Genomic DNA, 55603 nt, shown 5'->3' with positions numbered 1-55603 from the left:
CGGCAGGTCGGCGGCGCGGTCGATCTCCAGCGCGTTGGCGGCGTTCTCGGCCTCGGTCGGCACCGAATAGGGCGGCGTGCCCAGCAGGATCGCATCGGCGCCCATCTCGCGCGCGCCCGCCGCCAGCGCGACGCTGTCGGGGGTGCGCATGGCGCCGGTGCCGACGATGACCGGCAGCCGGCCATCGGCGCGCTCGGTGATGAAGCGGGCCAGCGCCAGCCGCTCCTCGACGGTCTCGGCATAGTTCTCGCCTGTCGAGCCGCCCGAGATCAGGCCGTGGACGCCCGCCGCCACCAGCCGCTCGACCAGATCGGCAAGCGCGTCGTAGTCGATCGCGCCATCGGCCTGGAACGGGGTGATGACGGGCGTGTAGATGCCTTCCAGAACCATGCGGGGTGTCATTCGCGGCCTCCTCTGCGCGGGCGTTTGTCCACCTAGTGGTAGGGCAGCCGGCCGTCCCGCCGCAAAGGAGAATGTTCACGGATGCGGCATTAGAAAAACTACGTCAGCCCGGCGCCAGGGGCCGCGCTACCTGAGGCCCAACAGCGACAGGATGAAAAGCACCACCACCACGAGGCCGACGAGATAGATTATCGAATGCATGGCCATGCTCCCATTCCTGCCCGTTCAGGGCCCGCGACGGGCGCCCGGCTGGCGCGCGGTGCGCCGGCCCTGCTGCGCCCGAATGAACGGGCGCGGAGCGGCAAGGTTTCCCGACTTGATCTTGTTTAAGCCGCGGGCCCCGGGGCGGCGCGGCGGCGATGGTGCAGGCCAGCAGGGCAAGGCCAGGGCGCATGGTTCGAAAACCTTTGTCGTCGCGATGCCGCCGCTTTAGGCTGGGCAGATGACAGCGATGCGGCAGGCCGGTGCCAGATCCGTGATGCCGCCCTTGCCCCCTTGCCGGGCAATGCCGTGTCGCGGGGCGATGCGTGCAGGTTTTTGGGAACCGTGCCGCAGCCCCGGCCCTTTTCTAGCGGGGGAAGCGACGGGACGGAGACAGGAACCATGCAGCCAGATGGAGCCGGGGTCGCCACCCGGGACGGCGGTGGGACGGGGGCGACCGCGGCCTCGGTCTTCGAGGCGGCCGGGCGCGCGGTGCTTCAGCAGCAGCGGCTCCAGGCCGCGGGCTTCGATCCCCGTGCCGCGCGCTTCGACGTGGCGCAGGCGGCGCGGGACCAGCGAGCGCTGTATCAGGCGGCGCTCAAGGCCGATGCCGAGAGCGAGCATATCACCACCGCCACGCGCTGGCTGCTGGACAATTACCACACCATTGCCGAGACCTATCGCCACCTGACCCGCGACCTCAGCCCGGCCTTCCTGCGCTCGCTGCCGCGCGGCCGCTTCCAGCCGGTGGCCGAGCCGATCCCGCGCGTGCTGGCGCTGGCTTGGGATTATGCCGCCATGACCGACGGCGACCTGCGCGAGCGCAGCTTTGCCGATTTCATCGCCGGGGCGCAGCAGGTGGACTGGCTGACCATCGGCGAGCTGTGGTCGCTGCCCTCGATGCTGCGCTATGCGCTTCTGCTGCGCATGCTGCGGCTGAGCGAGGAGACCGAGCATGCCCGCCGTGGCCGGCGCGAAGCCAATGCCGCCATGGACCAGCTGATGGCCAAGGACGAGCCCGGCCCGGCGGATTTCGACCAGGTGGTGCCCGGCCCGGCCTTGCAAAACCCGGCCTTCGTGGCGCAGGTGATCTATCGCGTGCATGCGGGCCTGGACCGCACCCATGCCATTACCGAGCAGCTTGCCCGCCGGCTGGCGGCCCAGGGCCGGACCGCCGAGCAGGTGATGGCCGGCGAGCAGACGCGCCAGACCGCGAACAACGTCACCGCCGCCCATATCATCCACGCGCTGAAGCGCCTGGACGAGATCAACTGGCGCGAATGGTTCGAGGCCACCAGCCGCACCGAGGCGATCCTGCGCGAGGATCCCGACCACGAACGCCTCGCTCCCCAGACCCGCAACGCGATCCGCAACCGCATCGAGATGATCGCGCGCCATTCCGCCCTGGCCGAGCCCGAGGTGGCCGAGCGTGCGCTGGCGGCGGCGGGTCGGCGCGGCATCCCGGTCTCGGTGGTGCTGCTGGGCGATGACGCGCCGCGTTTCGAGGCCGATTGCGGCTATCGCCCGGTCTGGCGCGAGCGGCTGGCGCGGTTGGTGCGCCGGCAGGGCATCCTCAGCCTGATCGTGCCCCTGGCGGTGCTGATGGCGCTCGCCCTGGGGCTGTGCCTTGCCTATGTGCCGTCGCAGACCGGCGGCTTCCTGGCCGCCACGCTGATCCTGCTGTCGCTGGCGCCCTTTCTCGACGCCTCGCTGGCGCTGCTGCGCTTCGTCGCCAGCCGGCTGATCGCGCCGGCGCAACTGCCCGCCTATGGGTTCAAGGACGGCATTCCGCCGGACCATGCCACGCTGGTCGCGATCCCCTGCCTGCTCACCAGCCTCGACACCATCGACGACCTGCTCAGCAATCTCGAGGTGCATTACCTCGCCAACCCCGACCCGGCGCTCAGCTTCGCGCTGCTGACCGATTTCACCGACGCGCCGGAGGAGATCACGCCGCGCGACCCCGAACTGCTGGCCTATGCCCGCCGCGGCATCGCGGCGCTGTCCGAGAAATATGCCCATACCGGCCGCCGCTTCTACCTGCTGCACCGCCGCCGGCAGTGGAACGAGGCCGAGGGCGTCTGGATGGGGTGGGAGCGCAAGCGCGGCAAGCTGGTCGAGCTGAACGCGCTCTTGCGCGGCAGCCGCGACACCAGCTTCGTCGATACCGGCCCGCGCCCGCCCGAGGGCATCCGCTATGTGGTGACGCTGGACGCCGACACCCGCACGCCGCGCGACACCGTGCGCATGCTGGTCGGCATGATGGCGCATCCGGTCAACCGCCCGGTCTATGACCCGGCGCTGCGCCGCATCGCCCGCGGCCACGGGCTGATCCAGCCGCGCGTCACCTCGCTGTTGAAGCATGGCCGCCAGACCTCGCCCTTCCAGCGCATCCTGTCGCAGGACAAGGGGCTCGACCCCTATGTCTTCACCGTGTCCGACCTCTATCAGGACCTGTTCGGCCAGGGCACCTATACCGGCAAGGGCATCTATGACGTCGATGCCTTCGCCGCCGCCGCCCAGGACGGCATCCGCGAGAACTCGGTGCTCAGCCACGACCTGATCGAAGGCGCCTGGCTGCGCGCGGCGCTGGCGACCGACGTGAACTTCATCGAGGAATATCCCAAGCGGTTCGACGTGGACCTGTCGCGCCAGCACCGCTGGGCGCGCGGCGACTGGCAGTTGCTGCCCTATCTGCTGGACCTGCGCAACGGGCTGGACGCGCTGGCGCGGTTCCGCATCGTGGACAACCTGCGCCGCAGCCTCCTGCCGGTGCTGCTGATGCTGGCGGGACTGGTGGCGCTGATCGGCCTGCCCCATGCCGATGCGCTGTTCTGGCTGGGCCTGCTGGGCGTCTCGGTCGGGCTGTCGCAGCTTCTGGGCTGGCTGATGGGGCTGATGCCGCGCCAGTCCGGCGTCGCCCGGCTGCGCCATATGCTGGTCATCGGCAACGAGCTGATCGACCAGATCACCGCCTTCATGATGCGGCTGACGCTGCTGCCGCAGATGGCCTGGAGCATGGTCGACGCCACGGTGCGCAGCCTGTGCCGGGTCTATGTGTCGCGCCGCCGCCTGCTGGAATGGACCACCACCGACGCCGTGGCCAGCCGCGCGCACGAGACGCTGCCGGGCTATCTGGCGCTGATGCGCGGCGGGCTGGCGCTGGCGGCTGCCTTCGTCGCCGTGGTGGCGCTGCTGCGCCCCGAGAACCTGGCGCCGGCGCTGGTGCTGGGCGTGCTGTGGCTGGGCGCGCCGCTGATCGCCTGGGTCAGCGCCCGCCCGATCGAGCACGAGGGCGCCCGCCCCCTGACCGCCGAGGAGCGGCTGGAATGGCGGGCCGAGGCGCGGCTGATCTGGCGGTTCTTCGAGACCTTCGTGACCGAGCGCACCCATCACCTGCCGCCCGACAACTATCAGGACGATCCGCAGCCGAAACTGGCCGAGCGCACCTCGCCGACCAATATCGGGCTTTACCTGCTCTCGACCGTGACCGCGCACGAGTTCCGCTGGATCACGCTGGGCGAGGCGCTGGATCGCATCGAGGCCACGCTGTCCACCATCGAGCGGCTGGAGCGGCAGCACGGCCATCTCTACAACTGGTATGCGACCGACACGCTGGAGCCGCTGGGCGTGCGCTACATCTCGGCGGTGGACAGCGGCAACCTGGCGGGGCAGCTGATTACCCTGGCCGCGACCCTCAAGGAATGGGCGCGCAATCCGGCGCTGTACCTGTTGCCGGACCTGTCGGGCGCGGTCGATATCCTGTCGCTGACGCGCCGGCTGCATGCGGCGATCCCGCGCGAACGGCGCAGCCTTAGCCCGCTGCGCGACCGTATCGAGGAACGCATCGCCGGCCTGTGGCTCAGCCTGGCCAGCGCCGAGGCGCCGCATCTGGCGCCCCTGCATGTGCAAAGCCATGCCCGTGCCGCCGCCAATTTGCAGGTGCTGATCCAGGGCCTCGTCACCGAGATCCCGACCGATGCCGCGCGCGAGCTGGAGTGGTGGGCAAGCCGGCTGGTCGGCACCTGCGACGAGATGGAAAGCCTGGGCCGCATCGACCCCGAGGAGGTCGCCATCGCGGCCCGGCGCATGGCGGCCCTGGCCGAGCGTGCCCGCGCCTTCGCCTTCGAGATGGATTTCGGTTTCCTTTACGACCCCGAGCGCCAGCTGCTCGCCATCGGCTACAATTGCGCCGAGGGCACGCTGGACCAGTCCTTCTACGACCTGCTGGCCTCCGAGGCGCGGCTCGCCTCGCTATTCGCCATCGCCAAGGGCGACCTGCCGACCGAGCATTGGAACCGCCTCGGCCGGCCGATGACGGTCATGCCCTACGGCTCGACGCTGGTCAGCTGGTCGGGCTCGATGTTCGAATACCTGATGGCGCCGCTGGTGATGGACGAGCCGCCCGGCTCGATCCTGCACAGCTCCTGCGACGTGGCGGTCGAGGCGCAGATCCGCGACGGCTGGCGCGCCGGCCGGCCCTGGGGCGTGTCGGAAAGCGCCTACAACGCCCGCGACGCGCAGATGAACTATCAATACTACGCCTTCGGCGTGCCGGAACTGGCGCTGCGGCGCTGGCTGCGCGACGACCAGGTGGTGGCGCCCTATGCCAGTTTCATCGCCGCCGCCTTCCGCCCGCGCAGCGCGCTGAAGAACCTGCGCCGGCTGGCGCGGCTGGGCGCGCGGGGCGAATACGGCTTCTTCGACGCGGTGGACTTCACCCCGTCGCGACTGCCGCAGGGGCGCAAATGCGCCGTGGTGCGCAGCGTGATGGCGCATCACCAGGGCATGAGCCTGATCGCCATCGCCAATTCCCTGATGGACGGGCTGCACCGCGACCGTTTCAACGCCGATCCGGTGATCGAAAGCGTCTCGACGCTCTTGCAGCAAAAGACCCCGCGCGAGGTGTCGCCGCTGTTGCGCGAAAGGGTGCGGCGCCGCCTGCCCGGCCCCTCGGAACTGGGCCAGACCGAAATCGTCGAGGTGACGGATGCCGCATCGGCGCCCCATACCGTCGCGGTGATGTCGAACGGGCGGCTGTCGATGCTGCTGGATGCCAGCGGCGCCGGGCGGCTGCGCATGGACGGTACCGCCATCACCCGCTGGCGGCCCGACCCGGCGGCGGATGTCTGGGGCGAGTTCCTGTTCATCCGCGACCTCGCCTCGGGGCGCTGGTGGTCGGCGACGGCGGCGCCGGGCTTCGATGCCGAGATCGGCTATGCGGCCCGGCTGTTCGACTACAAGGCGAATTTCACCGCCCTGGGCGAGGGCATCCATTGCGAGACCGAGGTGATCCTGTCCGACGACCTGGATGCGCGCGGCGCCCGGGTCAAGCTGCGCAACCTGTCGGACCGGCCACGCCAGCTTGCCCTGACCAGCTATGGCGAGATCGTGCTGGACCAGAACGACGCCGACCGCGCCCATACCGCATTCTCGCGCATGTTCGTCGCCACCGAGGCGCAGCCCGACCAGGGCCGCATCTTCGCGCGGCGCAACAAGCGCAATCCGCACGACCCCGACCGCCACCTGATGCATCTGAGCGCCGGCGCTGGCGTGCCGGCCGGCGCGGCGACCGACCGGCGGCTGTTCGTCGGTCGCGGCCGCAGCATCCGCGCCCCCCAGGCGCTGGACGATCCCGACCTGCTGGCCCAGGCGGCGCCGGGCGAAAGCTATACGCTGGACCCGATCTTTTCGCTGACCCGGCGGCTGACCATCGACCCGGGGAAGGAGGCGGTGGTGACCTTCTGGACCGTCGCCGCCCCCAGCCGCGAGGCGCTGGAGGAAGCGCATCTGCACTTGGCCGACGAGGGCGCCTATGACAACGAGCACCAGATGGCCTGGACCCGCAGCCAGGTGCAGCTGCACCACGCCAGCATCACCCCCGAGGAGGCGGCGCTGTTCCGCCGCTATGCCGCGCTGCTGGTCTATCCCAACCAGATGCTGGCCTCGCAGGTGCGCCATGTCATGGGGCCGCAATCGGCGCTGTGGCCGATGTCGGTTTCGGGCGACAATCCGATCATGGTGCTGCGCATCAACGATCCCGATCTGATGCCGGTGGCCCGCCAGGCGATCCGCATGCAGGAATATCTGCGGATGCGCGGCCTGGAATGCGACCTGGTGATCCTGAACGAGCAGCGCGTCAGCTATGCCGCCCATCTGCACGAGGCGCTGAACAACCTGTGCCACAGCATGCAGTTGCTGCATTCGCGGCCCTCGGTCTTTGCCGTCGATGCCAACGGCTTGTCGGACGAGACGCGCGACACGCTGCTGGCCGTGGCGCGCGTGGTGATCCATGCCCAGAACGGCAGCCTGGCCGAGCAGATCCAGCGGCTGGAGCCGGCCGAGCTGCGGCGCGGCATCGCCCGCCCGCCGGCCCGGCCCTTGCAGCGTCCCGCCCTGCGCAGCGATTTCCCGCCCGAGGATCTGCATTTCTGGAACGGCACCGGCGGCTTCGACGCGCAGGGGAACTACGTCATCCGCCTGCGCCACGGCCAGACCACGCCGAACCCCTGGATCAACGTCGTCGCGCGCAGCGATTTCGGCTTTCACATCTCGGCCGAGGGCGCGGGCTTTTCCTGGTCGGCCAATTCGCGCGACCACCAGCTGACGCCCTGGTCGAACGATGCGGTCAGCAACCCGCCGGGCGAGGGCATCCTGATCCGCGACCTGGGCACCGGCGCGATCCATACCCCCTATGCGGCGCTGTCGAGCCAGCGCGAGGCGCTTTACCAATGCCGCCACGGCGCCGGCTTTTCCGAGTTCACCGCCTGGTCGGGCGAACTGGAGATCGCCGCGCTGCACAGCCTGATGCCCGACGCGCCGCTGCGGGTGATCGGGCTGCGGCTGACGAATCACGGCACCCGGCGGCTGACGCTGGACGTGGCGCAGTTCCTGGAGCCGGTGATGGGCGGCGCCCGCGCCAAGTCCGCGCCCTATCTGCAACCGCGCTACCTGCCCGAGGCCCGCGCGGTGGAATGCGAGAACCCCTATTCCATCGACTATGCCGGCCAGCGCATGATCCTGTCGGTGGACCGCGAGGTGACCGGGCTTTGCCTGTCGCGGCTGATCTGGCAGGGCCGCAACCGGGACGCCTGCCTGCCGGTATGGTTCGATTCCACGCTGAGCCGCCGCTTCGTGCATCGCCATGACGGCGATCCGGTGATGATGCTGGAAACCCGCATCGAGATCGAGCCGGGCGAAAGCCAGACCGTGACCTTCCGGCTGGCCGCCGCGCCGCTGCTGGAGCGGTCCGACACCGCCCGGCAGGCCGCCACCGCCCAGACCGAGCACTGGCAGCACATCTTCGGCCGCTTGCAGGTCCAGACCCCCGACCCCGCCTTCGACCTGATGGTGAACCGCTGGCTGCCCTATCAGGCCATCGCCTGCCGGATCCGGGCGCGCTCGGCCTTCTATCAGGCCTCGGGCGCCTATGGGTTCCGCGACCAGTTGCAGGACACCTCGGCCATGCTGGTCTACGACCCGGCGCTGGCCCGCGCCCAGCTGCTCGAGGCCGGCTCGCGCCAGTTTCCCGAAGGCGACGTGCAGCATTGGTGGCTGCCCGGCACCGGCGCCGGGGTGCGCACCCTGATCGCCGACGACGTGGTCTGGCTGGGCCATGCGCTGGCGCGCTATGTCGAGGTCACCGGCGACCGCACCGTCCTGGACGAGCCCCTGCCCTTCATCCTCGGCCGCGCGCTGGCGCCGGGCGAGCACGACGCCTTCTACCGGCCCGAGACCAGCGACCGCACGGTGACGCTGTACGAACACGCCGCATTGGCGCTGGAGCTGGCCATCGCGCGCACCGGCGAACAGGGCCTGCCGCTGTTCCTGGGCGGCGACTGGAACGACGGCATGAACCGGGTGGGCGCGGCCGGGCGCGGCCAGTCCGTCTGGATGGGCTGGTTCCTGGCCCAGACCATCGCCATGATGGCGCCGCTGGCCGAGGCGCGCGGCGAGGACGGGCGGGCGAAACGCTGGCGCGCCCATGCCGCCAAGCTGTCCCGCGCGCTGGACCGGCACGGCTGGGACGGCGGCTGGTATCTGCGCGGCATCTATGACGACGGCACGCCGCTGGGCTCGGCCGCGTCGCAGGAATGCCGCATCGATTCCATCGCGCAAAGCTGGTCGGTGATCTCGGGCGCCGGCCGCAAGGACCGCCGCAACCCGGCGCTGGACGCGGCGCTGGAGCATCTGCTGGACGAGGACGGCATGCTCTTGCGGCTGTTCACCCCGCCCTTTGCCGATGCGCCGCAGGATCCCGGCTATATCAAGGGCTACCCGCCCGGCGTGCGCGAGAATGGCGGGCAATATACCCATGCCGCGATCTGGATGGTGCAGGCGCTATGCATGGCAGGCCGCGCCGACGACGCCTGGCGGGTGTTCCGGCTGCTCAACCCGATCAGCCACGCCAGCGACGCCGCCACCTTGCAGGTCTATCGCGGCGAGCCCTATGTCGTCGCCGCCGATGTCTATGGCGCCGAGGAAAAGATCGGCCGCGCCGGCTGGACCTGGTATACCGGCTCGGCCGGCTGGCTGCACCGCGTCGCGGTCGAGCATATCCTGGGCCTGCGCATCAGGGACGGTGAAAGGCTGGAGGTGGCGCCCGCCCTGCCCTCGCATTGGCCGGGCTTCCGCGCCAGCGTGATGATCGGCAGCCGCCGGCACGAGGTCGAGGTCACGCGCGACCAGACCGGCGCGCCGCGCATCCGCATCGACGCGGAGGGGGCGGCATGACCGGGCGCCCGGGGCAGGTAGCGCGGCCAAAGGTCCGCCGCGGCCGCGCCGGCGACGCGTCAGTCCGTCTCGGCCAGCAGCGGCAGGATGCTGCCGCGCTCCTTCAGGCAGCGCAGGGTGAAGATCGAGCGGGCATGGCGGATGCCCGGCACGCGATAGAGCTTGCGGCGCAGGAACTCCTCGTAGCCGCGGGTGCCGTTCACCGCGACCTTCAGCAGATAGTCGTATTCGCCGGTGGTCAGCCAGACCTCCTGCACTTCGGGGATGGCGGCCATGGCGCGGCCGAACTCCTCCAGCACCTTGTCGTCGTGCCGCTCCAGCGTGATCTCGATGATGACGGTCTCGGCGGCGCCGAGGCGCGACTGGTCGAGGATGGCGCCGTAGCCCTTGATGACGCCCTCGGCCTCCAGCCGGCGGGTGCGCTGCCAGCAGGGGCTGGGCGACAGGCCGACCCTTTCGGCAAGCTGGCTGTTCGACAGCCTCCCGTCGCGACTCAACGCCCGCAGGATCCTGAGGTCGATCGCGTCAAGCTGGCGCGGGGCAGAAGATCCGCTCATGTTTTTCCGGAATCGTCAGAAGAATCTTTTGCATTCTGGCTGATAGCTGGAAATAAAGAAAGGAGATTTTGCGACGATTTGTGGCATCATCCGCTTGGGAGGAGCACGATGGAACGCCTGTATGTCGTCAGTTTTTCCACGGACACGCCGCTGGAGCACCTGTCGCGCGCGCTTGATGAGCTGCGCCGGATCGGCTGCCGTCTGGCGCATCTGTCGGTCGGACCCGGCAGCCGGATCGATCAGCCCTGCGGCAGCACGGTGCGGATGGCGTTTCATCCCGCCGGCAGCCTGTCCGGGCCGACCGTCCTGAACCGCATCGCGCGAATGCCCGATATCCGCGCCTTCCGGGGCGGTCCCGCCCGCCCCTGACCAGTGACCAAGGCAAGAGGAGATGCCGATGGAGACGCCAGACCCGAACGAGTATCCGCCGCTAAGCCTGATCGTGCCGGAGCCCGAGGTGCGGCCCGGCGGCCAGCCGGATTTCTCGCATGTCGCGATCCCGCGCGCGGGCACGGTGCGCCGCCCGCCGGTCGATGTCGATCCCGAGGAGATCCGCGACCTGGCATTCACCATCATCCGGGTGCTGAACCGCGAGGGCCAGGCCGTGGGCCCATGGGCCGAGGCGCTGGACATCACCCCCGAGGACCTGCTGACCGGGCTGCGCCACATGATGACGCTGCGCATCTATGACGCGCGGATGCTGAACGCGCAGCGCCAGCAAAAGACCAGCTTCTACATGCAGCATCTGGGCGAGGAGGCGATCTCCTGCGCCTTCCAGCGGGCGCTGGCGCCGGGCGACATGAACTTCCCGACCTATCGCCAGGCCGGGCTGCTGATCGCCGCCGGCTATCCGCTCAGCTCGATGATGAACCAGATCTTCTCGAACTCCGAGGACCCGATGCGCGGCCGGCAGCTGCCGGTCTGCTATTCCTCGCGCGAGCACGGCTTCTTCACCATCTCGGGCAACCTTGCCACGCAGTTCATCCAGGCGGTGGGCTGGGCCATGGCCTCGGCGATCTCGGGCGACCGCAAGATCTCGGCGGCCTGGATCGGCGACGGCTCGACGGCGGAAAGCGACTTCCACGCCGCGCTGGTCTTTGCCTCGACCTACAAGGCGCCGGTGATCCTGAACATCGTCAACAACCAATGGGCGATCTCGACCTTCCAGGGCATCGCGCGGGGCGGTTCGGGCACCTTCGCGGCCCGCGGGCACGGCTTCGGCATTCCCTCGCTGCGCGTCGATGGCAACGACTATCTGGCGGTTCTGGCGGTGGCGAAATGGGCGGCGGAGCGCGCCCGGCGCAACCTGGGCCCGACGCTGATCGAATATGTCACCTATCGCGCCGGCGGGCATTCGACCTCGGACGACCCCTCGGCCTATCGCCCGGCCGAGGAAAGCACGGCCTGGCCGCTCGGCGACCCGATCCTGCGGCTCAAGAACCACCTGATCGCGCTTGGCATCTGGAGCGACGAGCGCCACGCCCAGGCCGAGGCCGAGATCCTGGCCGAGATCACCGAACAGCAGAAGCGCGCCGAGGCCATCGGCACGCTGCATCACGGCCAGCATCCCAGCCCGGCCGACATGTTCGAGGATGTCTATGCCGAGATGCCGCCGCATCTTCTGAAGCAACGTCACGAGGCGGGGTTCTGACATGGCACGCATGACGATGATCGAGGCGATCCGCGACGCGATGGACGTGGCGATGGGCGCCGACCCCTCCGTCGTGGTTTTCGGCGAGGACGTGGGCTATTTCGGCGGCGTCTTCCGCTGCACCGCCGGCTTGCAGGCGAAATACGGCAAGACCCGCTGTTTCGACACGCCGATCAACGAATCCGGCATCGTCGGCGCCGGCATCGGCATGGCCGCATACGGGCTGAAGCCGGTGGTCGAGATCCAGTTCGCCGACTACATGTATCCCGCCTATGACCAGATCGTGTCCGAGGCGGCGCGGCTGCGCTATCGCTCGGCCGGGCAGTTCACCTGCCCGATGGTGGTGCGCATGCCCACCGGCGGCGGCATCTTCGGCGGCCAGACCCACAGCCAGAGCCCCGAGGCGCTGTTCACCCATGTCACGGGGTTGAAGACCGTGGTGCCCTCGAACCCGCGGGACGCCAAGGGGCTGCTGCTGGCCGCCATCGAGGATCCCGACCCGGTGATCTTCATGGAGCCGAAGCGGCTCTATAACGGGCCCTTCGACGGCCATCACGACCGTCCGGTCACGGCCTGGAAAAGCCATGAGCTGGGCGAGGTGCCCGAGGGGCATTATACCGTCCCGCTGGGCAAGGCGGTGCTGCGTCGGCAGGGCCGGGCGGCCACGGTGCTGACCTATGGCACCATGGTCCATGTCGCGCTGGCCGCGGCCGAGGAATCCGGCGTCGATGCCGAGGTGATCGACCTGCGCACCCTGCTGCCGCTGGACATGGAGACCATCCTGGCTTCGGTCAACAAGACCGGCCGCTGCCTGGTGCTGCACGAGGCGACGCTGACCTCGGGCTATGGCGCGGAACTGGCGGCGCTGGTGCAGGCGGAGTGCTTCTGGCACCTGGAAGCGCCGGTCCGGCGGGTGGCGGGCTGGGACACGCCCTATCCGCATACGCATGAATGGAGCTATTTCCCCGGCCCCGCACGGGTGGCCGAGGCATTGCGTCAACTGGTCGAGGTGGCCTGAGATGGGTATTCACGCAATCCGCATGCCCGATATCGGCGAAGGCATTGCCGAGGCCGAGATCTCCGAATGGCTGGTCAAGCCCGGCGACATCCTGCGCGAGGACGACCCGATGGTCGCGGTGATGACCGACAAGGCGACGGTGGAAATCCCCTCGCCCGTCACCGGCACGGTGGTCTGGCAGGCCGGGCAGCCCGGCGACGTGATCGCGGTCGGCGCCGAGCTGATCCGGCTGGAGGTGGACGGGCCGGGCAACGTGGCCGGCGACGCGGCCCCCCAGGCACCGGCCGCGGCCGACGCATCGGGACCGTCACGGCAGGCCGAGACGGCGCCGCCCGATCCCGAACCGGCGCAAGCGAAGGCCGAACCTGAGCCCGAGGTGGAGCAGCCGGCCGCAAAACCGCCGGTGCGGCCCGCCGCCGCTGCCTCTGCGCCCCTGCGCCCCGAGGGCGAAAGGCCCATCGCTTCGCCCGCCGTGCGGGCGCGGGCGCGCGAGGCGGGGGTGGACCTGCGGCTGGTGCGCGGCTCGGGTCCGGGCGGCCGCATCGGGCATGAGGATCTGGACGCCTTCATCGCCTCGGGCGGCATCCCGGCGCCCTCGGGCCCGCAGCCCGACGGCTCGGTCGAGGAGATCCGCGTCATCGGCTTGCGCCGCAAGATCGCCGAGCGGATGGAAGCGGCGGGCAGCGTGCCGCAGATCACCATCGTCGAGGAGCTGGACGCCACCGCGCTGGAGGACCTGCGCGGCCGCATGAACGCCCAGGGCAAGGGGGTGCGGCTGACGCTGCTACCCTTCATCGCCCGCGCCATTGTGCGCGCCGTGCATGAACAGCCGCTGATGAACGCGCATTACCACCCCGAAGCCGGGCTGATCCACCGTTTCGGCGGGGTGCATCTGGGCATTGCGGCGCAGACGCCCCATGGCCTGATGGTGCCGGTCGTCCGCCATGCCGAGGCGCTGGACCTGCGCGCCACCGCCGCCGAGATCGCGCGGCTGGGCGCGGCCGCCAAGGAGGGCACGGCCAAGCGCGACGAGCTTTCCGGCTCGACCATCACCATCACCTCGCTGGGGCCTTTGGGCGCCATCGCCTCGACGCCGATCCTGAACCTGCCCGAGGTCGCCATCGTCGGCGTCAACCGGCTGGCGGTCCGGCCGTTCTGGAACGGCGCCGCCTTCGAGCCGCGCAAGATGATGAACCTGTCGTGCAGCTTCGATCACCGGGTGATCGATGGCTGGGACGCCGCCGTCTTCGTGGCGCGGCTGAAAGAGCTGCTGGAGACCCCGGCGCTGATCTTCGTGGAGGGCTGAGCGAATGCGCGAGATCCAATGCAGGCTGCTGATCATCGGCGCCGGTCCCGGCGGCTATGTCTGCGCCATCCGCGCCGGGCAGCTGGGCGTCGATACGGTCGTGGTCGATGCCGAACCGCCGGGGGGAACCTGCCTCAACGTGGGCTGCATCCCCTCCAAGGCGCTGATCCATGCCGCCGATGAATTTCATCGGCTTGCGCAGCTTTCCTCGACCCCTTCGATGGGGATTTCGGCCGGTGCCGCCCGGCTGGACCTTGGCGCCACCATGGCCTGGAAGGACGGCATCGTCGAGCGGCTGACCGGCGGCGTCGCCGCGCTGCTGCGCAAGGCCAAGGTGCGGCTGGTCACCGGCCGGGCCAGCATCCGCGACGGCAAGACCGTGCTGGTCGAGACGCCCGAGGGCCCGGTGCAGATCCGCACCGAGGTGCTGGTGCTGGCCACCGGCTCGGAGCCCATCGAGCTGCCCGCCCTGCCCTTTGGCGGCAAGGTGATCTCCTCGACCGACGCGCTGGCGCTGACCGAGGTGCCGGGCCGGCTCGCCGTGGTCGGCGGCGGCTATATCGGGCTGGAACTGGGTATCGCCTATGCCAAGCTGGGCGCCGAGGTGACGGTGGTCGAGGCCGCACCGCGCATCCTGCCGCAATACGATGCCGAGCTGACCCGCCCGGTGGCGCAGCGCCTGACCCAGCTGGGCATCCGGCTGCTGACCGGGGCGCGGGCCGGCGGGCTGTCGGACAGCGGCGCGCTGCGCGTCGCCGGGGTGGACGGGGCCGAGGACATCCAGGCCGACAAGGTGCTGGTCACCGTCGGCCGCCGCCCGCGCGCGACCGGTGCGGGGGTGGACGGGCTGCGGCTGGAGATGGCGGGGCCGTTCATCCGCATCGACGAACGCTGCCGGACCTCGATGACCGGCGTGCTGGCCATCGGCGACGTGACCGGCGAGCCGATGCTGGCGCATCGCGCCATGGCCCAGGGCGAGATGGTGGCCGAGCTGGTCGCCGGCCAGCGCCGCGCCTGGGACAAGCGCGCCATCCCGGCGGTCTGCTTCACCGATCCCGAGATCGTCAGCGTCGGCATTTCCCCCGAGGAGGCCGCGGCGGCGGGGCGCGAGGTCGTCACCGGCCTCTTCCCCTTTGCCGCCAATGGCCGGGCGATGACGGCGGGGGACGAGACCGGCTTCATCCGCGTCACCGCCCGGCCCGATACGCATGAGGTGCTGGGCATCCAGGCGGTCGGCGCCGGCGTGGCCGAGATGGCCGGCGGCTTTGCGCTGGCGCTGGAGATGGGCGCGCGGCTGGAGGACATCGCCGGCACCATCCATGCCCACCCGACCCGCGGCGAGGCGCTGCACGAAGCCTGCCTGCGCGCGCTTGGCCACGCGCTGCATATCTGAAAGGGGCATTGATCGCCGCCCCGCGATGGCGCAAACCCTGCCCGCGCGGGGCAAGGGGCGGGCGATGGCGGTGGAACGGACGGATTTGCGGGTCACGCTGGCCCCGCCCTGGCTGGTGGCCGATCTGGGGCGGGTGCGGCGCGTGCTGTCCTTTGCCCCGCATCGCCCCGGTTTTCGCAGCGCGCGGCATGTCCTGATCCGGCAGGTCCGCGATGCCGACCTGACCCCCGAACTGGACGCGACCCGCTGGCTGGGGGACGAGATGACGCGGATCGGCCATGGCGACGACGTGGGCATGATGACCTCGCGCGGGTTGCGCCATCACCGGCTGGCCTGTGCCGGGCCGGTGGCCTGCCTGGCCACCGTCGGCCTGGGCAATGCCGAGCGGGTCGGCCGGCGCCGCATGGCGCAGCCGCGGCGCGGCCATGGCACGATCAACATCGCCCTGCTGGTCGAGGACGGGCTGACCGAGGCTGCGATGATCGAGGCGCTGAGCATCGTGGCCGAGGCCCGCACCGCCGCCGTCATCGCCGCCGGGATCGACCTGCCGACGGGCCGCGCGACCGGCACCGGCACCGATTGCATCGCGGTGGCCTGCGACCCGGGCGCGACCGCATTCGCCGGGCTGCACACTGCCCTGGGCGAGGCGATCGGCGCCGCGGTCCATGACGCGGTGCTGGCCGGGGCGCTGGCCTGGGTCGCCGAGCATGGGGCCAAGCCGGCCCTGGCGGTGCCAAGCTGCACGGATTCATGAGTATTTGAGAAACGGTGAAATCTGGCAGTCTGGCAGTCTGGATCTACCCCACGAATATTTCCTTGTGGGGTAGGCTGCGGGGCACTATCCTGCCCCACGGGAAAAAATCCGTGGGGTAGCCCTTATGGCGCAGCATCTTTCGCCGGTGGCGGTGGCGGCCTGGACCGATCTGTTGCGGCATCTCAAGGATGCGGCGGTCAGCGAACTGCGCGGCGTGCCGCGGCTGAAAAAGGTCGGGCAGAAGGGCTATTGGTACGATCATTTCCGCATCGGCGACCGGACCGTCGACCGCTATATCGGCGAGGATGGCGAGGAATTGCGGGCGCGGCTTGACCGGCTGGAGAGCCTGCGCGAGGCCGAGAAGCAGAGCCAGCGCGAACGCGCGCGGCTGATGCGCATCCTGCGGGCCGAGGGTTGCCTGATGACCGATCGCGGCTCGGGCCAGGTGATCTCGGCCATGGCGCGGGCCGGGGTGTTCCGCTTGGGCGGCACGCTGGTCGGCACCCAGGCGTTCCGCTGCTACGAGGGCGAACTGGGCCTGCGCATCGGCTTCGATCAGACCGCCATGACCGACGATATCGACATCGCCAGTTTCGAGCGGCTGTCGCTGGTGCTGGGCGACAGGGTGACCGAACCGCTGGCCGAGGTGTTCCGCGACCTGCGCTTCGACCCCCTGCCCTCGGTCGAGGGGCAGCGGGTCTGGCGCTGGCGCCAGGGCGAGCAGCAGACGCTGGTCGAGTTCCTGACCCCCTGCTTCGACGGGACCGAGGGGCTGCGCGACCTGCCGGCGCTTGGCGTCTCGGCCCAGAGCCTGCATTACCTGAACTTCCTGATCGCCGATCCGATCCGGGTGCCGCTGCTTTACCGCGCCGGCTTCCTGATCCAGGTGCCGCGGCCCGAACGCTATGCCGTCCACAAGCTGATCGTCGCCGACCGCCGGCGCGAGGGGCCGGAGGCGCTGAAGGCGCGCAAGGACCGGGCGCAGGCCGAATTCCTGATCGAGGCGCTGGCCGAGGAACGGCCCGACGAGCTGCGCGATGCCTATGAGACGGCGATGGCGCAGGGCCCGTCCTGGCGCACGCGGCTGGCCGCGACGCTGGAGCGGATGCCGCATCTGCGCGACCGGCTGGAGGCGCTTTAGCCGGGGCGGAAATCGGCGGGCTTGATGCCGTGGCGCGCCAGCTTGTCGTAGAAGGTCTTGCGCGGCAGGCGCAGCCGGGTCATGGCCTGGGTCGCATTGCCCTGGGCAAGCCGCAGTGCCTCGCGGATCAGTTCGGCCTCGTATCCCGCGACCAGATCCGCAAGGCCCGGCGCCTCCTCGCCCTCCTGCGGCGGATCGAAGGGGGTCAGCCCCAGCGCATGGCTTTCGGCGAATTGCTGCAATTCGCGCAGGTTGCCGGGCCAGCCATGGCCGGCCAGCCGCGCCTTGACCGCGCCGGTGACCGGCGCCACCGGCAGGTTCAGCCGCGCCGCCGCCCTGAGCAGGAAATGCCGGAACAGTTCGGGAATGTCCTCGCGCCGCTCGGCCAGCGGCGGCAGGGTCAGGGTGATGCCCGACAGCCGGTAATAAAGATCGCCGCGAAAGCGCCCCTCCTGCATCAGCCGCTCCAGGTCGGCGCGGGTCGAGGCGATGACGCGCAGGTCCAGCGGCCGCGGCGCGGCGCTGCCGGGGGGCTGGATCTGGCGTGCCTCGATCAGCGCCAGCAGGCGGGCTTGCAGCGCCGGGCCGAGCGCGTCGATTTCGTCCAGATACAGCGTGCCGCGATGGGCGGCCTCCAGCCGGCCGGGCGCGCGCGGGCCGCGGCCCTGCGGCTCGCTGCCCAGCATCTCGGCTTCGAAGCGCGCCTCGTCCAGCGCGGCGCAGGCGACATGGACGAAGGCGCGGGCGCGGCGCGGGCTCTGGCGGTGGATGGCGCGGGCCACGGTTTCCTTGCCCGAGCCGCCGGGGCCGAGGATCAGCACGTCGCCCCCTGCCTCGGCCACCCGCTCGACGGTCTCGCGCAGGTGCTGCATGAAGGGGCTTTGCCCGATCAGCCGGGTCTCGCGCGCCGCGCTGTCCTGTTGCTGGCGGCGCAGGGTGCGGTTCTCCAGCACCAGCGCCCGGCTGGAAGCCGCCCGCGCCAGCGCCGCCGCCAGCGTGCCGCCGCCGACCGGCTTGGTCAGGAAGTCGTAGACCCCCTGTTTCAGCGCCGCGACCGCCATCGGCACGTCGCCATGCCCGGTCAGCAGGATCACCGGCAGGTCCGGGTCGAGCGCGCGGATGCGCTCGAACAGCTGGAAGCCGTCCATGCCGGGCATGCGCACGTCCGACAGCACCACGCCGGGCCAGTCCGGGCCAAGCCCGCCAAGCGCCTCGGCCGGATCGGTGAAGGCTTCGGCGCGAAAGCCGGCCAGATGCAGCGCCTGCATCTGCGCCTCCAGCAGGTCGGGATCGTCATCGACAAGGCGGACAAGCGGGGCGTCGGGGGCGGGTGCGTCGGTCATGCGGCTTTCGGCAGGTCGAGGTGGAAGGTGGCGCCCTGCCCTTCGCGCTGCGGCTCGGCCGTCAGGCTGCCGCCGAAATCCCGCGCGATCTCCTGCGAGATCACCAGGCCGAGGCCCAGCCCCTCGGGCTTGCTGGTGGCGAAGGGGGTGAAAAGCTGGGCGGCGATCTGCGGCGACAGCCCCGGCCCGTTATCCGCGATGCTGAGCCGCAGCATCGGCCCGTCGTCTTGCAGCGCGATGCGGATTTCCGGGTCGGCCCGGCCCTCCAGCGCCTCTTGCGCGTTCTGGATCAGGTTCACCAGGATCTGCTCCAGCCGCACGGTCTCGGCCATGACCCGCAACCCGGGCGGGATCTCGGGCAGGGTCAGGCGGATGTTCTGCGCCCGCCGCCGGCTGGCGGTCAGCAGCAGCGCCGCGTCCAGCGCCTCCTTGAGCGGGACCGGACCCATCTGGCCCGTGGCCTTGCGGGCAAAGCCGCGCAGCTCGGTGGTGATCTGCGCGATGCGGTCGGTCATGCGCGAGATCTGGGCCAGGTTGCGATCCAGGCGGGGGCTGTCCGAGGGCAGCATCTGCCGGCCGTTCTCGGCCAAAAGGCGGATGGTGGCCAGCGGCGTGTTCACCTCATGCGCGACGCCGGCGGTGATCTGGCCCAGCGTCGCCAGCTTGTTGGCCTGCACCATCTCGCCTTGCAATTGCGCCAGCCGCTGCTCGGCGGCGCGGCGCTCGCGCATTTCGGCGGTCAGGTCGCGGGTGCGTTCCTCGACCGCGCGCTCCAGGTCGGCGCGATAGCGGCGCTCGGCTTCGGCGCGGCGGGCGGCGCGGGTGCGGGCGCGCGCGGCCCAGAGCCCGCCGGCCAGCAGCAGCGTGAACAGGAAGCCGACCGTCCCGGCCGCCAGCAACGCCGCCCGCACCGCCTCGGCCCCCGGCGCACGGACCCATAGCACCCAGCCCGCCCCCGGCACCTCGCGCCGGGCCGAGACCTGCCCGGCCGCGACTGGCGGCAGCGGCCCGAAGCGCAGGCCCGGCAGGCTGGTCAGGATCACCTGCCCGGTGGCGTCGGTGACCAGCGTGGTCTCGGCCGCCCGGGTCCAGCCCTGTTCCATCGCGTCGAACTCGACCTTCACCACGACGACGCCCGGGGGGCCGCCCTCGGACGGCACGTCATGCGACAGATAAAGCCCGGGCCGGTTGCTGACGGTGCCGAGCGCGAATTGCGTCGCCTCGCCGCGAAGCAGCGCCTCGCTGAAATAGCTGCGGAAGCTGTAGTCCGAGCCGATGAAACTGTCGGGATCGTGCCAGTTCGAGGCGGCAATGGCGACGCCGTCGCGATTGAGCAGATAGATCACCGCGCTGCTGGTCTGTTCCTGCAACCGTTCCAGCTTTTGCGACACGCGCGAGACATTGGCCGGCGACGGATCGGCCAGCGCCTGCCGCACGGCGGCATCGTCGGACAGAACCGTGGCCACGGCGCGCTGCTTGGCCAGCACGCTTTCCAGCGTCTGCACCCGGCTCTGCGCGCTGACCGCCAGCCGCTCGGTCAGGGCGCGGGCGGCGCTGTCATGGGCCAGCCGGAAGGTCAGCGCCAGAGCGGCCAGCATGGCCAGCGCCACGGCGACCGCGAGCGTCAGCCGCCACAGCACCGGGCTGGGCCTCTCGCCTTGCGAATCGGTTGTGGCGGTCATGCTTCCCCATGCGGTCGGGCGTTGTGCGGGTTTCCACACTAGCAGATCCGGCCTGTGCGGAAAACCACACAGATCAGCCGGGCGGCTTTGGGCAAAAAGCCATGATTACAACGCATTGCTGTCATGCGCCGGGTTTTTGGGCGCCAGAGCCGGCGAATTTATCATGGCGGTCACATCACCGTCATACGCAGGTTGGAGGAGGCCCCATGCACATCGACACCACGGCCGCGCCGGTCGCTCACGCACCGCGGCCCTTTTACAGGCATCTTTATTTCCAGGTTCTTTGCGCCATCGTCGCCGGCGCGCTGATCGGGCATTTCTATCCCGAGACCGGCGAGGCGCTGAAGCCCCTGGGCGATGCCTTCATCAAGCTGGTCAAGATGATCATCGCCCCGGTCATCTTCCTGACCATCGTCACCGGGCTGGCCGGCATGGGCACGCTGAAGGGCGTGGGCTCGGTCGTCGGCAAGGCCTTCGGCTATTTCCTGACCTTCTCGACCCTGGCGCTGGTGGTCGGGCTGGTCACCGCCAATGTCATCCGGCCCGGCGCCGGCATGAACATCGACCCGGCGACGCTGGATGCCAGCAAGGTCGCCGACTATGCCAGCAAGGCGCATGAATCGTCGCTGACCGGCTTTGTCATGGACATCATCCCGTCCACGATCACCTCGGCCTTCGTCGATGGCAACATCCTGCAAGTGCTGTTCGTCGCCATCCTGTTCGGCATCGGCCTGATCCTGATCGGCGACAAGGGCAAGCCGGTCGTGGCGCTGTTCGAGGCAATCAGCCACGCCGTCTTCCGCATGGTGGACATCCTGATGAAGGCCGCGCCCGTCGGCGCCTTCGGGGCCTTCGCCTTCACCATCGGCAAATACGGCATCGCCTCGGTGGTGAACCTGGCGACGCTGGTCGGCACCTTCTACCTGACCTCGGCGCTGTTCGTGATCGTGATCCTGGGCACGGTCTGCATGCTCAACGGCTTTTCGATCTTCCGGCTGATCTCCTATCTCAAGGCCGAGATCCTGCTGGTGCTGGGCACCTCGTCCTCGGAATCGGCGCTGCCCTCGCTGATGGAGAAGATGGAGAAGGCCGGCTGCAAGCGTTCGGTCGTCGGGCTGGTCGTGCCGACCGGCTACAGCTTCAACCTGGACGGCACCAACATCTACATGACGCTGGCGGCGCTGTTCATCGCCCAGGCCACCAATACCGACCTGACGCTGCAACAGCAGATCCTGCTGCTGCTGGTCGCCATGCTGTCGTCGAAGGGCGCGGCGGGCGTGACCGGGGCGGGCTTCATCACCCTGGCCGCGACGCTTTCGGTGGTGCCGACCGTGCCGGTCGCCGGCATGGCGCTGATCCTGGGCGTGGACCGCTTCATGTCGGAATGCCGCTCGATCACCAATTTCATCGGCAATGCGGTGGCCACGGTCGTCGTCAGCCGCTGGGAGGGCGCGCTGGACCGCGAGCAGTTCGACCGCGTGCTGGCCGGCGGGACCGGAGGCGAGGCCGCCCCGATCCACGACCTGCACGGCGCCCCGGCCGGGCTGCGCCTGAACGAGGCCAGCGCCGACTGACCCCACGCGATTGCAGCAAGGGCGCCCCGTCGCGGGCGCCCTTTTGCGTTCAGGGCGGCGGCGCCGTGGTCTCCCGCAGCATCAGCCGCGGCGCCAGCAGGGTCACGGCCGGGATCTCGCGCCCGGCGATGCGGTCCAGCACGATCCGCGCGGCCTTGCGGCCGATCTCGCGCTTGGGCTGGCGGATCGTGGTCAGCGCCGGGGCCAGGTGCGACACCAGCTCGATATCGTCGAAGCCGACGATCGAGACATCGCCCGGCACATGATGCCCGGCGCGCTGAAGCCCCGACATGAAGGCGCAGGCCATCTCGTCGGAAAAGGCGAAGATGCCGGTCGGGCGGTCCGAGGCCGGCAGCGCCTGCCAGGCCAGCGCCGCCTGCTGCCCCGATTGCAGGGTGAAGTCGCCGGGAAACTCGGTGATCCGCGCATCGCCCGCCGCCGACAGCGCGCCTTCGCGCCGCGCCTTGTGCAGCACGTTGCCGGGCGGGCCGCCGATCAGGCCGATATGGCTGTGGCCAAGGCCGCGCAGATGCGCCACGGCCAACCGCCCGCCATCGCGATTGTCCAGCATGACGCGGGGCAGTTCCGCGCCCTCGATCCATTCGCAGGCGGTGATCACCGGCGGCAGGTCCGCCCGCCCGGCCAGATCGCCAAAGGGCGCCAGCCCGTCCAGAAGGATGATCCCATCCGCCCGCGAGGGGTCGAGGAAACGGTCCAACCGGGTATGGCGGCCGCTGTCCTCCAGCGTATCGGCGACCAGCAGGTCATAGCCGGCGCCGGCCAGTTCCCGGCCCATGCCGTCCAGGATCTTGGCAAAGAACGGGTTGCCCAGATTGGGCACCAGCGCCACGACGCAGCCGGTCCTTTGCTTGCGCAGGTTCCGCGCGGCGTGGTTCATGCGATAGCCGGTCTCGGCCACCGCCCGCATCACCGCCTCACGCGTCGCTTCGGCCACCACGCCGGGATTGGACAGCACCCGGCTGACGGTCGAGGCCGACACGCCCGCGCGCTGCGCGACATCCGACAATCTGGCCCGTCCGGGCGGGGTCCGACTTTCCATCGCCCAAGGTTACGCGCGCCGCGCGGCCGGGCGCAAGAAAATGTTGCAATCGATTGCAGACCAGTGCAGCCTGACCCTTGGGGAGAGAGGGAAACCATGCGGACCATCAAGGGACCGGCGCTGTTTCTGGCGCAGTTCATCGGCGAGACGGCGCCCTTCGACAGCTGGGACGGCATCACCCGCTGGGCGGCCGATTGCGGCTATCGGGGCGTGCAGGTGCCGACCGGCGACCCGCGCATGCTGGATCTGGAGCTTGCCGGGGACTCGCAGGACTATCGCGACGAATTTCTGGGCATCGCCCGGCAGAACGGCGTCGAGGTGACCGAGCTTTCCACCCATCTGCAAGGCCAGCTCGTCGCCGTGCATCCGGCCTATGACGCCGGTTTCGACGCCTTTGCGCCGCCCGCCCTGCGCGGCAATCCCAGCGCGCGGCAGGAATGGGCGGTCGATCAGGTCGCCCGCGCCATCCGCGTCAGCCGGCTGCTGGGGCTGGACCGGATGGCGACGTTTTCGGGGGCCTTGGCCTGGCCTTACCTTTACCCCTGGCCGCAACGCGCACCGGGGCTGGTCGAGGCCGCCTTCGACACGCTGGCCGCGCGCTGGCACCCGCTGCTGGATCTGGCCGAAGAATACGGCATCGACCTGTGCTATGAGATCCATCCGGGCGAGGATCTGCACGACGGCGTGACATTCGAGATGTTCCTCGACCGCGTGGACGGGCACCGCCGGGCGAACATGCTTTACGATCCCTCGCATTATGTCCTGCAACAGCTTGATTACCTTCAGAACATCGACATCTATCACGACCGCGTCCGCATGTTCCACGTCAAGGATGCCGAGTTCCGCCCGACCGGCCGACAAGGGGTCTATGGCGGCTATCAGGGTTGGGCCGAGCGCGCCGGCCGCTTCCGCAGTCCCGGCGACGGGCAGGTGGATTTCGGCGCGGTGTTCTCGAAGCTGACGCAATACGGTTTCGACGGCTGGGCGGTGGTCGAATGGGAATGCGCGCTGAAGCATCCCGAGGATGGCGCGCGCGAGGGCGCGCGTTTCGTGCGCGACCACATCATCCGGGTGACGCCGCACGCCTTCGACGATTTCGCCGCCAGCCGCGTGGACCGCGCGGCCATCGACAGGGTGCTGGGGCTATGAGGCCGGTTCGCCTGGGCATGGTCGGCGGCGGCAGCGGCGCCTTCATCGGCGCCATCCATCGCATCGCGGCCCGCATGGACGGGCGGTTCGTGCTGGTCGCGGGGGCGCTGTCCTCGGACCCTGCGCGCGCGGCGGCCAGCGCCGCCGAGCTGGGCATCCGCAGCTATGGCGATTTCGCCGAGATGGCGCGGGCCGAGGCGGCGCGCGAGGACGGGATCGAGGCGGTCAGCATCGTCACGCCGAACCACCTGCACGCCGCCCCCGCCGCGGCCTTCCTGCGCGCGGGCATCCATGTGATCTGCGACAAGCCGCTGGCCGCGACGCCCGAACAGGCGCGCCAGATCGCCGAGGCCGCGCGGGCCAGCGGCGCGCGGTTCTTCCTGACCCACAACTACTGCGCCATGCCCATGGTGCGCGAGGCCCGCGCGCTGGTGGCCGAGGGCGCGCTGGGGGATATCCGGCTGGTGCAGGCCGAATATCTGCAAGGCTGGCTGGCCGACCGGACCGACAGCAAACAGGCCGAATGGCGCACCGATCCCGCCCGCGCCGGCGCCGGGGCCATCGGCGACATCGGCACCCATGCCTGGCAGCTGGCGCAATTCGTCACCGGCCAGACGCCCGCGTCCCTGTCGGCCGATCTGTCCAGCATGGTGCCGGGCCGCGCGGTCGATGACGATGCGCGGATCGCGCTGCGCTACGCCTCGGGGGCAAAGGGCGGCATCTGGGTCAGCCAGGTCGCCGTCGGGCAGGAGAATGGGCTGTCCTTGCGCCTCTTTGGCACGCAGGCGGCACTCGAATGGCGCCTGTCCGACCCCGAGCGGCTGATCCTGTCGCCCAAGGACGGCCCGGCCCGCATCCTGACCCGGGCGCAGGACCGCAGCGCCTCGTCGCGCACCCCGCCGGGGCATCCCGAGGGCTATCTGGAAGGTTTTGCCAATCTATATCGTGATATAGCGGATGTTATTCGAGGCGATTCCAGCCTGTCGGATCGCATTCCCGGACTGAATGCCGGGCTGTCCGGCATGGATTTCATCGCCGCCGCCCAGGCTTCTGCAACACGGGACGGCGCCTGGGTCGAGGTCGGGCCATGACCGTGCTGGCGCTGAGAAACGTCTCGAAAAGCTTCGGCCCGATCGAGGTGCTGCACGGCGTCGATCTGGCGCTGGAGCCGGGCGAGGTCCATGCCCTGATCGGCGAGAACGGCGCCGGCAAGTCCACGATCATGAAGATCCTCGGCGGTTTCCTGGACCCGACTTCGGGCGAGATCCTGCTGGACGGCCAGCCCGCAAGCTTTGCCAGTGGCCCCGAGGCCGAGGCGCGGGGCATCGTGGTCATCCACCAGGAATTCAACCTTGCCCCCGACCTGACGGTGGCGGCGAACGTGTTCCTGGGCCGCGAGATCGGCGGCTGGCGGCTGGACCATGCCGCGATGCGGGATGCGACCGCCGCGCTGCTCAAGCGGCTGGACACCCGCATCGACCCCGATGCCCGCATCCGCGACCTGTCGGTGCCCGACCGCCAGATGGTCGAGATCGCCAAGGCCCTGTCGCGCAAGGCCCGCGTGCTGATCATGGACGAACCCAGCGCCGTGCTGACCCATCGCGAGGTCGGTGCGCTTTACGCCCAGATCGACCGGCTGCGGGCCGAGGGGGTGGCGATCCTTTACTGCTCGCACCGGCTGGACGAGGTGGCGCATCTGGCCGACCGCATCACCGTGCTGCGCGACGGCCGCGTGGTGCGCCAGGCGCTGCGCGGCGAGCTGACCGAGGACGGCATGGCCACCGCCATGGTTGGCCGCGAATTGCAGGATTTCTATCCGCCCAAGGGCCAGCCGGGCGACCAGCCGGCGCTGGAGGTCCGGGGCCTGACCGTGCCCGGCCGGGTCCGCGACGTCAGCTTTACCCTGCGCCGGGGCGAGGTGCTGGGCATCGCCGGTCTCGTCGGCTCGGGCCGCACCGAACTGGCCGAGGGGTTGGTCGGGCTGCGCACCTCGACCGGCGAGATCCGGGTCGAGGGCCGGCCGGTCGCCATCCGCAGCCTGCGCGACGCCTTTGCCGCCGGCCTCGCCTATCTGACCGAGGACCGCAAGGAGGCCGGGCTGCTGCTCGACAAGGGCCTGCGCGAGAACCTGACGCTGGCGACGCTGGAACGCTTCGGCGGCTGGCGGCTGGACACCCGCGCCGAGGATGCGGCGCTGGAGCGCGCCACGCAGGAATTCGACATCCGCGCCCCGCGCCGCGACATGCCGACCGGCAAGCTTTCGGGCGGAAATCAGCAAAAACTGTTACTAGCCAAGGTGATGTTGCCTGATCCTCGAATCATTCTCATCGACGAGCCGACACGCGGCATCGACGTGGGCACCAAGCGGCAGATCTATGCCTTCATCCGCAAGCTCGCCGCCGAAGGCCGCAGCCTGATCGTCATCAGCAGCGAGATGACCGAGGTGATCGGCCTGTCGGATCGCGTGCTGGTGATGCGCGAGGGGCGACTGGCCGGCGAGCTGGCCGGCGAGGACATGACCGAGGACCGCATCGTCCGCCTTGCCATGGGCGTGACCGGAGAAGCCGCATGAAACTCGACCTGCATACCCTTGGCCCGCTTGTCGCTTTGGTTGCCCTGGTGATCCTGGGCGCGGCGCTGAACAGCGCCTTTCTGGCGCCGGCGAACATCACCAACGTGCTGGCGCGCTCGGCCTTCATCGGGCTGATCGCGGTGGGCATGACCTTCGTCATCACGGCGGGCGGGCTGGACCTGTCGGTAGGGTCCATGGCCGCCTTCCTGGCCGGCATCGCCATCATCGCCATGAACGCCGCTCTGCCGACGACCGGCCTGAACTGGGGCACGATCCTGGTCGGCATGGGCGTCGCCGTGCTGGGCGGCATCGCCGCCGGATACCTGAACGGCGCGCTGGTCACCAAGGCGCGGATCGAGCCCTTCATCGTCACGCTGGGCACCATGGGCATCTTCCGCTCGCTGGTCACATGGCTGGCCGATGGCGGCACGCTGTCGCTGGATTACGGGCTGCGCACGCTTTACCGGCCGGTCTATTACAGCGGGATCGGCTGGATCACCTGGCCGATCATCGTCTTTGCCATCGTCGCGATCCTTGGCGAATGGACCATGCGCCATTCCCGCTTCGGCCGCCATGTCGAGGCCATCGGCTCGAACGACCGGGTCGCGCGCTATTCGGCCATCGACGTGAACCGGATGCGGCTTCTGACCTATGTGCTGCTGGGCGTGCTGGTCGGGCTGGCGGTGGTGCTTTACGTGCCGCGGCTCGGCTCGGCCTCGGGCTCGACCGGGGTCCTGTGGGAGCTTGAGGCCATCGCCGCCGTCATCATCGGCGGCACCGCGCTGAAGGGCGGGCGCGGCCGGGTCTGGGGCACGGTGGTCGGCGTGCTGATCCTGTCGCTGATCGACAACATCCTGAATCTGGCCGATCTGGTCAGCCCCTATCTGAACGGGGCGATCCAGGGGGTCATCATCGTTCTTGCTGTCGTCTTGCAGCGGGAGAAACGCACCGCCGAGGAGCGGTGACTGGGGAGGAAGCCAAAGATGAAACGCAGAAGCCTGATGAAAGCCGCGGCCCTGATGGCGGCGATGGGGATCGCCGCCCCCGCCGTCGCGCAGGAGGCCGAGAAGAAGATCATCGGCGTGTCGATCCCGTCCGCCACGCATGGGTTCATGGGCGGGCTGAACTGGCACGCGCAGGACACGATCAAGCGGCTGGGCGCCGCCTATCCCAACCTGGAATTCGTGCTCTCCACCGCCGGCGACCCGGCCAAGCAGGTCAACGATATCGAGGACATGATGGCCACGCGCAACATCGACGCGCTGGTGGTGCTGCCCTTCGAATCCGAGCCGCTGACCGCGCCGGTCAAGGCGGTCAAGGATGCGGGCAAATTCGTGACCGTGGTGGACCGCGGGCTGAGTCAGGAGGGGATCGAGGATCTTTACGTCGCCGGCGACAACACCGCTTTCGGCCGCGTCGCGGGGGAATACTTCAAGGAAAACCTTGAGCCCGGCGCCAAGGTCGTGGTGCTGCGCGGCATCCCGACCACGCTGGACAACGAGCGCGTCGATGCGTTCCGGGCGGCGCTGGAGGGGTCCGAGGTCGAGATCCTCGACATGCAGCACGGCAACTGGAACCGCGACGACGCCTTTGCGGTGATGCAGGACTATCTGGCGAAATATCCGCAGATCGACGCGGTCTGGGCGGCCGACGACGACATGGCCATCGGCGTGCTCGAGGCGATCTCGGCCGCGAACCGTCAGGACGAGATGTGGGTGATCGGCGGCGCCGGCATGAAGGAGATCGTCAAGCGCATCATGGACGGCGACAAGCAGCTGCCGGTGAACGTGACCTATCCGCCGGCGCTGATCTCCTCGGCCATCGAGATGACGGCGCTGAACTTCGTGTCGAACGCGCCGATGACCGGGCGCTTCATCATCAGCAGCCAGCTCATCACCCCCGAGAATGCCGAGCAGTTCTATTATCCCGACAGCCCGTTCTGACGGTCCGGCCGCAGCCCCGCCAGCTTGTCGGGGTTGCGGGTGATGAAGATGGCGGCGACGCGGCCGTCCTCGATCTGCAAGGCGGTGGTTTGCAGATGGCCGCCGACGCGGCTGAGGAAACCGGGCAGGCCGTCGATGGTGACGGCGCCCAGGAACTCGGGCGGCGGGCCGGGCTTGCGCGCCAGCCCGGCATAGAGCCGAGCGACGCGCTCGGCCCCGGCGATCACGTTGAGGAAGGCCACCACCTTGCCGCCGCCGTCGGAATAGATCCGCACGTCGCGGGCCAGGATGCGGCCCAGCACCGCCGGGTCACCCTGCCGGCAGGCCTCGAAGAAGGCGCGGGCCAGCGCCTCGCCGGCCTCTTTCGGAACGGCATGGCGGGGCCGGTCGGCGCGCACATGCGCCCGCGCCCGCGCCGCGAGCTGCCGCGTCGCGGCCGGGCTGCGGCCGATGGTTTCCGCGACCTCATCCAGCCTTTCGCCAAAGACGTCATGCAGCAGGAAGGCGGCGCGTTCCAGCGGCGTCAGCCGCTCCAGCGCCATCATCAGGGTCAGCGTCAGGTTGTCGGCGCGCAGGCCGTCGTCCTCGGGCTCGATCAGCGGCTCGGGCAGCCAGGTGCCGGGATAGGACTCGCGCCGGGCGCGGGCGGATTTCATCTGGTCGAGGCACAGGCGCGAGACCACCCGCGTCAGCCATGCCGCCGGCTCGGCGATGGCCGCCCGGTCGCTGCGGTCCCAGCGCAGCCAGGCCTCTTGCAGGATGTCCTCGGCCTCGGCATGGCTGCCGAGCATGCGATAGGCCAGGCGCAGCAGACGGGGCCGCTGCGCCTGAAAGGTTTGCGTGGCGCGGTCAGGCCGCATCGGCCCGTTCCGCCGGCAGGCCCATCGCATGCCGGGCGCGCAAGCCGACCTGCACGCGGTTCCACAGGTTGATGGCGCCGATGGCCAGCGTCAGCCAGGCGCGCTCGTCCGGGGAAAAGGCCGCCTCCACCGCCTGCCAATCCGCGTCCGGCGCCCCGGTCTGGGCGATCAGCGTCAGCGCCTCGGTCCAGGCCAGCCCGGCGCGCTCGCGGTCGGAAAACAGCGGGCTGTCGCGCCAGCCGGCGACCATGTGCAGGCGCAGGTGGGTCTCTCCGTCCTGCAACGCCTCGGCCGCGTGCATCTGGATGCAGAAGGCGCAGCCATTGATCTGCGAGGCGCGCAGCTTGACCAGATGCAGCAGTTTCGGCTCCAGCGGGCCGGCCTGCAGCGCGGCCTCGAAGCCTGTCAGCGCGCGATAGCCGGTCCTGGTGCGGTCGAAATGATCGGTCATGCGGGGTGTCATCGGGTTGCTCCGTTCTGTTGCACCGGCTTGACGAGGCAGCGCCCGGAAATGTGACATCCGCCCGCAAGAAAATCCACGGCCGCCGCCAGTCCGCCCGGTCAGGCCACCCGGCGGCCCTGCACCCAGGCGCCGCGCAGCGCGGCCCCGCCGCCGATGCGGGCGACGCGGATCACGTCGGCACGGGCGCCGGGGACCAGCCGGCCCCGGTCGCCCAGCCCCGTCGCCTCGGCCGGGGCGCTGGTGACGGTGGCGATGCCGCGCGCCATGTCGCCCCAGAGATCGCCCAGGAGCAGCGCCGCCGACAGCAGCGACGAGGGCACGTAATCCGAGGACAGGATGTCGAGCAGCCCGGCCTCGGCCAGTTCCGCCGCCGCGACATTGCCGGAATGGCTGCCGCCGCGGATCAGGTTCGGCGCCCCCATCATCACCAGGATGCCGTAGTCGCGGCAGGCGCGCGCCGCCTCGGCCGTGGTCGGGAATTCGGCGAAATGCGCGCCGTGCCCGGCCGAAACCGCGACCTGCGCCGCCGTGGTGTCGTCATGGCTGGCCAGCACCGCGCCATAGCGCCGCGCCTCGGCCACCGCCGTTTCCTCGTGCAGCGCGCCCAGCCGGTCGCGCAGGGCGCGCTGGCTGGCGACATGGTCGGCAAAGCCCTCGTCCGACAGGCCGTGCTTGCCGCAGACATAGTCCTTGAGCTTCGAGAGGTCGCGGAACTGCCGCTCTCCGGGCGTGTGGTCCATCAGGCTGACGATGCCGATGCGGTCCCGGGGGCCGAATTTCGCCATCTCGGCCACCAGCGTCTCGGAACAGACCTCGGCCCGCAGGTGCAGGTAATGGCTGATCTTCAGCGCGCCCATGGAACGCAGCTCCAGGATCTCGTTCGCCAGCGCCCGGGCATATTCGCCGTAGTTCGCCTTGCCGTCCGACACGACCGAACCGACGCGCAGCGCGTCGAAGACCGTGGTGATGCCCACCCCGGCCAGTTCGCCGTCATGGGCCAGGATCGCCGCCTGATGCGGCCAATGCACCCGGGGGCGGGGCTGGATATGGCGCTCCAGGTTGTCGGTATGCAGTTCGATCAGGCCCGGCAGCACCAAGTCGCCTTCGCAATTCACCGCGCCCGGCGGCACCGCGGCGCCCTGGTCGATGGCGGCGATATGGCCATCCGCCATGCGCAGCGCGCCGCGGATCACCTCGCCCGGCAGGATAAGTGTGGCATTGGCAAGGATCGTCTCGGTCATTTCGTGCTGTCCTGTCTTGCGTCCGGGTCCATGGGCGGGCTGAATGCCAGCGCCGTGTCACAAGCCTGTGACACGCGACCGCTAAGAGCCTGCGCATGGACATCATGAAGCGTTACGCCATCTATTACGCCCCGCCCGAGGGCGCATTCGCCCGCCGCGCCAGCGCCTGGCTGGGCTGGGATGCGGCCTGCGGCCAGCCGCTGACCCCGCCGGAGCTGGGCCTGCCGGCCGAGGAGATCACCCGCGATCCGCGCCGATACGGCTTTCACGGCACGCTGAAGCCACCCTTCCGGCTGGCCGAGGGCCGGGACGGCGACGCATTGCACCGCGCCGTCGCGGGGCTGGCCCAGCGGCTTTCGCCGGTCACCCTGCCCGGCTTGCGGCTGGCGAGCCTGGGCGGTTTCCTGGCGCTGGTGCCCGAAGGCGACACCGCGCCGCTGCAAGCCCTGGCGGCGACGGTGGTGGCGGCGCTGGACGGCCTGCGCGCGCCGCTGACCGAGGCCGAGATCGCCCGCCGCCGCCCCGAGCAGCTGACGCCGCGGCAGCGCGAGCTGCTGGAGCTCTGGGGCTATCCCTATGTCATGGAGGAGTTCCGCTTCCACCTGACCCTGACCGACCGGCTGGAGGGACCGCTGGCCGCCGAGGCGGCGCGGATCCTGGAGGCGCATTTCGCACCGGTCCTGCCCCGACCCTTCAAGGTCTCGGACCTGTGCCTGTTCGGCGAGGCAGAGGACGGGCGCTTCCACCTGCTGCATCGCTATACCCTTTCCGGCTGAAGCGCGGCGAGAAAGCGCGCAAGCCCCTGTTCGGGCGTGCCGTCGTTCATCACCACGCGCGGCGCGAGGCCGGGCGGCAGGGGAAAGCCCGCCCGCGCCAGCCGCGCCGCCTGATCCGCGCCGCTTTCCCGCCCGCGTCCGGCCAGCCGGCGGGCCAGCACCTCGGGCGGCGCCGTCACCAGCAACACCGTCAGGCCGGGGAAGCGCGCCTGCGCCTCGGCCAGGACGGCGCGGCTGGCGTTGATGAGCAGCGTGCCCTCGCCCGCCAAGGCATCGGCCGGGATGCCATAGCCGAGCCCATGCGCGCGCCAATGCAGGGCAAAGGCGCCTGCCTGCTGGCGGGCGGCGAATTCGGCCTCGGTGACGCCTTCGAAATCCTCGCCGCCCGCCTCGGCCGGGCGGGTGACGACGCGGCGGGCGGCGCGGATGTCGGGCCGCGCGGCGCAGGCCAGCGCCATCAGCGTATCCTTGCCCGCGCCCGAGGGGCCGACGACGGCGACCAGGCGGCTCATGCCGCCATCCCCGGCGTGAAGCCGGTCACATCGACCAGCCGGTCGCAGACCCGGTCCCGCGCCCCCTCGTCGTGGAAGATGCCGAGGATCGCGGCGCCGCGGGCCTTGGCCTCTTCGATCAGGCGCAGGACCACCTCGCGGTTCTGCGCGTCGAGGCTCGCGGTCGGCTCGTCCAGCAGCAACGCCGGATAGTCATGGGCAAAGCCGCGCGCGATGTTGACCCGCTGCTGCTCGCCGCCCGAGAAGGTGGTGGGCGACAGCCGCCACAGCCGCTCGGGGATGTTCAGCCGCGCCAGCAGGTCGGCGGCGCGCGTCCGCGCGGCCTCGGGGGGAACGCCCAGCCGCAACAGCGGCTCGGCCACCACTTCCAGCGTCGGCACGCGCGGCACGACGCGCAGGAACTGGCTGACATGGCCCAGCACCGCGCGGCGCAAGGCCAGGATCTGGCGCGGCTCGGCCGTGACCACATCGATCTCGCCGATGCGGATCGAGCCGCCCCCGGCCAGGTAATTGCCATAGACCATGCGCATCAGCGTCGATTTGCCGGCGCCGGACCGGCCGACCAGCCCGACGCATTCGCCGCCGGCCACGCGCAGATGCGCCCCCGCCATCACCGGGATCGCCACGCCGCCCTGATTGTGCAGGGTAAAGCTTTTCGAAAGGTTCCGGATCTCGATCATGGGCTACACCTGAAGGACAGAGGACACGAGAAGCTGGGTATAGGCATGCTGCGGATCGTCCAGCACCTGATCGGTCAGCCCGCATTCCACCACCCGGCCCGATTTCATCACCATCAGCCGGTCGGCGAGCAGCCGCACCACCGCCAGGTCATGGGTCACGATCACCACCGACAGGCCCAGGTCGCGCACCAGCCCGCCCAGCAGGTCCAGAAGCCGCGCCTGGACGCTGACGTCGAGGCCGCCGGTCGGCTCGTCCATGAACACCAGCCGCGGCCCCGTCACCAGGTTGCGCGCGATCTGCAAGCGCTGCTGCATGCCGCCCGAAAAGGCCGAGGGGCGGTCGTCGATCCGGTCCGCCGCGATCTCGACCCGGCCCAGCCAGTCGGTGGCGGTCTCGCGGATGGCGGCATAGTTGCGCGCGCCCACGGCCATCAGCCGCTCGCCGACATTGCCGCCGGCCGAGACGCCCATGCGCAGCCCGTCGCGCGGGTTCTGGTGGACATAGGCCCAGTCGCCGCGCAGCAGCCGGCGCCGCTCGGCCTCGGAGAAAGCCAGCACATCGGCGCCGTCGAACAGGATCCGCCCCTCATCCGGGCGCTGGTGGCCGGCAAGGCAGGACAGCAGCGTGGATTTCCCCGAGCCGCTTTCGCCGACGATGCCCAGCACCTCGCCGGGATAAAGGTCGAAGCCGACGCCCATGCAGCCGATCCGTGCGCCGTAGCGTTTCGTCAGGCCCTGCACCGACAGCAGCGGTGCGGCGGTGATGGCGTTCTGCATCAGGGTCATGGCGTGGCTCCTTGCGGCGACAGGCGGCCGCGATGTCCCTGCGCCTGGCGCGAGGCGCAGAAATCGGTATCGGAACAGACGAACATGCGCGTGCCGCGATCGTCGGTGATGACCTCGTCCAGATAGCTGCCGGCCGAGCCGCAGAGATCGCATTCGTGGTCGGCCTTCGAGGCGACAAAGGGATGGTCCTCGAAATCCAGGCTCACCACGTCGGAATAGGGCGGCACGGCATAGATGCGCGCCTCGCGCCCGGCGCCGAAAAGCTGGATCGCCGGATTGCCGGCCAGCTTCGGATTGTCGAATTTCGGGATCGGCGAGGGGTCCATGACATAGCGCCCCTCGACCCTGACCGGATAGGCATAGGCGGTCGCGATCTCGCCATGCCGGGCGATGTCCTCGTAAAGCTTGACATGCATCAGCCCGTATTCCTCAAGCTCGTGCATCTTGCGCGTCTCGGTCTCGCGCGGCTCCAGAAAGCGCAGGGGCTCGGGGATCGGCACCTGGTAGACCAGGATCTGGCCTTCGCTCAGCGGCTGCTCGGGGATGCGGTGGCGGGTCTGGATTACCGTGGCTTCCGCAGTGCGCTCGGTCGTCTCCACCCCCGCCGTGCGCTGGAAGAAGCGGCGGATCGACACCGCGTTGGTGGTGTCGTCGGCGCCCTGGTCGATGACCTTCAGCCGGTCGTCCGGGGTCAGGCAGGCCGCCGTCACCTGCGCGCCGCCGGTGCCCCAGCCATAGGGCATGGGCATCTCGCGGCTGGCGAAGGGCACCTGATAGCCGGGGATCGCCAGTGCCTTGAGCAGCGCGCGGCGGATCATCCGCTTGGTCTGTTCGTCCAGATAGGCGAAGTTATAGGCTTGGTCGGTCATTCCGCCGCCTCCTGCATCTGCACGGCCTCGCGCCGCATGCGCCGGACCAGTTCCAGTTCCGCCTGGAAATCGACGTAATGCGGCAGCTTGATATGTTCGAGGAAACCCGTCGATTGGATGTTGTCGCAATGGCTTAGTACGAATTCCTCATCCTGCGCGGGGGCACCGGTGAAATCCTCGCCCAGCTCTTGCCAGCGCAGGGCGCGGTCGACCAGCGACATGGAAATCGCCTTGCGTTCCGACTGGCCCATGACCAGGCCATAGCCGCGGGTGAATTGCGGCGGCTCGGTCTTCGAGCCCTTGAACTGGTTCACCGTGTCGCATTCGGTCAGCTCGACCTCGCCGATCTCGACGGCGAAGCCCAGCTCGGGCAGTTCCACCTCGACCGCGACGCGGCCGATGCGCAATTCGCCGACGAAGGCATGGGTGCGGCCATAGCCGCGCTGCGTGGAATAGGCCAGCGACAGGGTGAAGCCCTCGTCCGCCCGCGCCAGCGCCTGCAAGCGCAGCGCGCGCGAGGCCGGCAGTTCCAGCGGCTGGCGCGTCAGGTCGGGGGCGGGCGTGTCCTCGGCCGGCTGCCGCTCGATCAGCCCGTCGCGGTCCAGCAGGCCGGTGACATGCGGCACCGGCTCGTCCGGCGCAGGCGCCATGGGGGCGGGCGGCGGCGTGCCTTCGGCGGCCAGCGCGAAGTCCAGCAGGCGGTGGGTATAGTCGAAGGTCGGCCCCAGCACCTGCCCGCCCGGCAGATCCTTGAAGGTGGCCGAGACGCGGCGATCGACCGCCATCGCCGCCGTATCGACCGGGCGCGAGGCACCGAAACGCGGCAATGTGGTGCGATAGGCGCGGATCAGGAACACCGCCTCGATCAGGTCGCCGCGCGCCTGCTTGATCGCCAGCGCGGCAAGGTCGGGATCATAGAGCGAGCCCTCGGCCATCACCCGGTTTACCGCCAGCGCCATTTGCTCGCGGATCTGGGCCAGGGTCAGTTCGGGGACCGACGGATCGCCCCGGCGCTCCTCGGCCAGCCAGGCATGGGCGGCGTCGATGGCGCGCTCACCCCCTTTGACGGCGACATACATCAGGCGTCCTCCACGATGGTGCTGCGCGGCAGGGCGGCAAGGCGCGCGCCGCAGGTCAAGATGCAATCGAGGCCCAGCGGGAACAGCGCCCGGTTGGCGCGGAAGCCGGCAGTTTCGGGCAGCGAAAGCCGCGCCTCGGTCTTGATGCCGGGGCCGGTCAGGCGGGCGCCCTCGGGTTCCAGCCGGTCCAGCTCCACGATCAGCGTGGCCGAGCGGTCGGGATAGGACGGCTCGCCGATGCGGAAGCGGCTGACCGGTTGCAGCGCGTCCCAGCGGCCAAGCGCGAATTGCGCCTGTTCGGCGGGAACCAGCGGCGCGCCGGTGTGAAAGCCGATCCAGCCGCGCAGCGCCTCGCAATCCGCGGCCCCGGCCAGATGCAGCGGCGTGGTGCTGTCGGTCAGCGTCAGCAGCGCCACTCCGGCGGCGACGGAGATCGGAGCGGGCGGCTGCGCACCAGCGACGGTAAAGATGCGGCCGGGACGGGCCATGGCCTCCAGCAGCGCGCGAAAGGCATGGGCGGATTGGGTGGAAGGATCGGCAAAGCCGCCGGTCAGGATGGCATTCATGCGTCCTCTCCGCGCAGCATGGTGAAGAATTCGACCCGGGTGGCGGCGGCCTTGCCGGCGCGGGTGGCGCGGGCCTCGGCAGCCTCCTGGCGCAGGGGGCCCAGCACCTGCGCCGCGATCTGCGGCGCCGCGCCGGTCTGCATCAGCGCATCGGCGACGGCGGCACGGGCGGCATGCGCCTTGTTGCGGCCCTGCACACAGGCATGGCCCACCGCGCCCTCGGACAGGCGAACCGAGCAACGGGTGACGGTCATCTCGCCCAGGTTGAAGGGCGCGCCGGTGCCGCCGATGCGGCCCTGCACCATGACGGTGCCGATCTCGGGCGCGCGCAGCATCTCATACGCGGGCAGTTCGGGCAGCAGCGCCGCCAGCCGCCCCGGCGGCGCCTTGGCCAGCGCCGAGATCCAGTCGCGGCGCGCAGCGGTTTCGGGTTGGGATGATTGGGACATTCCGGGCCTCGACAAGCTTGCGGGTTTGTCTAGATTCCTATACAACTAGACAAGTGATAGCCCGCCCGTCGATTCGGCTCAAGGGCAGTCTTGTGAATTTTCGGTGACAGCAGGGACGCATGACTCGCAGTCCGATCTGGAAATCCATCGCCGACACGCTGGCCGGTGAAATCGCCGGGGGGCACTACCACCCCGGCGACAAGCTGCCATCCGAGGCGGTGCTGGCCGCGCGTTTCGGCGTCAATCGCCATACCGTGCGCCACGCGCTGGCCGCGCTGGCCGAGGCGGGGACGGTGCGTTCGCGCCGCGGCGCCGGGGTCTTTGTCGCGGCGCGGCCCACGGATTACCCCTTGGGCCTGCGGGTGCGGTTCCACCAGAACGTCGTCGCCTCGGGCCGCACGCCCTCGCGCCGGCTGACGCTGACCGAGACGCGCACCGCCAATGCCGAAGAGGCCGAGGCGCTGCACCTTGACCCCGGCAGCCCGGTGCATGTGGTCGAGGGCGTGTCGCTGGTCGATGGCCAACCGGTGGCGGTGTTCCGCTCGGTCTTCGATGCCGGGCGCTTTCCGGAGCTGTTGCGGCATGTGGCGGCGATCCCCTCGGTCACCGCCGCGCTGGCGGAATGCGGGCTTCAGGATTACACCCGCGCCTCGACCCGGCTGACGGCGGAACTGGCGCCGGCGGTGATGGCGCTGGCGCTGGAACTGGCCGAGGGGGCGCCGGTGCTGCGCTCGGTCGCGGTGAACGTGGACGCGGGCGGCGTGCCGGTGGAATACGGCACCACCTGGTTCGCCGGCGACCGCGTCACGCTGACCCTGCGCCCCGAGGATGCCCTCTAGCCCCGGATCAGCCTGCGGCGCAGCCAGCCCGAGAAACTGTCCATCGCCATGACCATCAGCACGATCAGCACCATGTAATAGGCCACGTCTTCCCAGTCCTTCTGGGTCTGGATCGCCTGGGTCAGCAACAGGCCGATGCCGCCGCCGACGATGGCGCCGATCACCGTGGCGCCGCGCGTGTTCGATTCCAGGAAATACAGCACCTGCGACAGCAGCACCGGCGTCACCTGCGGGATCACCCCGAAGCGCGCGCGCTGCACGGCGCCGGCGCCGGTCGAGCGGATGCCCTCGACCTGCTTTTCGTCGATGTTTTCCAAGGCTTCCGAGAACATCTTGCCGAAGCTTCCGGTATCGGTCAGCAGGATGGCGAGCGCGCCGGTCATGGGTCCGGGGCCGAAGGCGCGGGCCAGCACGATGGTCCAGATCAGCCCATCCACGCCGCGGATGAAGTCGAAGATCCGCCGCAGGCCGAAACGCAGCGCGCCCAGCGGCATCATGTTGCGCGCCGCCATGAAGCCCAGCGGCAGCGCCACCAGCGCCGCGCCGAAGGTGCCCAGAAAGGCCATCAGCACCGTCTCGAACAGGGCCCAGAGCACATCGCCGTGCCGCCACATCGCATTGGTCCAGAAATCGCGCGCCATGGCGGCGATGTTGGGCAGGTCGGGATCGACGCGCGGCCCCCAAAGCGCGCTGGCGGCGATCTCGGGCCAGCTCATGTAGTGGAACGGGCTGTCGAGGGTAAAGAAGAACAGCGCCCAGCCCGGCTGATAGCGGAAGGTCTCGACCTTGGAACGGGTATAGGCAAAACGCCCGGCCTCGGTGGTGACGCTGACCCGGCTGTCCGAGGCGTTGATCCAATCGGGCAACGGCTCGGGCGCGGTCAGGCGCAGCCCGCCGTCCTGCTGGCGGATGTCGATCAGGCCGTAGCCCGGCACGTCGTAGCGCGCGCCCTCCGCGTCATAGGTGACGACATGGCCGCGGCCCAGGTCGATGCGGGTGGTATCGCCCTGGGTGGCGATCCAGCCCGGCAGGCGGTCCGAGGGATAGGTGCCCTTGGCCTCGCCGTCGATGGCGACGCGCAGCGCGCCCGTGCGGTTGTCGCGCGTCACATGGGTCTTGTGCTGCCAGAAATCCGACAGCAGCACGGCGGCATTGTCCATCCGTGCCCGGCCGGCCAGCCCGGCGATGTCGAAGGCGATGGCGGCATAGGCCAGATAGGCCAGGATCGCCAGCGGCACCGCAAAGGCTGCCAGCCGGCGACGGGCAAAGCGGGTCAGCACGGTATCGGTCAGCGCGGGGGAAAGCGTGGCGGTGGTCGTCATGGTTCAGCCCCTTACCAGCCGGCTGCGCGCGTGGTCGGACAGCCGGTCGATGGCGACGATGGCCACGAACAGCAGCAGGAAGATCGCCACCACCTGGTCATAGCGGCCCGTGCCCCATTGCATCGCCAGCTTCAGGTCGTAGCCGATGCCGCCCGAGCCGACGAAGCCCAGGATGGCGCTGGCGCGCAGGTTGATCTCGAAGCGCATCAGCGCATAGGACAGCCAGTTCGGCGCGACCTGCGGCAGCACGCCCAGCCCGACCTGCTGGCCCCAGCCGGCGCCGACCGAGGCCAGCCCCTCGACCGGCTTCAGGTCGGCATTCTCGGCCACTTCGGAAAACAGCTTGCCGAGCGCGCCGGCAGTATGCAGCGAGATGGCGATCACCGCCGGCACCGGCCCGCCGCCCAGGATATAGATCAGCACCAGTGCGATCACGATCTCGGGCACGGCGCGCAGCGCGTCCATCAGCCGGCGGAACAGCCCGGTCAGCCGCGGCCAGCGCGCCAGCCCGCGCGTGGACAGTAGCGCCAGCCCCATCGCCATCAGCCCGCCCAAAAGCGTCGAGACCGCGGCGATGTTCAGCGTCTCGACCAGCGAGGGCAGGTGCTTCGCCAGCAGGCCCGGCAGGTTCGCGCGCTTCTGCCAGGCCTCGGCCAACACCTCGGAGGGGAAGGCCAGCACCATCGGCAGCCCGTCGACGAAGCCGCCGGCATTGCGGCTTTCGGCCAGCCGGAACCCCGCCGCCATCATGGCGACGAAGATCACCAGCAACAGCCCGCCGTAAAGCCGGCGGCGGCGGGCCAGTTCCAGATAGGCATCGCGGATATGGTCCGGGGCAGGGGCGGCCATGAGAGTCCTGCGGCTGAAATGCGAAGGCCGCGCCCCGGCACGGGGACGCGGCCGGGAAGAGGCGCTTACTGCGCCGTTTCTTGCAGCTTGCGCGCGGCGACCACGCCCAGATAGGCGTCATGCGTCACCGGCACGAAATCCTTGGCCTCGCCATGGGCGACGCCATAGGCGCAGGCCTTGTCGGTCTCGTGCAGGTCGGCGGTCAGTTTCGTGACCTTGTCCTTGACCTCCTGCGGCAGGGCCTTGCGCAGCACCATCGGCCCTTCCGGGATCAGCTTGGACTTCCAGATCTCGACCAGGTCGTTCATCTCGACCAGCCCGGCATCGGCGGCCTTGCGGAAGGCGCCCGAGTTATAGCCATCCTCCCAGTCGCCCAGGCCGTCGGCCCAGCTGACGCCGGCGTCGAAATCGCCGTTGGCCACGCCGATGATGGCCTGTTCATGCCCGCCGGCGAAACGGACCTGGCCGAAGAAATCCTCCAGCTTGCCGTGGGTCTCGGCCAGTTCGGCGCCCGGCACCAGATAGCCCGAGGTCGAGTTCGGCTCGGCAAAGGCGAAGGACTTGCCCCTGGCATCCTCGATCGAGGCGATGCCGCTGTCCTTGCGCGCGAAGCCGATGGCGTAATAGCCGGTCGAGCCGTCCATGTTCTGCTTGGTCAGCACCGGCTCGACCGCCTCGGCATCAGTCAGGTGAATCTTGGCATAGCCCGAGGCGCCCAGCCAGGCCATGTCCAGCGTGCCGCCCAGCAGGCCCTGGATGACGCCGTCGTAATCGGCGGGGGTGAAGACCTTGACCGGCACGCCCAGCTCGGCCTCGATGGCGGCGCGATAGCATTCGTTCGAGGTCATGCGGTCCTGCGCGTTCTCGCCGCCCATGATGCCGAGATTGAAGCCGGTGATCGGCTGGGCGGTGGCGGCAGAGGTGAGGGCGGTGGCGGCGGCAAGCGCCAGGGCAAGCGGTTTCATGGTCTCTCCATGGGTTGCAGTATGGCAGGGCCGTCAGGCCATCAGCCGCGCGGCATAGGCCGCATCGGCCGTGGCGTCGGCGGGGATCGCGGTCGAGGTCGCGGCCTCGTTGAAGCTGTGGTCGGCGCCATAGATGTCGCGGGCGACGCCGGTCGAAAGCTGCGCGGGCGTGCCGTCGAAGACGATGCGGCCGTCGCGCATGCCGATCACCCGGTCGCAATAGCGCCGCGCCGTGTCCAGCGTGTGCAGGTTGGCGATGACCATGCGCCCGTCCTCGACATTGATGCGCTTGAGCGTGTCCATGACGATCTGCGCGTTCATCGGGTCGAGGCTGGCGATGGGCTCGTCGGCCAGGATGATCCGGGGGTCCTGCATCAGCGCCCGGGCGATGGCGACGCGCTGCTGCTGGCCGCCCGACAGCGCCTCGGCCCGCTTGGGGGCCTGTTCGGCGATGCCCAGCCGGTCGAGGATCTCCAGCGCCCGCAGGATGTCGGCGCGCGGCCACAGGTTGAACAGCGTGGCCAGCACCGGCCGGCGGTTCAGCAACCCGTGCAGCACGTTCGAGACCACGTCCATGCGCGGCACCAGGTTGAACTGCTGGAAGATCATCGCGCATTGGCTTTGCCAGGCCCGGCGGTCGCGGCCGCGCAGCGCCAGGATGTCGCGCCCGTCCACGCAGATCCGCCCGGCCGAGGCGTCGGTCAGCCGGTTCATCATGCGCAGGAAGGTCGATTTGCCCGCCCCCGAGCGGCCGATGATGCCGACGAAGGCCGGACCGTCCACGGAAAAACTGATGTCGTCCACCGCCGCACGCCCGGAAAAGACGCGGGTGACGTTCTGAACTGCAAGCAAGGCGACCCTCCATGAGCGGTTGGGGCGCTGATAGCCGGCATCGGTGACGGAAATGGCTCAATCCGATGAAGCTTTCTTGACGCCCGCCGCACCACCCGCCTGCCTTTCCCGAGCGTTTTTCACAGGACGCAAAATCGAAACCCGAGTGTTCGGATCGGGAACGGAACACCAAGCAAATCTGTCAATTATATGTTTTTACAGGATTATTTATTGACCTGCCGCGAATCGCCCTCTATATCGGGGCCAAGGTCGCCAGCCAGCCGCAATGCCAGCCAGCCACCACAGCAACAGCCAGCCAGACAGGAGAAACAGCCATGACGAAAACCGCTTGCAGCGCCTGTGCGTTCTATGAGGATCACGTCGCCAACTCCGCCAGCACGCTTTCCGATTCCGGCCTGTGCCGCGCCAACCCGCCCGTCAACCAGACGGATGCGGACACCCGGGGCTATTGGCCGGTGGTCAAGTCGAACGATTGGTGCGGGCAGTTCGCCACCACCTTCGCAGCCGAGTGATCGGCCGGCGCCTTGGCGCCCCAAGGCAGCCTTCGGGCTGCCTTTTGCGTTTAGGGGACAGGATCGTCAGAGGCTGGCGGCGAAGCCTTGCAGGAACTTGCGCAACTGCTCGCGCGTCTTGTCGCCGGTCAGGTTGCCCTGATCGTCGAAGACCGACCCCGCGCGCGACACCATCAGCCGCCCCTCGGTCCACAGCGCGGCCTTGAGCGTGCGCAGCACCGGCAGCCAGTGATTCTGCGCCAGGATGGTGCCGAACCCGCCGGGCGAGGCGCCGATCACCGCCACCGGCTTGCCCACGAACATCGCCAGCCCCTCGCCGCGCGACATCCAGTCCACGGCGTTCTTGAACACGCCCGGCACGCCGTTATTGTATTCCGGCGTCACCAGCAGCAGCCCGTCCGCCGCGGCAAGCTGCGATTGCAGGACGCGCACCGGCTCGGGCAGGCCCGTTGCGGCTTCGAGATCGCCGTCGTAAAGCGGCACCTCGCGGATCGAGCCGATCTGGATCCGCACATCCTCGGGCGCCAGGTCGGCCGCCGCCCGCAGCAGCCCGGCATTGAACGAGGCGCGGCGCAGACTGCCGCTGAGGCCCAGGATTGTCTTGGTCATCGGTGCTTTCCTTTCCTGCCTGCCAATGATTACGCGGAACGACTCGGCTGTCGCTCAACGTCGCGGGCCCGGGAATCGACGCCATGCCCGACAAGATTTTTACGCCATGTCCCGATATTGCACGCCGCTCTCGGTGACGATGGCGGCCAGCCGGATGTCATGGGGCTGCGGATAGATCGTCTCCAGTCGCGCCGCCTGCAAGCCGGTGCCGATCGCCAACGGGTGCCGCGCGGCCAGCGTGCGGTCGAAATAGCCGCCGCCATAGCCCAGCCGATAACCTGCGCCGTCCCAGCCGACCAGCGGGGCCAGCACCACCTCGGGCTCGACCGTTTCGGCGCAGGCCGGGACCGGGATGTTCCAATGCCCCCGCCGCATCGCCGCGCCGGGCTGCCAGGGGCGAAAGACCAGCGGGCTGGCCGGTTGCTCGACCACCGGCAGGGCCGGGATGGCGCCCCGCTCATGCAGGCGGGCCAGCCAGGGGCGCAGGTCGGGCTCGGACCGGATCGGCCAATAGCCAGCGATCACCCTGCCCCGGAGATCGGGCAATCGCTCGGCCAGCAGGGCATCCAGCGCCTGGCCGATGGCCGCGGCAATGGCCTGCCGCTCGGCGATGCTCAGGCCCGCGCGGCGGGCCAGCAATTCCTCGCGCCGGGCCTTGCGCCAGCGCGCCACGTCGCGGGCCTGCTGCGCATCGACGGCCAGCGGGTCGAAGTAGTCCGGCGCGATCCGCGCGGCAAGGCAGGGCGGCGAGGCAAAGCCGTCCTCGTCGTCCCGGCCGATCCCGCCCGATCCGGCGGTGGGAGGCTGCATTCTGGTCATGCGCGGCACGATAGCACGGAGCGCGGCGCCGCCAAAACCCGCGCGCAGGAATCGGCGTGACAGCGCGTCGCGCAGCGGTTATGGATGGCGCATGTCGCATCGAATGCCCTGCACCGTTTCGTTTTATTGGTTCCGCTGTCCCCAGCGGAGCCGGGTGTAGCGCGAACCAAGCGATACTGACCCCCAAGCCGCTGGCCCAAGACCGGCGGCTTTTTCAGTTCCACGCGCTTCCGGTCCGGCCTCTTGCAGAAAGTAGAGAGCCATGCCCGTCCAGACCGAGAACCTGCATATCGCCGCCCTGCGCCCCCTGCCCGCCCCGGCCGCCCTGGCCGCATCCCTGCCGCGGGACAAGGCGGTGTCGCGCACCGTCGCCGACAGCCGCGCCGCCATCCGCGCCATCCTGGCCGGCCGCGACGACCGGTTGCTGGTCGTCGCCGGCCCCTGCTCGATCCATGACGCGCCGGCGGCGCTGGATTACGCCGCACGCCTGGCCGAGCTGCGCCGCGCGCTGTCCGACCGGCTGGAAATCGTCATGCGGGTCTATTTCGAAAAGCCGCGCACGACCGTCGGCTGGAAGGGGCTGATCAACGACCCGCATCTGGACGGCTCGGACCGGATCGAGGACGGGCTGCCCCTGGCCCGCCGGCTGCTTCTGGACATCAACCGCATGGGCCTGCCGGCGGCGACCGAATTCCTGGACCCGATCCTGCCGCAATATTTCGCCGATCTGATCGCCTGGGGCGCGATCGGCGCGCGCACCACGGAAAGCCAGATCCACCGCCAGCTGGCCTCGGGCCTGTCCTGCCCGGTGGGGTTCAAGAACGGCACCGACGGCGGGGTGCAGGTGGCGCTGGACGCGATCCGCTCGGCGGCGCGGCCGCACAGCTTTCCGGCGATCACCGCCGAGGGGCGCGCAGCCATCGCCACCACCACCGGCAACGATGCCTGCCATGTCGTGCTGCGCGGCGGCCATGACGGGCCGAATTACGGCGCCGGGCATGTCGCGGCGGTGGCGGCGGCCGCGGCCAAGGCGGGGGTCGATCCCGGCATCGTCATCGATGCAAGCCACGCCAACAGCGGCAAGGATCCGGCGCGTCAGGCCGCCGTCATCGCCGATGTCGCCGCGCAGATCCGCGCGGGTGCGCCCGGCATTCGCGGCGTGATGCTGGAAAGCAATCTGGTCGCGGGGCGCCAGGACCTGCTGCCGGGCCAGGCGCCGACCTATGGCCAAAGCATCACCGACGGTTGCCTGGGCTGGCAGGACAGCCGCGGGCTGCTGCTGGACCTGGCCGAAGCCGCCGCCATGCGCCTGCGCCGCGCCGCCTGAAACGGTGGCCCGAGCGGGCCGCGCTTCAGCCGCGGATGCCGGTGGCGAACATCGGCCCGCCGCGCCAACGGGGAAAGCCGTAGCCGTGGATCTCGACCAGGTCGATGTCAGCGGGGGATTGCGCGATGCCCTCGTCCAGGATCGCCTGCCCCTCGGTCGCCATCTCGGCGACAAGGGCCTGGGCGATCTCCTCGCGGCTCATCGCCGGGCCGGGTGCGATTTGGCGGGCCAGCAGTTCGGCCACCGCCGCCGAGGGCTGCGGCCTGCGTTCGCCCGGGGCATAGTCATACCAGCCGCCGCCGGTCTTTTGCCCCTTGCGGCCGGCGCGCACCAGGATGTCGCCCAGCGTCTCGGGCACGTCCTGCCCCGCCGCCCGGGCGCCCTCGCGTTGCAGGAAGGCGATGTCGAGCCCGCCCAGATCCTGCGCCTCGAACGGGCCCATGGCAAAGCCGTAACCGCGCATGGCGGCGTCGATTTCGGCGATCGGCACGCCCTTGCGGACCAGCGCCTCGACCGCGGCGCGATAGCGTTTCAGGATGCGGTTGCCGATGAAGCCCTCGCAGATGCCGGCGCGGACCGGGATCTTCTTCAGCGCCCGGGCCAGCGCGAAGCCGGTGGCCAGCGTGCGATCCGAGGTTTCCGGCACCGGCACGATCTCCAAGAGCTTCATCACATTGGCCGGGCTGAAGAAATGCAGGCCGATGAAGCGGCCGGGATCGGGCAGCCCCTCGGCGATGGCGCGCGGGTCGAGATAGGAAGTGTTGGTCGCCAGCACCGCATCCGGGCGGCAGACCCGGGCGAGTTGCTCGAACACGGCGCGCTTGACGCCGATTTCCTCGAACACCGCCTCGATGACCAGATCGGCATCGGCCAGCGCGGCGTAGTCGGTCGTCCCGGTGACGCCGGCCAGCCGGTCGGCGGCCTGCGCCTCGGAGAGCTTGCCGCGCTTGACCCCGCCCGCGAAGATGCCGCGCAGGTTGGCCATGCCGCGCGCCACCGCCTCGTCGTCGCGCTCGACCAGCACCACCGGCAGGCCGGCGTCGCGCAGGGCGGCGGCGATTCCCGCGCCCATGGTGCCGCCGCCGATCACCGCCGTGCGGCGCAGGGGCAAGGGTTCCACGTCGCGCAGGGCGGCCGGGCGCGGCGCGGCGCGCTCGGCGAAGAAGACATGGCGCAGCGCCGCCGCCTGTTCCGAGCCGCGCAGGTCCAGAAAGGTCGCGCGCTCGAAAGCCATGGCCTCGGCAAAATCCGCCTCGGTCGCCTTGCGCAGGCAGGCCAGCGCCCGCAGCGGCGCAGCGGCGCCCTTTGACGCCTTGGCCACGGCTTTTTCCTGCTCGGCCCAGAACGCAGGGTCCGGCGCGGCGACGGGACGGGCCGAGACCGGCGCGGGCAGCGACCGCGTCAGCGCCTGCCGCGCGAAGGCGACGGCGCCTTCCAGCAGGTCGCCCTGGATCACCGCATCGACCAGCCCGGCCTCGGCGGCTTTCGCCGCGCGCATGGGCCGGCCCGAAGTGACCAGATCGACCGCCAGCGCCGCCCCGGCCAGGCGCGGTGTGCGCACCGTGCCCGAGGCGCCGGGAACGATGCCGAGGCTTACCTCGGGCAGGCCGACCGAGGCGTCGGGCGCGGCGACCCGGAACCGGCAGCCCATCGCCACCTCGAACCCGCCGCCAAGCGCCGAGCCATGGATGGCCGCGACCCAGGGCTTCTGCGCGGCCTCGATGCGGTCCACCAGGTCGGGCAGGTGCGGCGGCTGCGGCGGCTTGCCGAACTCGGTCACGTCGGCCCCGGCGATGAAGGTGCGGCCGGCGCAGACCAGCACCACCGCCGCGACCTGCGGGTCCGCGTCCAGCGTGGCGACGGCATCCCACAGCCCCTGCCGCAGCGCCTGGCTCAGCGCGTTGACGGGCGGGTTGTCCACGGTGACGGTGGCGATTTCCCCTTGGCGGGCGATGGTTACGGTCATGTCCTCATATCCCCAGATAGGCTTCGCGGATGCGCGGATCGGCGATCAGTTCCTCGGCCGGACCCTGCATGGTGATCTGGCCGGTTTCCATCACATAGCCGCGGTCGGCGATCTTCAAGGCGCCGAAGGCGTTCTGCTCGACCAGCAGCACGGTGACGCCAAGCGCCTTGAGCCCGCTGACCACGTCGAAGATCTGCTGGACGATGATCGGCGCCAGGCCCATCGAGGGCTCATCCAGAAGCAGGCAGGACGGCCGGCCCATCAGCGCCCGCGCCATGGCCAGCATCTGCTGCTGGCCGCCCGACAGCCCTCCGGCCGCCAGGTTGCGCTTTTCGCGCAGGATCGGGAACATCTGGAACGCGTCCTGCATGTCCTTCTCCACCCGGTCGTCGCTGTAGAGGAAGGCGCCGAGGCGCAGGTTCTCCTCGACCGTGAGGTTGGTGAAGATCTGCCGGCCCTCGGGCGATTGCGTCAGCCCGCGCGCCGGGCGGCGATGCGCCGGCACCCCGGCCAGCGGCTCGCCCCGGAAGGTGATCTGCCCGGCCGAGACCGGCTGCACCCCGGAAAGGCAGCGCAGCAGCGTGGTCTTGCCCGCGCCGTTGGCGCCGACCACGGTGACGATCTCGCCGGAATCGACATGCAGGTCGATGCCGTGCAAGACCTCGATGCGCCCATAGCGCGAGCGCAAGCCCTCAACCGTCAGCATCGGCACCCTCCTCGGTTCCCAGATAGGCGGCGATCACCGCCGGGTTGCGGCTGACCTCGGCCGGCGCGCCCTCGGCGATCTTCTCGCCATGGTCCAGCACCACGATATGGCTGGAAATGCGCATGACCATCTTCATGTCATGCTCGACCAGCAGGATGGCGGTGCCGGATGCCGCGACCTCGGCGATCAGGTGGTCGATCTCCTCGGTCTCGACGGCGTTGCAGCCGGCGGCGGGTTCGTCAAGCAGCAGCACCTTGGGCTTCATCGCCAACGCGCGGGCGATCTCCAGCCGCTTGAGCGAGCCATAGGACAGGTTCCCCGCCTCGCGGTCCGCGGCGCGTTCCAGCCCGACCCGGGCCAGCAGCTTGCGCGCCCCCGCGTCGGCCGCCCGCGCCCGGCGACGGGACGAGGGCAGATGCAGCAGGTCCGCCAGAACCGGCCCCTTTTCCTGCAAGTGAAAGCCCGAGATGGCGTTTTCCAGCACCGTCATGTTCTGAAAGATTTGCAGGTTCTGGAAGGTGCGCGACATGCCCCGCTGCGCCAGCCGGAACGGCGCCATGCCGGTCACGTCCTCGCCCTCCAGCACCACGCGGCCCGATCCGGGCTGATAGACGCCCGAGATCATGTTGAACAGCGTGGTCTTGCCGGCGCCGTTCGGGCCGATGACCGAGACGATCTCGCCCGGCTCGACCTTGAAGCTGACATCATGCACGGCCTTGATGCCGCCAAAGGCGATGCCCAGACCTTCGACCGAAAGCAGCGTCATTCGCCCCTCCCCCTCAGCTTGCGCAGGATCGAGGGCAGAAGCCCCTCCCGCAGGAAGATCATCACCAGCATCATCACCAGGCCGAGGACGAGTTGCTCATATTCGGCAAAGACGGTCAGCGCCTGCGGCAGCAGCGTCAGGATGCCGGCGCCGAAGATCGCCCCCAGCACCGATCCGGCGCCACCCAGAACGGCCATGGTCACCATCTCGATCGAATGCATGAAGCCGGCGACGTCGGGGGTGATGAACTTGTTCTGAAGCGCCACAAGCGAGCCTGCGACCGAGGCATAGACGGCCGAGATGACAAAGGCTTGCAGCTTGACCCTCGCCACGTCGATGCCGACCGTGCCGGCGGCGATTTCCGAGCCGTGCAGCGCCCGCAGCGCCCGGCCGCTGGGGCTCTGGTGCAGGTTCAGCGCGATCCAGGCGCCGATCAGCAGCACGAGGCCGCAGAAGAAATACCAGAACTCGCCGTTGGTCAGGTCCAGCCCCCAGTCCTTGAGCAGCCCGCGCAGGCCCAGTTCGGGCACCGCGATGCCGTCGGGGCCGCCGGTGAGCCGGCGTTCGTTGTTCAGCACCATCGAGACCAGGATGCCGAAGCCCAGCGTGGCCACGGCCAGGTAATAGCCCTTGAGCCGCAGGATCGGCCGGCCGACCAGATATGCCAGCACGCCCGAGATCACCGCGCCCAGCACCACGGCAAGCGAGGGATGCAGGCCCAGATGCGTCGGCGCCAGGGCGCAGGCATAGCCGCCGATGCCGGCGAAACCGGCATGGCCCAGGCTGATCTGCCCGGCATAGCCGGTCAGGATCACGATGCCGGTGACGGCCAGCCCATTGACGAAGATCAGCGCACCGATGCGATAGTAATAGCCCGAGGGAAAGAAAAAGGGCGTCACCGCGATCAGCGCGGCCAGCACCAGAAGCGTGGCGGATTTGGCGGTCAGTTTCGGCATCACACCCGCTCCGTCGATTTGCGGCCGAACAGGCCCTGCGGCATGAAGAACAGCACCAGCAGGATCACGACGAATGCCGCGGCCTCCTTGTAGGTCGAGGACAGGTAGCCCGCGGTCAGCGCCTCGATCAGCCCGATCAGGAAGCCGCCGGCCAGCGCGCCCTTGGGATTGCCCATGCCGCCCAGCATGGCGCCGGCAAAGCCCTTCAGCGCAAAGCCGATGCCGACGTTATAGGCGGTCAGCGTGATCGGCGTCGCCAGCACCCCGGCCAGCGCCCCGATCCCGGCCGAAAGCGCGAAGGACAGCGTCATGACGAAATTGGTGTTGATGCCGACCAGTTGCGCCGCCAGCCGGTTGTTCGAGGTCGCCAGCACCGCCCGGCCCAAGAGCGTGCGGGTGAAGAACAGCCACAGCCCGACGAAGACCAGCAGCGCGCCGCCGATCACCCACAGGCTTTGCGGCTGGATCGTCGCGCCGCCGATGCGCAGCGGCGTGTCGCCCGAAAAGGCCGGGAAGCTGTGGATCTGCTTGTCGAACACCAGCTGCGCCGCGCCCTGCAGAAAGACCGAGGCGCCGATGGTGATGATGATGAGCGACACGACCGGCGCGCCGCGCGCCGGCTCGATGGCCAGCTTGTTGATGGCCACCCCCAGCGCCGCGGTGGCGACGATGGCGATCAGCGCCGCCAGCGGCAGCGGCAGGCCGGCGGCATGGGCGAACCATGTGATCATGCCGCCCAGCATGACGAACTCGCCCTGGGCGAAGTTCACCACGTCCGAGGCGTTGTAGATGATCGTGAAACCAAGGGCGACCAGCGCATAGACCGCGCCCACCGTCAGCCCTGAAAACAGGAATTGCAGAAGTTCAGACATGCCGAGGCTCTCTGGCTGGGCTCTCCCGAGCGGGCGGAAGCGGTCCCCCTGCGGGGACCGCGCGGGTTCATTCGACGATGGACCAGCTGCCGTCCTTGACCTCCAGCATGCGGAAGGCCGACAGGTCCAGCCCCAGATGGTCCTCGGCGGACATGGTGTAGATGCCGGTCGTGCCCGCCAGCCCCGAGGTCTGCTCCAGCGCGTCGCGGATCGCCGCAGGCTCGGCCGAACCGGCGCGCGTCACCGCATCGACCAGCAGGGCGAAGCCGTCATGGGCATAGCCGCCGAAGGTGCCGACCGGCTCCTTGAACTTGGCCTCGAAGGCGGTCTTGTAGGCGGTCACCACCGGCTTTTGCGGATCGTCCTCGGCCAGCAGGTCTGCGACCAGCAGCGCCGTGCCGGGCAGGCGCACGCCCTCGGCGGCCTGCTGGCCGGCCAGCTCGATGAATCCGTCCGAGGCGACGCCATGCGACTGGTAGAGCGGCAGCTCGATGCCGAGCTGGCGATAGTTGCGGGTGACGATGGACGGGCCCTGGCCGAAGCCGGGATTCAGCACCGCCTGCACGCCCTCGGTGTTGCGGATCTTGGTCAGCTGCGCCGTCATGTCGGCGTCCCTGGGGTCGTAGGTCTCGTCCGCGGCGATCTCGATGCCGTATTCGCCGACCACGTCCTTGCACTGCGCCTGCATCGAGGCGCCGAAGCCGTCCGTGCCCGAGATCATGCCGATCTTCTGAATGCCGTTCTTCTGCATGTCCTCGAAGATCTTCTGGCAGGCCATGCGGTCGGTATGCGGGGTCTTGAAGGTAAAGGGCTTGACCGGCTGGATGATGTCGATGGCGCCGGCCAGCGAGATGAAGGGGATCTCGGCATCCTCGGCCACGGCCAGGATCGACATCGAGGTGCCGGTGGTGGTGCCGCCGATGATGGCCTGCACCTCGTCGTCCTCGATCAGGCGGGTGGCGAAGGTGCGCGCCTTGTTGGCGTCGCCGCCGTCGTCATAGAGCACCAGCTCGACCTGCTCGCCGTTGATGCCGCCCTTGGCGTTCAGCTCCTCGACCAGCATCTCCAGCGTCTTGGCCTCGGGGTCGCCGAGGAAGGCGGCGGGGCCGGTCGCGGAAACCGAGGCGCCGATCTTGATCTCGGCACTGGCGGCCCCGGCCAGGCCAAGCGCGATCAGCGCGGCCGGAACGGTCGTCGTCAGGATCTTTTTCATGGTTCGTCTCCTCCCAGAGAACTAGTTGACTTGGGTCAGGTCAGGCCGCCACCGGCCGGCGCCACATGGCGCGCCGGAACCGGCTGGCGACGAAGGCGGTGTCGGTCAGGCAGGCATTGCCGGCCGGGTTGGTGCCGGTGACGTGGAAATCGCTGAAGGCCGCCGATTGGTTGACGTAGATGTTGCCGGTCAGGTTCACGGACAGGTTCACCCCGGCCGCGGCAAAGGCCTGCGCGGCGCGGGCGATGCGCGCTTCGTCCCGGTCGTAGAGCGCGGCGGTGATCGCGCCCTTGCGCCGCGCCAGATCGGCGGCGCGGGCGATGGCGGCATCGGCATCCTTGACCGCGATGACGAAGGCGATGGGGCCGAAGCATTCCTGCTCGCAGGCCGGATCGCCGTCCCGCATCGCCAGGAGCAGCGGGGTCGCGGTGCGCCCCTGCCCCAGCGGCGCCGAATCGCGCAGCACCCGGCCCAGCCCGCGCGCCTGCTGCACCCGCTCCAGCGTCGCGGGGTTGGCGATGGCGCCGCAGATGCCCGCGGCCCGGGCCTGATCGGCCAGCAATGCGTCGACGGCACCGGCCAGCGCCAGCCCGACCTCGTCGAAGCTCTTGCGGCCCTGGTCGGTGTCGATGCCGCCTTCCGGGACATAGATGTTCTGCGGTGCGGTGCACATCTGCCCGGAATAAAGCGCCAGCGAGAAGGCCAGATTGGCGCAGAGGCCGGCGAAATCGTCGGTGGCGGCGATGGTGACGGTGTTGACCCCCGCCTCCTCGGTGAACAGCTGCGCCTGCCGCGCGTGGCTGCGCAACCAGTCGCCGAAGGCGCCGGAGCCGGTATAGTCGATCAGCCGCACCGCCGGATGGGTCGCAAGTTCCTGCGTGATCTCGGCCCCGCGCTCATCCACGGCCAGCAGCACCGAATCGGCAGGCAGCCCGGCCTCGGCCAGCACCTCGCGCAAGACCCGCACGGTCAGCGCCAGCGGCAGGATGGCGGCGGGATGCGGCTTGACGATCACCGGATTGCCGGTAGCCAGGCTGGCGAAGATGCCGGAATAGCTGTTCCAGGTCGGGAAGGTGTTGCAGCCGATCGCCAGCGACAGGCCCGCCGGCACGATCGACCAATGCTTTTCCAGCAGGATCGGCGCCGCCTTGCCCTGCGGCTTTTCCCAGCGCGCCTGCGGGGCGAATCGGGTCATCTCGTCCCAGGCCATCGCCACCGCCTCGAGCCCGCGGTCCTGCGCATGCGGCCCGCCCGCCTGGAAGGCCATGGCAAAGGCCTGGCCGGTGGTGTGCATCGTGGCCTGGCCGATCAGGAAGCTCATGCGGTTGAGCCGCACCAGCGCCTCGAGGCAGACGCCCACCCGCGCCTCGGGGCTAGCCGATGCCAGCGCCGGCTGCGCCGCCTGGGCCGCCGCGATCAGCGTTGCGGCATCCGCGGCCGGATAGGTGATCCCCAAGGCCCCACCAAAGGGCGAGACCTCGCCGCCCAGCAGCCGCTGATTCGGATGGCCGGGCAGGTCGAAGGCGGCATGGCGCAGCGCCTCGAACCCGGTCTCGCCGTCCTCGCGCGCGGTTTCACCATAGATCTTGCCGCTTGGAATCTCGGGAAACGGGCTCCAGAATGTGCGTTGGCGGACAGCGTCCAGCGCGGCATCCAGCATCGGTCGATGGCGGTCGAAAAATTCTGTCACGGCGTTCCCCCTCACCTTGCCAGATTATCATTGACCGGCCGGTCGGTTTATGCAACAAAAATTTTCAGGGAGCCCCGAAAGCCCGGGGCAAGGGAGTCTTACCGATGACGGAAACCGTCCTGACGGCCTTGGCCGATGGCGTGCTGACGCTGACGCTCAATCGCCCCGACAAGCTGAATTCCTTCAACGAAGAAATGCATCTGGCGCTGCGCGCCGGAATCCAGCGCGCCCATGACGATGCGGCGGTGCGCGCGGTGCTGCTGACCGGCGCCGGGCGCGGCTTTTGCGCCGGGCAGGACCTGGGCGACCGCGACCCGCGCAAGGGCGGTCCCGCCCCCGATCTGGGCCAGACGCTGGAGACCTTCTACAACCCGACGCTGCGGCTGATTCGGGCGCTGGAAAAGCCGGTGGTCTGCGCGGTCAATGGCGTCGCGGCCGGGGCCGGGGCCAATATCGCCTTCGCCTGCGACATCGTGCTGGCGGCGAAATCGGCAAAGTTCATCCAGGCCTTCTCGAAGATCGGGCTGATCCCCGATGCGGGCGGCACCTTCAGCCTGACCCGCATCCTGGGCGAGCCGCGCGCCAAGGCGCTGACCATGACGGCCGAGCCGCTGAGCGCCGAAAAGGCCGCCGAATGGGGCCTGATCTGGAAGGCCGTCCCGGACGAGGCGCTGATGGACGAAGCCCAGGCGCTGGCCGCCACTCTTGCCGCGGGTCCGACGCTGGGGCTGGGGCTGACCAAGCGGCTGATCCAGGCGGCCGCCACCAACAGCCTTGACGAACAGCTGGACATGGAGCGCGACTGCCAGCGACAGGCGGGCCGCAGCGCCGATTATGCCGAGGGCGTCACCGCCTTCCTGGAAAAGCGCAAGCCGGAGTTCAGCGGACAATGAAGGACGCATCCATGAAACCCGTTTCGCAGATGACCCCGCAGGAACTGGCCGAAGCCTCGGCCAAGGCGATGTGGAACGACGATTCCGCCAGCCAGCGGCTGGGCATGAGCCTGGACCATATCGCGCCGGGCGAGGCGACGCTGTCCATGACCATCACCGAGGCCATGTCGAACGGCCACGGCAATTGCCATGGCGGCTATATCTTCACCCTCGCCGACAGCGCCTTCGCCTTTGCCTGCAACAGCTACAACCAGCTGGTGGTCGCGCAGCATTGCTCGGTCACCTATCTGCTGCCGGGCCGCATCGGCGACCGGCTGACGGCCGCCGCGCGCGAGGTCTCGCGCCGTGGCCGCTCGGGCATCTACGACATCCGCATCACCAACCAGGACGGCCAGCACGTGGCCGAGTTCCGCGGCCATTCCCGCACCGTCAAAGGCACCCATCTGCCGGTCGAATCCTAACCGCAACCCATCGCAAGGGGAGGAATCCATGCATCCATTGGCGCCCGAAAAGAAAGAGCTGGACCCGATCGAGATTGCTTCGCGCGACGAGATCGAGGCCCTGCAATTCCACCGCATGAAGCGGTCGCTGAAGCACGCCTTCGAGAATTCGCCCTTCTATCGCAACCGCTTCATCGAGCACGACGTCCATCCCGAGGACCTCAAATCGCTCAAGGACATTGCGAAGTTCCCCTTCACCACCAAGCAGGACCTGCGCGACACCTATCCCTTCGGCATGTTCGCGGTGCCGCAGTCCAAGCTGGTGCGTATCCACGGCTCGTCCGGCACCACCGGCAAGCCGACCGTCGTGGGCTATACCCAGGCCGACATCGACCATTGGGCGAACCTGATCGCGCGCTCGATCCGCGCCGCCGGCGGCCGGCCGGGCGACATCCTGCACAATGCCTATGGCTACGGGCTGTTCACCGGCGGGCTTGGCGCGCATTACGGGGCCGAGCGGCTGGGCTGCACGGTGGTGCCGATCTCGGGCGGCATGACCGAACGGCAGGTGACGCTGATCGACGATTTCAAGCCGCGCATCATCATGGTGACGCCCAGCTACATGCTGTCGATCCTGGACGAGTTCCGCCGCCAGGGCCTTGACCCGCGGGAATCCTCGCTGAAGATCGGCATCTTCGGCGCCGAGCCCTGGACCAACGCCATGCGTCAGGAGATCGAGGAGGCGTTCGACATGCACGCCGTCGATATCTATGGCCTCAGCGAGGTCATGGGCCCCGGCGTGGCCATGGAATGCGTCGAGACCAAGGACGGGCTGCATATCTGGGAAGATCATTTCTACCCCGAGATCATCGACCCGGTGACGGGCGAGGTGCTGCCCGACGGCGAGATCGGCGAGCTGGTCTTTACCACGCTGACCAAGGAAGGGCTGCCGATGGTGCGCTATCGCACCCGCGACCTGACTCGCCTGCTGCCCGGCACCGCGCGCTCCATGCGCCGGATCGAGAAGATCACCGGCCGCAGCGACGACATGATCATCCTGCGCGGCGTCAACGTCTTCCCGACCCAGATCGAGGAGCAGATCCTGAAATGCCAGGGGCTCGCGCCGCATTTCCAGATCGAGCTGAGCCGCTCGGGCCGCATGGACAGCATGACCGTGCATGTCGAATGCGCCCCCGACATGACCGACGATGCCGCCCGCGCCCAGTCCGCCAAGGAACTGGCGCATC

49 protein-coding genes (2 of these 49 cut by a window edge) are annotated in these 55603 nt (G+C 69.5%); 21 read left to right on the top strand and 28 right to left on the bottom strand.

The window, feature by feature from the left end:
• Positions 1-402, bottom strand: the beginning of a protein-coding gene (locus AQY21_RS23740) for a dihydrodipicolinate synthase family protein (RefSeq protein WP_082658248.1). 516 nt of this gene lie to the left of the window's left edge; the window shows 402 of its 918 coding nt (coding positions 1-402); its start codon is at positions 400-402; its stop codon lies off the left edge, out of view.
• Between the two features lie 603 nt (positions 403-1005).
• Between AQY21_RS23740 and AQY21_RS23735 the strand changes: the two genes are divergently transcribed.
• Positions 1006-9336 carry a GH36-type glycosyl hydrolase domain-containing protein gene (locus tag AQY21_RS23735; protein WP_058100049.1) on the top strand — a complete coding sequence of 2777 codons (8331 nt, stop codon included), beginning with the start codon at positions 1006-1008 and terminating at the stop codon, positions 9334-9336.
• A 59-nt stretch (positions 9337-9395) separates the two neighbouring features.
• Here the strand turns inward: AQY21_RS23735 and AQY21_RS23730 are convergent, their stop codons facing one another.
• The gene (locus AQY21_RS23730) at positions 9396-9893 is read right to left on the bottom strand and encodes an Lrp/AsnC family transcriptional regulator (protein WP_058100048.1); all 498 of its coding nucleotides are present in this window, start codon (positions 9891-9893) and stop codon (positions 9396-9398) included.
• A 108-nt stretch (positions 9894-10001) separates the two neighbouring features.
• On the opposite strand from AQY21_RS23730, the gene AQY21_RS23725 reads away from it, so the two are divergent.
• The 7 genes from AQY21_RS23725 to AQY21_RS23695 all read left to right on the top strand — a co-directional run bounded on the left by AQY21_RS23725 (position 10002) and on the right by AQY21_RS23695 (position 17156).
• The gene (locus AQY21_RS23725; RefSeq protein WP_058100047.1) at positions 10002-10262 is read left to right on the top strand and encodes a hypothetical protein; all 261 of its coding nucleotides are present in this window, start codon (positions 10002-10004) and stop codon (positions 10260-10262) included.
• 28 nt (positions 10263-10290) lie between these two features.
• Complete coding sequence (locus AQY21_RS23720) at positions 10291-11544, top strand: 3-methyl-2-oxobutanoate dehydrogenase (2-methylpropanoyl-transferring) subunit alpha (protein WP_058100046.1); 1254 nt, start codon at positions 10291-10293, stop codon at positions 11542-11544.
• A 1-nt stretch (position 11545) separates the two neighbouring features.
• Positions 11546-12562 (top strand): alpha-ketoacid dehydrogenase subunit beta, encoded by a 1017-nt coding sequence (locus AQY21_RS23715; RefSeq protein WP_058100045.1) that lies wholly within the window; start codon positions 11546-11548, stop codon positions 12560-12562.
• A 1-nt stretch (position 12563) separates the two neighbouring features.
• Positions 12564-13868, top strand: coding sequence for a dihydrolipoamide acetyltransferase family protein (locus tag AQY21_RS23710; protein ID WP_058100044.1), 1305 nt, complete (start codon positions 12564-12566; stop codon positions 13866-13868).
• A gap of 4 nt (positions 13869-13872) precedes the next feature.
• Positions 13873-15261, top strand: coding sequence for a dihydrolipoyl dehydrogenase (gene lpdA, locus AQY21_RS23705; protein ID WP_058100043.1), 1389 nt, complete (start codon positions 13873-13875; stop codon positions 15259-15261).
• 64 nt (positions 15262-15325) lie between these two features.
• On the top strand, positions 15326-16015 hold the full coding sequence (locus tag AQY21_RS23700; RefSeq protein ID WP_058100069.1) for an adenosylcobinamide amidohydrolase: 690 nt from the start codon (positions 15326-15328) through the stop codon (positions 16013-16015).
• 124 nt (positions 16016-16139) lie between these two features.
• A complete protein-coding gene (locus AQY21_RS23695) occupies positions 16140-17156 on the top strand; it encodes a GSU2403 family nucleotidyltransferase fold protein (RefSeq protein ID WP_058100042.1) in 1017 nt (338 codons plus the stop codon).
• Here AQY21_RS23695 and AQY21_RS23690 read toward each other — a convergent pair.
• Positions 17153-18499, bottom strand: a complete 1347-nt coding sequence (locus AQY21_RS23690; RefSeq protein ID WP_058100041.1) for a sigma-54 dependent transcriptional regulator — start codon at positions 18497-18499, stop codon at positions 17153-17155. The genes AQY21_RS23695 and AQY21_RS23690 overlap by 4 nt on opposite strands.
• Positions 18496-20181 (bottom strand): ATP-binding protein, encoded by a 1686-nt coding sequence (locus AQY21_RS23685; protein ID WP_058100040.1) that lies wholly within the window; start codon positions 20179-20181, stop codon positions 18496-18498. Before AQY21_RS23685 ends, AQY21_RS23690 begins: the two co-directional genes overlap by 4 nt.
• Before the next feature lie 206 nt (positions 20182-20387).
• Here AQY21_RS23685 and AQY21_RS23680 point away from each other — a divergent pair, with 206 nt between their 5' ends.
• Positions 20388-21755 carry a dicarboxylate/amino acid:cation symporter gene (locus AQY21_RS23680; RefSeq protein WP_058100039.1) on the top strand — a complete coding sequence of 456 codons (1368 nt, stop codon included), beginning with the start codon at positions 20388-20390 and terminating at the stop codon, positions 21753-21755.
• Positions 21756-21804: 49 nt separating this feature from the next.
• Here the strand turns inward: AQY21_RS23680 and AQY21_RS23675 are convergent, their stop codons facing one another.
• Complete coding sequence (locus tag AQY21_RS23675; protein ID WP_058100038.1) at positions 21805-22815, bottom strand: LacI family DNA-binding transcriptional regulator; 1011 nt, start codon at positions 22813-22815, stop codon at positions 21805-21807.
• 96 nt (positions 22816-22911) lie between these two features.
• Here AQY21_RS23675 and AQY21_RS23670 point away from each other — a divergent pair, with 96 nt between their 5' ends.
• The 5 genes from AQY21_RS23670 to AQY21_RS23650 are packed head-to-tail and all read left to right on the top strand — an operon-like array spanning position 22912 to position 28479.
• Complete coding sequence (locus AQY21_RS23670; protein ID WP_058100037.1) at positions 22912-23964, top strand: sugar phosphate isomerase/epimerase; 1053 nt, start codon at positions 22912-22914, stop codon at positions 23962-23964.
• Complete coding sequence (locus AQY21_RS23665; protein WP_058100036.1) at positions 23961-25055, top strand: Gfo/Idh/MocA family protein; 1095 nt, start codon at positions 23961-23963, stop codon at positions 25053-25055. The genes AQY21_RS23670 and AQY21_RS23665 overlap by 4 nt, the downstream gene beginning before the upstream one ends.
• Positions 25052-26536, top strand: coding sequence for a sugar ABC transporter ATP-binding protein (locus AQY21_RS23660; protein WP_058100035.1), 1485 nt, complete (start codon positions 25052-25054; stop codon positions 26534-26536). Before AQY21_RS23665 ends, AQY21_RS23660 begins: the two co-directional genes overlap by 4 nt.
• Positions 26533-27501 carry an ABC transporter permease gene (locus AQY21_RS23655; protein ID WP_058100034.1) on the top strand — a complete coding sequence of 323 codons (969 nt, stop codon included), beginning with the start codon at positions 26533-26535 and terminating at the stop codon, positions 27499-27501. Before AQY21_RS23660 ends, AQY21_RS23655 begins: the two co-directional genes overlap by 4 nt.
• Positions 27502-27519: 18 nt before the next feature.
• The gene (locus AQY21_RS23650) at positions 27520-28479 is read left to right on the top strand and encodes an ABC transporter substrate-binding protein (RefSeq protein ID WP_058100033.1); all 960 of its coding nucleotides are present in this window, start codon (positions 27520-27522) and stop codon (positions 28477-28479) included.
• Here the strand turns inward: AQY21_RS23650 and AQY21_RS23645 are convergent.
• The 3 genes from AQY21_RS23645 to AQY21_RS23635 all read right to left on the bottom strand — a co-directional run bounded on the left by AQY21_RS23645 (position 28458) and on the right by AQY21_RS23635 (position 31043).
• Positions 28458-29339: a sigma-70 family RNA polymerase sigma factor gene (locus AQY21_RS23645; protein WP_058100032.1), complete on the bottom strand. Its 882-nt coding sequence runs from the start codon at positions 29337-29339 to the stop codon at positions 28458-28460. The genes AQY21_RS23650 and AQY21_RS23645 overlap by 22 nt on opposite strands.
• Positions 29329-29802 carry a carboxymuconolactone decarboxylase family protein gene (locus tag AQY21_RS23640; protein ID WP_058100031.1) on the bottom strand — a complete coding sequence of 158 codons (474 nt, stop codon included), beginning with the start codon at positions 29800-29802 and terminating at the stop codon, positions 29329-29331. Before AQY21_RS23640 ends, AQY21_RS23645 begins: the two co-directional genes overlap by 11 nt.
• A gap of 98 nt (positions 29803-29900) precedes the next feature.
• Positions 29901-31043 carry an alpha-D-ribose 1-methylphosphonate 5-triphosphate diphosphatase gene (locus AQY21_RS23635; RefSeq protein ID WP_058100030.1) on the bottom strand — a complete coding sequence of 381 codons (1143 nt, stop codon included), beginning with the start codon at positions 31041-31043 and terminating at the stop codon, positions 29901-29903.
• 95 nt (positions 31044-31138) lie between these two features.
• On the opposite strand from AQY21_RS23635, the gene AQY21_RS23630 reads away from it, so the two are divergent.
• A complete protein-coding gene (locus AQY21_RS23630; RefSeq protein WP_058100029.1) occupies positions 31139-31819 on the top strand; it encodes a DUF1045 domain-containing protein in 681 nt (226 codons plus the stop codon).
• Here the strand turns inward: AQY21_RS23630 and phnN are convergent.
• The 7 genes from phnN to phnG are packed head-to-tail and all read right to left on the bottom strand — an operon-like array spanning position 31801 to position 36760.
• Entirely contained in the window at positions 31801-32331 is a 531-nt protein-coding gene (phnN, locus tag AQY21_RS23625; RefSeq protein ID WP_058100028.1) for a phosphonate metabolism protein/1,5-bisphosphokinase (PRPP-forming) PhnN, read from the bottom strand. The genes AQY21_RS23630 and phnN overlap by 19 nt on opposite strands.
• The gene (gene phnL / locus AQY21_RS23620) at positions 32328-33011 is read right to left on the bottom strand and encodes a phosphonate C-P lyase system protein PhnL (protein WP_058100027.1); all 684 of its coding nucleotides are present in this window, start codon (positions 33009-33011) and stop codon (positions 32328-32330) included. The genes phnN and phnL overlap by 4 nt, the downstream gene beginning before the upstream one ends.
• A 3-nt stretch (positions 33012-33014) precedes the next feature.
• Positions 33015-33797 carry a phosphonate C-P lyase system protein PhnK gene (phnK, locus tag AQY21_RS23615; protein WP_058100026.1) on the bottom strand — a complete coding sequence of 261 codons (783 nt, stop codon included), beginning with the start codon at positions 33795-33797 and terminating at the stop codon, positions 33015-33017.
• Positions 33794-34666 (bottom strand): alpha-D-ribose 1-methylphosphonate 5-phosphate C-P-lyase PhnJ, encoded by an 873-nt coding sequence (locus AQY21_RS23610; protein ID WP_058100025.1) that lies wholly within the window; start codon positions 34664-34666, stop codon positions 33794-33796. The genes phnK and AQY21_RS23610 overlap by 4 nt, the downstream gene beginning before the upstream one ends.
• Positions 34663-35745 (bottom strand): carbon-phosphorus lyase complex subunit PhnI, encoded by a 1083-nt coding sequence (locus AQY21_RS23605; protein ID WP_058100024.1) that lies wholly within the window; start codon positions 35743-35745, stop codon positions 34663-34665. The genes AQY21_RS23610 and AQY21_RS23605 overlap by 4 nt, the downstream gene beginning before the upstream one ends.
• Entirely contained in the window at positions 35745-36311 is a 567-nt protein-coding gene (gene phnH, locus AQY21_RS23600) for a phosphonate C-P lyase system protein PhnH (RefSeq protein WP_058100023.1), read from the bottom strand. Before phnH ends, AQY21_RS23605 begins: the two co-directional genes overlap by 1 nt.
• Complete coding sequence (gene phnG / locus AQY21_RS23595; RefSeq protein WP_058100022.1) at positions 36308-36760, bottom strand: phosphonate C-P lyase system protein PhnG; 453 nt, start codon at positions 36758-36760, stop codon at positions 36308-36310. The genes phnH and phnG overlap by 4 nt, the downstream gene beginning before the upstream one ends.
• 119 nt (positions 36761-36879) lie before the next feature.
• On the opposite strand from phnG, the gene phnF reads away from it, so the two are divergent.
• Positions 36880-37599 (top strand): phosphonate metabolism transcriptional regulator PhnF, encoded by a 720-nt coding sequence (phnF, locus tag AQY21_RS23590; protein WP_058100021.1) that lies wholly within the window; start codon positions 36880-36882, stop codon positions 37597-37599.
• Here the strand turns inward: phnF and phnE (AQY21_RS23585) are convergent.
• The 4 genes from phnE (AQY21_RS23585) to phnC form a co-directional block, all read right to left on the bottom strand.
• Entirely contained in the window at positions 37596-38921 is a 1326-nt protein-coding gene (gene phnE / locus AQY21_RS23585; RefSeq protein ID WP_058100020.1) for a phosphonate ABC transporter, permease protein PhnE, read from the bottom strand. The genes phnF and phnE (AQY21_RS23585) overlap by 4 nt on opposite strands.
• A 3-nt stretch (positions 38922-38924) precedes the next feature.
• Complete coding sequence (phnE, locus tag AQY21_RS23580; RefSeq protein WP_058100019.1) at positions 38925-39770, bottom strand: phosphonate ABC transporter, permease protein PhnE; 846 nt, start codon at positions 39768-39770, stop codon at positions 38925-38927.
• Positions 39771-39835: 65 nt separating this feature from the next.
• Complete coding sequence (phnD, locus tag AQY21_RS23575) at positions 39836-40735, bottom strand: phosphonate ABC transporter substrate-binding protein (RefSeq protein WP_058100018.1); 900 nt, start codon at positions 40733-40735, stop codon at positions 39836-39838.
• A gap of 33 nt (positions 40736-40768) precedes the next feature.
• On the bottom strand, positions 40769-41587 hold the full coding sequence (gene phnC / locus AQY21_RS23570; RefSeq protein WP_058100017.1) for a phosphonate ABC transporter ATP-binding protein: 819 nt from the start codon (positions 41585-41587) through the stop codon (positions 40769-40771).
• Positions 41588-41901: 314 nt separating this feature from the next.
• Between phnC and AQY21_RS23565 the strand changes: the two genes are divergently transcribed.
• Positions 41902-42099, top strand: coding sequence for a hypothetical protein (locus AQY21_RS23565; RefSeq protein ID WP_058100016.1), 198 nt, complete (start codon positions 41902-41904; stop codon positions 42097-42099).
• 66 nt (positions 42100-42165) lie between these two features.
• On the opposite strand, the gene AQY21_RS23560 is transcribed toward AQY21_RS23565, so the two are convergent.
• Positions 42166-42708: an NADPH-dependent FMN reductase gene (locus tag AQY21_RS23560; RefSeq protein WP_058100015.1), complete on the bottom strand. Its 543-nt coding sequence runs from the start codon at positions 42706-42708 to the stop codon at positions 42166-42168.
• Between the two features lie 99 nt (positions 42709-42807).
• Positions 42808-43527 carry a 5-formyltetrahydrofolate cyclo-ligase gene (locus tag AQY21_RS23555; protein ID WP_058100014.1) on the bottom strand — a complete coding sequence of 240 codons (720 nt, stop codon included), beginning with the start codon at positions 43525-43527 and terminating at the stop codon, positions 42808-42810.
• Positions 43528-43789: 262 nt separating this feature from the next.
• Between AQY21_RS23555 and AQY21_RS23550 the strand changes: the two genes are divergently transcribed.
• Positions 43790-44854 (top strand): 3-deoxy-7-phosphoheptulonate synthase, encoded by a 1065-nt coding sequence (locus AQY21_RS23550; protein ID WP_058100013.1) that lies wholly within the window; start codon positions 43790-43792, stop codon positions 44852-44854.
• 25 nt (positions 44855-44879) lie between these two features.
• Here the strand turns inward: AQY21_RS23550 and AQY21_RS23545 are convergent, their stop codons facing one another.
• The 7 genes from AQY21_RS23545 to paaN form a co-directional block, all read right to left on the bottom strand.
• The gene (locus tag AQY21_RS23545) at positions 44880-46820 is read right to left on the bottom strand and encodes a 3-hydroxyacyl-CoA dehydrogenase NAD-binding domain-containing protein (protein ID WP_058100012.1); all 1941 of its coding nucleotides are present in this window, start codon (positions 46818-46820) and stop codon (positions 44880-44882) included.
• A 4-nt stretch (positions 46821-46824) separates the two neighbouring features.
• A complete protein-coding gene (locus tag AQY21_RS23540; protein WP_058100011.1) occupies positions 46825-47526 on the bottom strand; it encodes an ABC transporter ATP-binding protein in 702 nt (233 codons plus the stop codon).
• A complete protein-coding gene (locus AQY21_RS23535) occupies positions 47513-48292 on the bottom strand; it encodes an ABC transporter ATP-binding protein (protein WP_058100010.1) in 780 nt (259 codons plus the stop codon). Before AQY21_RS23535 ends, AQY21_RS23540 begins: the two co-directional genes overlap by 14 nt.
• On the bottom strand, positions 48289-49248 hold the full coding sequence (locus AQY21_RS23530; RefSeq protein ID WP_058100009.1) for a branched-chain amino acid ABC transporter permease: 960 nt from the start codon (positions 49246-49248) through the stop codon (positions 48289-48291). The genes AQY21_RS23535 and AQY21_RS23530 overlap by 4 nt, the downstream gene beginning before the upstream one ends.
• Positions 49248-50120: a branched-chain amino acid ABC transporter permease gene (locus AQY21_RS23525; RefSeq protein ID WP_058100008.1), complete on the bottom strand. Its 873-nt coding sequence runs from the start codon at positions 50118-50120 to the stop codon at positions 49248-49250. Before AQY21_RS23525 ends, AQY21_RS23530 begins: the two co-directional genes overlap by 1 nt.
• A gap of 67 nt (positions 50121-50187) precedes the next feature.
• On the bottom strand, positions 50188-51333 hold the full coding sequence (locus tag AQY21_RS23520; RefSeq protein WP_058100007.1) for an ABC transporter substrate-binding protein: 1146 nt from the start codon (positions 51331-51333) through the stop codon (positions 50188-50190).
• 40 nt (positions 51334-51373) lie between these two features.
• Complete coding sequence (gene paaN / locus AQY21_RS23515) at positions 51374-53023, bottom strand: phenylacetic acid degradation protein PaaN (protein WP_082658246.1); 1650 nt, start codon at positions 53021-53023, stop codon at positions 51374-51376.
• A 104-nt stretch (positions 53024-53127) separates the two neighbouring features.
• Between paaN and paaG the strand changes: the two genes are divergently transcribed.
• The 3 genes in view from paaG to paaK are tightly spaced (at most 29 nt apart) and all read left to right on the top strand, a layout consistent with a single transcriptional unit that may run on beyond the window.
• A complete protein-coding gene (gene paaG / locus AQY21_RS23510; RefSeq protein ID WP_058100005.1) occupies positions 53128-53916 on the top strand; it encodes a 2-(1,2-epoxy-1,2-dihydrophenyl)acetyl-CoA isomerase PaaG in 789 nt (262 codons plus the stop codon).
• A gap of 29 nt (positions 53917-53945) precedes the next feature.
• On the top strand, positions 53946-54377 hold the full coding sequence (paaI, locus tag AQY21_RS23505; protein WP_238986890.1) for a hydroxyphenylacetyl-CoA thioesterase PaaI: 432 nt from the start codon (positions 53946-53948) through the stop codon (positions 54375-54377).
• Between the two features lie 28 nt (positions 54378-54405).
• On the top strand, positions 54406-55603 hold the 5' portion of the coding sequence (paaK, locus tag AQY21_RS23500) for a phenylacetate--CoA ligase PaaK (protein ID WP_058100003.1). The gene runs 113 nt beyond the window's last position; only the first 1198 of its 1311 coding nucleotides appear in the window; the start codon lies at positions 54406-54408; its stop codon lies beyond the right edge, outside the window.

This window comes from Paracoccus sp. MKU1 (genome assembly GCF_001447385.1).
Taxonomy (GTDB): domain Bacteria; phylum Pseudomonadota; class Alphaproteobacteria; order Rhodobacterales; family Rhodobacteraceae; genus Paracoccus.
The sequence above is the reverse complement of the archived record's forward strand: the minus strand, read 5'-3'. Positions and strand labels throughout refer to the sequence as shown.

Excerpts from the sequence above, each read along its gene's own strand:
- AQY21_RS23605 (WP_058100024.1), bottom strand. The coding sequence starts at position 35,745 with ATGTATGTCGCCGTCAAAGGGGGTGAGCGCGCCATCGACGCCGCCCAT.
- AQY21_RS23545 (WP_058100012.1), bottom strand. The coding sequence starts at position 46,820 with ATGACCGTAACCATCGCCCGCCAAGGGGAAATCGCCACCGTCACCGTG.
- AQY21_RS23735 (WP_058100049.1), top strand. The coding sequence starts at position 1,006 with ATGCAGCCAGATGGAGCCGGGGTCGCCACCCGGGACGGCGGTGGGACG.
- AQY21_RS23555 (WP_058100014.1), bottom strand. The coding sequence starts at position 43,527 with ATGACCAGAATGCAGCCTCCCACCGCCGGATCGGGCGGGATCGGCCGG.
- AQY21_RS23695 (WP_058100042.1), top strand. The coding sequence starts at position 16,140 with ATGGCGCAGCATCTTTCGCCGGTGGCGGTGGCGGCCTGGACCGATCTG.
- AQY21_RS23725 (WP_058100047.1), top strand. The coding sequence starts at position 10,002 with ATGGAACGCCTGTATGTCGTCAGTTTTTCCACGGACACGCCGCTGGAG.
- AQY21_RS23685 (WP_058100040.1), bottom strand. The coding sequence starts at position 20,181 with ATGACCGCCACAACCGATTCGCAAGGCGAGAGGCCCAGCCCGGTGCTG.
- AQY21_RS23670 (WP_058100037.1), top strand. The coding sequence starts at position 22,912 with ATGCGGACCATCAAGGGACCGGCGCTGTTTCTGGCGCAGTTCATCGGC.
- AQY21_RS23535 (WP_058100010.1), bottom strand. The coding sequence starts at position 48,292 with ATGACGCTGCTTTCGGTCGAAGGTCTGGGCATCGCCTTTGGCGGCATC.
- phnG (WP_058100022.1), bottom strand. The coding sequence starts at position 36,760 with ATGTCCCAATCATCCCAACCCGAAACCGCTGCGCGCCGCGACTGGATC.
- AQY21_RS23680 (WP_058100039.1), top strand. The coding sequence starts at position 20,388 with ATGCACATCGACACCACGGCCGCGCCGGTCGCTCACGCACCGCGGCCC.
- paaG (WP_058100005.1), top strand. The coding sequence starts at position 53,128 with ATGACGGAAACCGTCCTGACGGCCTTGGCCGATGGCGTGCTGACGCTG.
- lpdA (WP_058100043.1), top strand. The coding sequence starts at position 13,873 with ATGCGCGAGATCCAATGCAGGCTGCTGATCATCGGCGCCGGTCCCGGC.
- AQY21_RS23530 (WP_058100009.1), bottom strand. The coding sequence starts at position 49,248 with ATGCCGAAACTGACCGCCAAATCCGCCACGCTTCTGGTGCTGGCCGCG.
- AQY21_RS23690 (WP_058100041.1), bottom strand. The coding sequence starts at position 18,499 with ATGACCGACGCACCCGCCCCCGACGCCCCGCTTGTCCGCCTTGTCGAT.
- phnD (WP_058100018.1), bottom strand. The coding sequence starts at position 40,735 with ATGAAACCGCTTGCCCTGGCGCTTGCCGCCGCCACCGCCCTCACCTCT.
- AQY21_RS23525 (WP_058100008.1), bottom strand. The coding sequence starts at position 50,120 with ATGTCTGAACTTCTGCAATTCCTGTTTTCAGGGCTGACGGTGGGCGCG.
- AQY21_RS23560 (WP_058100015.1), bottom strand. The coding sequence starts at position 42,708 with ATGACCAAGACAATCCTGGGCCTCAGCGGCAGTCTGCGCCGCGCCTCG.
- phnN (WP_058100028.1), bottom strand. The coding sequence starts at position 32,331 with ATGAGCCGCCTGGTCGCCGTCGTCGGCCCCTCGGGCGCGGGCAAGGAT.
- AQY21_RS23715 (WP_058100045.1), top strand. The coding sequence starts at position 11,546 with ATGGCACGCATGACGATGATCGAGGCGATCCGCGACGCGATGGACGTG.
- AQY21_RS23660 (WP_058100035.1), top strand. The coding sequence starts at position 25,052 with ATGACCGTGCTGGCGCTGAGAAACGTCTCGAAAAGCTTCGGCCCGATC.
- AQY21_RS23665 (WP_058100036.1), top strand. The coding sequence starts at position 23,961 with ATGAGGCCGGTTCGCCTGGGCATGGTCGGCGGCGGCAGCGGCGCCTTC.
- AQY21_RS23565 (WP_058100016.1), top strand. The coding sequence starts at position 41,902 with ATGACGAAAACCGCTTGCAGCGCCTGTGCGTTCTATGAGGATCACGTC.
- AQY21_RS23540 (WP_058100011.1), bottom strand. The coding sequence starts at position 47,526 with ATGCTGACGGTTGAGGGCTTGCGCTCGCGCTATGGGCGCATCGAGGTC.
- AQY21_RS23645 (WP_058100032.1), bottom strand. The coding sequence starts at position 29,339 with ATGCGGCCTGACCGCGCCACGCAAACCTTTCAGGCGCAGCGGCCCCGT.
- AQY21_RS23635 (WP_058100030.1), bottom strand. The coding sequence starts at position 31,043 with ATGACCGAGACGATCCTTGCCAATGCCACACTTATCCTGCCGGGCGAG.
- AQY21_RS23700 (WP_058100069.1), top strand. The coding sequence starts at position 15,326 with ATGGCGGTGGAACGGACGGATTTGCGGGTCACGCTGGCCCCGCCCTGG.
- AQY21_RS23730 (WP_058100048.1), bottom strand. The coding sequence starts at position 9,893 with ATGAGCGGATCTTCTGCCCCGCGCCAGCTTGACGCGATCGACCTCAGG.
- paaI (WP_238986890.1), top strand. The coding sequence starts at position 53,946 with ATGACCCCGCAGGAACTGGCCGAAGCCTCGGCCAAGGCGATGTGGAAC.
- AQY21_RS23630 (WP_058100029.1), top strand. The coding sequence starts at position 31,139 with ATGGACATCATGAAGCGTTACGCCATCTATTACGCCCCGCCCGAGGGC.
- AQY21_RS23650 (WP_058100033.1), top strand. The coding sequence starts at position 27,520 with ATGAAACGCAGAAGCCTGATGAAAGCCGCGGCCCTGATGGCGGCGATG.
- phnK (WP_058100026.1), bottom strand. The coding sequence starts at position 33,797 with ATGACCCTGATGCAGAACGCCATCACCGCCGCACCGCTGCTGTCGGTG.
- AQY21_RS23520 (WP_058100007.1), bottom strand. The coding sequence starts at position 51,333 with ATGAAAAAGATCCTGACGACGACCGTTCCGGCCGCGCTGATCGCGCTT.
- phnE (WP_058100019.1), bottom strand. The coding sequence starts at position 39,770 with ATGGCCGCCCCTGCCCCGGACCATATCCGCGATGCCTATCTGGAACTG.
- phnL (WP_058100027.1), bottom strand. The coding sequence starts at position 33,011 with ATGATCGAGATCCGGAACCTTTCGAAAAGCTTTACCCTGCACAATCAG.
- AQY21_RS23720 (WP_058100046.1), top strand. The coding sequence starts at position 10,291 with ATGGAGACGCCAGACCCGAACGAGTATCCGCCGCTAAGCCTGATCGTG.
- AQY21_RS23640 (WP_058100031.1), bottom strand. The coding sequence starts at position 29,802 with ATGACACCCCGCATGACCGATCATTTCGACCGCACCAGGACCGGCTAT.
- phnF (WP_058100021.1), top strand. The coding sequence starts at position 36,880 with ATGACTCGCAGTCCGATCTGGAAATCCATCGCCGACACGCTGGCCGGT.
- AQY21_RS23675 (WP_058100038.1), bottom strand. The coding sequence starts at position 22,815 with ATGGAAAGTCGGACCCCGCCCGGACGGGCCAGATTGTCGGATGTCGCG.
- AQY21_RS23710 (WP_058100044.1), top strand. The coding sequence starts at position 12,564 with ATGGGTATTCACGCAATCCGCATGCCCGATATCGGCGAAGGCATTGCC.
- phnE (WP_058100020.1), bottom strand. The coding sequence starts at position 38,921 with ATGACGACCACCGCCACGCTTTCCCCCGCGCTGACCGATACCGTGCTG.
- AQY21_RS23655 (WP_058100034.1), top strand. The coding sequence starts at position 26,533 with ATGAAACTCGACCTGCATACCCTTGGCCCGCTTGTCGCTTTGGTTGCC.
- phnH (WP_058100023.1), bottom strand. The coding sequence starts at position 36,311 with ATGAATGCCATCCTGACCGGCGGCTTTGCCGATCCTTCCACCCAATCC.
- AQY21_RS23550 (WP_058100013.1), top strand. The coding sequence starts at position 43,790 with ATGCCCGTCCAGACCGAGAACCTGCATATCGCCGCCCTGCGCCCCCTG.
- AQY21_RS23610 (WP_058100025.1), bottom strand. The coding sequence starts at position 34,666 with ATGACCGACCAAGCCTATAACTTCGCCTATCTGGACGAACAGACCAAG.